We start from the raw sequence: 57671 nt of genomic DNA on the forward strand, positions 1-57671 counted from the left end.
TGGTGGGAGATCGGCCTGTTCGCCACCACCGAGGAGGGGCTGAACCATCCCGACCTGATGATGCACTACGGCAGCGTGCCGTTCGACATGAACACCCTCCGGTGGGGGTATCCCACCACGGACAACGGATTCTGCCTCACCCCGAACGTCACGCAGGGACTCTCCCGCGGAACGGTGCGGCTCCGCTCCCGCGACTTCCGGGATCGCCCGCGCGTGGACCCCCGGTATTTCACCGATCCCGACGGTCACGACGAGGCCGTGATGCTCGCCGGGTTCCGGCTGGCGCGCCGCATCGCCGAGCAGGAACCGCTCCGGGGCTGGATCACGAGGGAACTGGCTCCCGGTCCGGAGGCGGAGACCGACGACGAACTGATCGACTACGCGCACCGCACCCACAACACGGTGTATCACCCCGCCGGGACCGCCCGGATGGGTGCGGCCACCGACCCGACGGCCGTCCTCGACCCGGAGTTGCGGGTGAAGGGGGTGCGCAATCTGCGAGTGGTGGACGCGTCCGCGATGCCGAAACTGCCGTACGTCAACCCCAACATCACGGTCATGACCATGGCTGAGAAGTGCGCCGATCTGATTCGCGGGCACTGACCCGGTGACGTGCCTGAGGCCCTGCGTGAACCGCCAGGTACTTTGAAGTCCTACTATCTCCCCGTACTGGCAGAGAGACGGAAGGGCACGTCATGAATTCTCCTGAACCGATCGTCGTAGTCGACGGCGCGAGGACCCCGATCGGCAGCTTCGGGGGCGCGTTCAAGGACGTGCCCGCCCATGAACTGGGTGCGACCGCCGCGAAGGCCGCACTGGACCGTGCCGGGGTGCCGGGCGCGGACATCGACGAGGTGGTGATGGGCTGCATCGGTCAGGTCGGGCCGGACGCCTACAACGCCCGCCGCGTGGCCCTGGCCGCGGGACTCCCGGAGAAGACCCCGGCGTACACCGTCAACCGGCTGTGCGGGTCCGGTCTGCAGGCGGTGTGGTCGGCGGCGCAGCAGATGCGCTGGGGTGGGGTGAACTTCGCCCTCGCCGGCGGCGACGAGAGCATGTCGCGGATGCCGTTCTACGATTTCTCGGCCCGCTCCGGGTACAAGCTCGGTGACCGCAAGCTGGTGGACGGCACGGTCGCGATCCTCACCGACCCGTTCGGTGGCGTCCACATGGGCCGTACCGCCGAGGCCGTCGCCCGCAAGTACGACGTGAGCCGGGAGCAGCAGGACGAGTTCGCCGTCGAATCCCAGCGCCGCGCCGCCTCCGATGCGGCGAGGGCCGCGTTCGCCGAGGAGATCACCCCGGTCGAGATCGGCGGCCGGCGACCGAAGACGGTCGACGTCGACGAGCACCCCAAGCCCGACACCACCCTCGAGGCCCTCGCCAAGCTGCGGCCGGCGTTCGAGGAGGGCGGCTCGGTGACCGCCGGGAACGCGTCCGGTATCAACGACGGCGCTGCGGCGCTGGTGCTGGCCACCGAGTCCGCGGCGCGGGACAAGGGGCTGACCGGGCTGGTGACCCTCGAGGCGGTCGCGACGGCGGCGATGGATCCCGCGCTGATGGGATACGCCCCGGTGCTGGCGTTGCAGAATCTGTTCGAGCAGACCGGGACCACCCCGGGCGACATCGACGTGATCGAGCTGAACGAGGCGTTCGCGTCGCAGGCGGTCGCGGTGATCCGGGACGCGAAGCTGAACCCGGAGAAGACCAACCCGTACGGCGGGGCGATCGCGTTGGGTCACCCGGTCGGTGCGACGGGGGCGATCCTGAGCCTGCGCATCGCGAAGGACATGGTGCGCCGCGACCTCGAACTCGGCATCGTCACCATGTGCATCGGCGGCGGCCAGGCCCTCGCCGCCCTCTTCAAGCGCATCTAGGGCACAGGGCGGACGATGAAGAAGCACACACCTTCCTGGCACGACGACGAGGTGAAGGCCCTGTCCGAGCTCGCGGCGGGGTTCTTCGAACGCGAGGTCGTCGCGCACCACGAGAAGTGGGACGCCCAGCACCGCATCGACCGTGAGGTGTGGCTGGCGGCGGGCAAGCTCGGGTTGCTGTGCTGCTCGATCCCGGAGGAGTACGGCGGTGGTGGGGGCACGTTCGCCCACGACCTCGCCGTGTTCGAGGCCCAGGGTTACGCCGGTGACCTCGCGCTCGGCATCTCCGTGCACTCCGGCATCGTCCCGCACTACCTCGTCGAGTACGGCACCGAGGAGCAGAAGCAGGCGTGGCTGCCGGGCATGGCGACCGGGGAGATCCTCGGCGCCATCGGTATGACCGAGCCCGGCGCCGGCTCGGACCTCAAGGCGATCAAGACCACCGCGATCCGGGACGGCGACGAGTACGTCATCAACGGCTCGAAGACGTTCATCACCAACGGTGCGTCGGCGGACGTGATCGTGCTGGCGGTGAAGACCGACCCGAAGGCCGGCGCCAAGGGGGTGTCCCTGGTGATCGTCGATCTGCGGGACTGTCCCGGGTTCGCCGTCGGGAGGGTCCTGGACAAGGTCGGTCAGCACGGCGCCGACACGTCGGAGTTGTCGTTCACCGATGTGCGGGTGCCGGTGTCGAATCTGCTCGGCGAGGAGGGGCAGGGCTTCGGGCAGATGATGGCGCAACTGGTGCAGGAGCGGTTGATCATCGGCGCGCAGGCGTCCGGGGCGATGACTCGTGCGGTCGAGGACACCGTGGCGTACACGAAGTCGCGGCAGGCGTTCGGGCACAATCTGTTCGAGTTCCAGAACACGGCGTTCGAGCTCGCCGAGTGTCAGACGATTGCCCGTACGTGTGCGGTGTTCCTGGACCATTGCATCGAGGCGCACCTGCGCGGTGAACTCGACCCGTCCGAGGCGGCGATGGTCAAGTACTGGCTCACCGAGCAGCAGTGCGCGGTGATCGACCGGTGTGTGCAGTTGCACGGCGGCTACGGGTACATGCGCGAGTACCTGATCGCCCGGATGTACGAGGACGCCCGCGTCCAGAAGATCTACGCGGGCGCCAACGAGGTGATGAAGGGAATTATCGCGAAGTCGCTGTAACCGGCGCAGGCTCACGCGACACGTCGTATGCGGCCTCGTCGAACCGGCCGAGTCGTTGCCGCATGCGGTCGGTCGACCAAGGCCAGTTGAAGCTGTTGCGGCCGTTGACGTCGAGGAAGTAGCTCTGGCAGCCACCGGCGTTGTAGACGGTGGTGGCCAGGGCTTCCTGGACCTGGGCGTTGAATGCGTCCTGCACGTCCCGGCGCGGTTCCATCCTGGTCCACCCGTTGCTCCGGGCCTGGGTGACCGCCTGGATCAGGTAGTCGAGTTGCGCCTCGAGGATCATGAACGCCGACGTGTGTCCGGTGCCCAGGGCGGGTCCGAGGAGGACGAACGCGTTGGGGAAGCCCGCGACGGTCGTGCCGAGGTACGCCTGCGGGCTGCCCTTCCAGTGGTCGTCGAGGCTGCGGCCCTCGCCGTCGAACACCTTGGACCCGATCGGCATGTCGAGGATGTGGAATCCGGTACCGAAGATGATGGCGTCCACTTCGCGTTCGGCGCCGTCGCTGCCGACGACGACGTTGCCGCGCACCGACTGCACGGCGTTGGCGTGCACCTCGACGTTGGGGCGGGTGAGCGCGGGGTAGTACGTGTTGGACAGCAGCAGTCGCTTGCAGCCGAGCGTGTAGTCGGGCGTCAACGCCTTGCGCAGCTTCGGATCCCGTACCTGGGCACGCAGTTGCGCCTTGCCGATCTGCTGGACGACCCGCAGGATCCACGGGTGCCGGAAGCCGAGCCCGAGAGATTCCATGATCGCGTACTCGAGGCGTCGCAGCGCGCGGATCGCACCCGGTACGCGGCGCAGGATCGTGCGCTCGACGCCGGGCAGGGTGTGGTCGGGTTTCGGCAGCACCCATTGCGCGGTCCGCTGATACAGATGGAGTTCCCCGACCTTCGGCTGGATGGCCGGGACGAATTGCACTGCGGAGGCACCGGTTCCGACGACGGCTACGCGTTTGCCTGCGAGGTCGTAGTCGTGGTTCCAGCGGGAGGAATGGAAGACCTCGCCGGTGAACGTGTCGAGACCGGGGATCGCGGGAACGAGCGGTTCGTTCCACGGCCCGGCGGCGGCGATGACGGCGTTCGCGGTGAACGTGCCCGCGGACGTGTCCACCGTCCACCGCCTTGTCTGCTCGCTCCACTCGGCGCGCTGCATTTCGGTTCCGAACTTCACGTGGGCGGGCACCCCGTGTTCGGTGGCGGTGCGCTCGATGTACCGGCGGATCTCCTCCTGCCCGGCGAACAACCGCGACCACTCCCGGTTCGGCGCGAACGAATAGGAGTACAGGGCCGAGGGGACGTCGCACGCGCAGCCCGGGTAGGTGTTGTCGCGCCAGGTCCCGCCCAGTGCGTCCCCCTTCTCGAGAACGGCGAAGTTGTCGATCCCGCTCTGCTTCAAGCGGATGGCGGCCCCGATGCCGGAGATCCCGGCACCGACGATGAGGATGTCGTAGTGGTTCATGCGCGGACTCCGTTCGCGAGCTGGGCTCGGGTGGTGACGAGGGAATGTTCGAGGGTGGCGAGCCGGCGCCGGCCGTCCATGAAGTTCGGGCCCATGACGGCGAGGTCTTCGGCGGTCGCGTCGAGCCGGATCACCCGCGTACCTGCCGCCTCCAGCCTCGCGACTTCGGCATCCAGGCCCGCACTCATCCAGTTCCGCAGCATCCGGCGTTCGACGCGGGCGGCCCCGCGGCCGGCGATGCGCCCGGTGGACGCCATCGGTGCCAGCACGATCACCTCGTCGAGTTCGAGGGGCAGCACGAGGTCGGCGGACGCCGTGGACGCCGCGCCGCCGTCGACGAACCGGCGATCGCCGAGGGGGATCGGGGGATACCAGCCGGGAATCGCCCACGACGCCCGCAGCGCTTCGGACAGGGTCGCGGCCGGTGCGCCGGGTGAGCCGAATGCGACACGTTCACCCGTGTCGTAGTCCATGCTCACCAGCCACGTCGCCGGGTGGCGAACCCAGCCGGACTCGCCCGTGAACCGCTGCGCGAGCCGGTCGAGCCAGGCGGCGTCGCCGCGGCCGCGGGGCAGCAGTCCGCTCGCGGCGGTGACGGGCGGCAGTCCGCGGCGCAGCAGACCGGGTGAACCGAGGCCCGGCGCCGGGAGCGGCGGGAACCGTCCCGGCGTCGCGGCGAGATGTCCGTCGAGCGCCGGATGGGTGGCCCCGCCGAGTTGCATCGCGAGCAGTTCGTCGACGCCGGCCCCGCCGCCCAGCATGGTGACGAGTTCGGCGCCCGCGGACGTGCCCACGAGCACGTCGGCGTCGCGCGGGTCCCATCCCAGGGCGTCGCTCACGGCGACCAGGGCCGCCACCGTCCAGGCTGCGCCGAGCGTGCCGCCGCAACCGATCACCAGCCCGCGGCTGAGTTGTGTGTCACTCGAAGTCATATCTAGCAAGCTATCAGAAACCAGATACCGGCGGTATATGAAAAGTAGAATATTCTCGCAGGGGCTTCGGAGAAAGGGTGAGCATGGCGCGATTGACCAGGTCGGAGAGTCAGGCGCGGACGCGGGCGCATCTCGTCGCGACCGCCCGCGACCTCTTCCTCGCCGACGGGTACGCGGCCACCTCACTCGAGAAAGTGGCCGACGAGGCCGGCTACTCCAAGGGGGCGGTGTACTCCAACTTCAAGAACAAGAAGGAACTGTGCCTCGAGGTGCTCGGGCTCATCCACGCCACCAAGGGGCAGGAGATCGCGGAGGCGCTCGGTGGCGGCGAGACGATGGAGGAGCGACTCGAGGCGTTCCAGGCCTGGGCGGAGAGGACGCTCGGCGACGTCGGATGGACCATGCTCGAATTCGAACTGATCGTGCTGTCCCGACACGACCCCGAACTCCGCGACGCCCTCACCGCCACCCTCGGTGCCGCGCGGGAGATCACGGTGACGTTGCTGCAATCGTTCACCGACTCACTGGGGGTCGCCCTGCCCGTGCCCGTGCAGGATGCGGCCGGCAGCATCCTCAGTCTCGGTGTCGGACTGGGCATTCAGCGCGCCATCGATCCCACCATCTCGGCCAGTGTGGTCACCGACAATCTCCGGGTGCTGCTGGCCGCGTCGCAGCCGGCTTCGCCTTCGGGGTCCGTGCCGGGATGAAATCGGCGCGAGGAGCCGATCCGAGTGGCGGCCCGCGCGTACGGTGAATTCATGAAGCGGTGGAACGTCCTGGCACTACCGGCCGCCGCTGCGGCCGCAGTCGCGTCGTACGACCTCATTCAGCGACGTCACGCCCTGCTCCGGAATTTCCCCGTGCTCGGGCACGGCCGGTACCTGCTGGAATCGCTCGGTCCGGAGCTCCGGCAGTACATTACGACCGGCAACGACGAGGAGCGTCCCTTCACCCGAGACCAGCGTCGGTGGGTGTATGCGTCGTCGAAGCGAGTGACCGACACGTTCGGTTTCGGAACGGACAACGACATCGAGTTCACCGACGGCTACACCATCATCAAACACCGGACGTTCTCGGAGATTCCTCCCTCGGCGGTTCCTCATGCCGACGAACACCTCGCGATCCCGTCCGCGAAGGTGCTCGGTGCCGCCCGCGGCCGGGCACACTCCTTCCGCCCGCGCTCCATCGTGAACATATCGGCCATGAGTTTCGGGGCGCTGTCGTCTGCGGCCGTGGTCGCGCTCAACCGTGGTGCCGCTGCCACCGGTTGCCTGCACAACACCGGGGAGGGGGGCATCTCCCGGTACCACCGGAACGGGGCAGATCTGATCTTCCAGATCGGGACCGCGTATTTCGGCTGCCGCGACGAGGACGGCCGATTCGACCTGGCGAGGCTTCGGGCGCTGGTCGAGTCGGCGCCGGTGCGGGCAATCGAGATCAAACTCAGTCAGGGAGCGAAACCGGGCCTCGGGGGCCTGTTGCCGGGAGCAAAAGTGACGCCGGAGATTGCCGAGATCAGAGGTGTACCCGAGGGCCGTGACTGCATCAGCCCGTCCCGGCACACGGCCTTCCACGATGTCGACAGCATGCTCGACTGGGTGGAGCTCCTCGCCGCCGAGACGGGGCTGCCCGTCGGGATCAAGTCCGCGGTCGGCGACCCGACGTTCTGGGACCTGCTCGTCGAGGCGATGAGCAATTCTCGGCGGGGTGTCGACTTCGTGACCATCGACGGCGGCGAGGGCGGTACCGGCGCTGCACCGCTGGTGTTCACCGACGCTGTCTCGCTGCCCTTCCGTAGTGGCTTTGCACGCGTCTACGCCAAATTCGCGGAGGCCGGTCTGGCCGACGAGATCACGTTCATCGGCTCGGGGAAGCTTGGCCTGCCCGACAACGCCGTGGCGGCGATGTCTCTCGGTTGCGATCTGATCAACGTGGCGCGTGAGCCGATGCTCGCGGTCGGGTGCATTCAGGCGCAGAAGTGCCACACCGATCGGTGCCCGACGGGTGTAGCGACCCAAAGCCCCTGGCTTGCGCACGGACTCGACGCAGACATCAAGTCGGTTCGGGCAGCGAACTACCTGCGGGCGTTACGGCGCGACGTGTTCAAGGTGGCGGAGGCGTGTGGTGTCGCGCATCCCGGGCTGATCACGGCGTCGGACGTCGAGGTCGCGGACGGCAACCGCCGCTCGATCACGCTCGCCGAACTCTACGGCTACCGGACCGGCTGGGGACTTCCCGGTGACGCCGACCGTGCCGAGATCACCCGCCTGATGACAGAGGCCGCCGCCGTAGCCGCGGGCGAAACCGGGTCACCGGGAGCGAAGACGGAACCCTGACTGCGTGCCCGTCCCGACCGCTACAGCCAGTCGCGCCGGCGGAACAGGACGAAGAGCAGGCTCGCGGACGTCACGATCACGACGGTGCTGGCGATCGTCCCCGACACCTGCCCGACCCCGGGGAACAGGACGTTCTGACCGAACCACCCCGTCACCGCGGTGGGGACAGCGATGATGGCCGCCCACCCGGTGAGCTTCTTCATGACGGTATTGAGCCGGGCGTCCTGCAGCGACAGATTCGTCTCGAACACGGTCACCACCATGTCGCGCAATGATTCCGTCCACTCGGCGGCGCGCGTCACGTGGTCGTAGAGGTCGGTGTACAAGCTGTCGAGAACCGGTGACCGCTCGCGTTCGGATTCGGCGCGCCCGCGGATGACGGCTCCCACGACCTCCCGCATCGGCAGCACGACGCGACGCAGTTGCACCAGTTCCTTCCGCAACCGGTACGTGCGTTGCTGAATCTCCCTGGTCCGCGCGGACTCGTGGAACAGTCCCTCCTCGAGCGCCTCGATCGCGTCGTCGATGGTCTCGATCGTCTCGAACTGGCCGTCCACGATCGCGTCGAGCAGGCCGTGCAGGAGCGCGAGCGCGCCCGAACCCGATGTGAGCAGCGCGGGGTCCTCCTCCCAGCGCTCCACCACCTGCGACATGTCGAACCGGTCGTCCCGCCGCACCGTGATGATCCCGTTCGACAGCACGAACGCCGACACCCGGCTGAGCCGAAGCCGTGAGTCGAGGACGCCGAGCGTGACGGCATCCTCGGCGTCGAACCAGGTGGCGTACGCGGTCACGAACGCGTGGCCCGCGTAACGCGTCGCCTTCGGTCGCTCACCGCGGGCGACGGCATCCTCGATGGCGTTCGGATCGAGCGACAATTCGTTCGCCAACTCGGTCAGGCATTCGTGGTCGGGATCGCACAGGTCGACCCACACGAGCGCGTTCTCGTCCCGCACCTTCTCGGACACGTCGGCAAGCGGAAAGTCCTTGCCGACGCACTCCCCATCACGCCACACACGGGTTCGCACCAGGTTGAGGGTCACTCACCCAGTCTGCCGAACCCTCCGGCCGGGGAGGCGGTTATGACGCGCGATCGGACGAGTAACCCCACAGCCAGTCGGTGTACTTGTAGCTCGACGTGTCGCGGGTGCGGAACAGTTCGTTGCGCGCGATGCGGGCGGTGCCGTCGAGGTGCCACAACTCGCCCCACATGCGCCCGGTGGTGATGATGCGATTGCAGCGCGGTGCGCGTTCGGTGTTGACCTCCTTCAGGATCTGCGGCCACGCGGAGTTGCCACCGCCCGCGGAGAAGTCCTCGGCAGCATAGTCGGCCAGGCACTTCGCGTCCTCGATCGCCATCACCGCCCCCGACGCCAGGTACTGCAGTGGGGGGTGTGCCGCGTCGCCGAGCAGGATCATCCGCCCGTCCACCCAGTTCTCGATGGGCTCGCGGTCGTACATCGGCCACCAGCGGTCCTTCCACAGGTAGTCGATGCCGCGGCGGACGTTCTCGTGGCAGTGCGCGTAGGCCTGCTCGAGTTCCTCGGGGCCACCCCAGTTCTCGACCCCGTTCTTGTAGCCGGGCGATTCGAACACCGCGACCTGGTTGAGCATCTGCCCGCCGCGCAGCGGGTACTGGATGAAGTGGCATCCCGGTCCGATGTACCCGACCACGTCCTCGATGTCCTCGTCGAGGTCGACCTCGTCGTACGGCGTGGTGCCGCGGTAGGCGGCGTAGCCGGACGACACCGGCTCGTCGTCCGAGATCTTGGCCCGCAGCCGGGATTTGAGGCCGTCCATGCCGAGGGCGATGTCGGCCTCGTGGGTGCGGCCGTCGTCGGTGCTGACGTGCACCCGGTCGCCGTCGGTGACCACGTCGGTGACGGTGACGCCCGTGTGCAGTTCGGCGCCCGCCGCACGTGCGGCGTCGACGAGCGCCGCGTGCAGGTCGCTGCGATGGGTCACGAAGTACGGTCCGCCGTAGCGGGCACGGAACTCGGCGCCGAGGTCGATCTTCGTGAGCACCTCGGCGGTCACGGCGTCGCGGAACACGATGTTCTTGGGCAGGCAGCCCTTGGCGAGAACGTCGTCGAGCACACCCCAGGAGTCGAGGATGCGGGCGCCGTGCGGTCCGACCTGCAGTCCGGCGCCGACCTCGCCGAATTCGGTGGCCCGTTCGAACAGCGTGACGTTCGCGCCCTTCCTGGCGAGGGCGAGGGCGTTGGCCGCGCCGCCGATCCCGCCTCCGGCGATGATGATGCGTGCGTCCTGCAGGTTCGACATGACAGTTCCTTCGTTTCGATCGTTCGGGGCAGGTGAGTGGCAAAGCGTGCCGGGGCACACGGCGGCACTCACGTGGGGAGGCAGAGGGGCATGTATCGAGGGTGATGCGGCGCACAGCGGCCGTGCAATAAAGTTCTGCTGTGCAGAAGAAGAAAACCATCGAGAAGCCGGCGTACATGCTGGAGTCCGTCGACAACGCCCTGCGCCTGCTGCAGATGCTGCGCGACGTCGGAGCGCTGCGGATCAAGGACGCCGCCGAGGAACTCGGTATCGCACCATCGACCGCGCATCGGCTGATGGCGATGCTGGTGTATCGGGGTTTCGCCGTTCAGGACGAGAAACGCCGGTACCACCCCGGGGCGGCGATGGGGGCCGGCCCGGCGCAGCGGGGGTGGACACGCGAGTTCAACGACCTCTGCCGGCCCCACATGGAGGCGCTCGCGATCCTGTGCGGCGAGACCGTCAACCTCGTGATCCGCGTCGGCACCCAGGCGCGCTTCCTGTCGTCCGCCGAGTCGGCGGGAATGTTGCGGGTCGGCGACCGTCAGGGGCAGGTCCTCGACGCGGAATTGACGGCAGGAGGACGGATTCTGCTGGCGGAGCTCCCGAGGGACACCCTCGCGCAGCTGTACCTGCGGCCGGACGATCTGGCCGACGACGACCGCGAGTGGGGCGACCGGCGTCTGCCTGCCGGCGAGTTCGAGCAGTTCTATCGGGACCTGTCCGCCGCCCGCGCCGTCGGATTCGCCCTCAACGTGCAGCAGACCGAGGAAGGCGTCGCCGCATTCGGCGTCGCCATCCGGAACCGGTCCCGGACCGCCGTCGGAGCGCTGACCGTGGCCGTGCCGATCACCCGCTTCCGTCAGCACTCGCAGGGACCGCTGGTGTCGCAGATCAAGAACGCGATCCGCGAACTCGAGGTGGACATCGCGGACCTCGAACCCTGATCAAAGATTCTGCACACAAGAATTCTGTATCGACGTGGAAACCTGAACTCCTAGCGTCGATGCCATGACCGCCACCGAACCGCACGTCGACGACGACCCCGCGCTGAAGCAGCTGTACACCGATTTCGAGGCCGAGCATCTGAATCCGCTGTGGACTCAGCTCGGCGATTTGATGCCGATGACGCCGACGTCGCGGGCGGTGCCGTTCGTGTGGAAGTGGTCGACGCTGTATCCGCTGGCGCAGCGGGCGGGGGATTTGGTCCCGGTCGGTCGCGGCGGGGAGCGGCGGGCGATCGCGCTGGCGAACCCGGGTCTGGGGGGTGTGCCGTATGTGACGCCGACGCTGTGGGCGGCGATCCAGTACCTGGGGCCGAAGGAGGTGGCGCCGGAGCACCGGCACGCGCAGAACGCGTTCCGGTTCGTCGTCGAGGGCGAGGGGGTGTGGACGGTCGTCAACGGCGACCCGGTCGCGATGCGCCGCGGCGATTTCCTGCTGACCCCGGGCTGGCATTTCCACGGTCACCACAACGAGACCGATCAGCCGATGGCGTGGATCGACGGCCTCGACATTCCGTTCGTGCACTACACCGACACCGGGTTCTTCGAGTTCGGGTCGGAGAACGTCACCGACGATTCCACCCCGGACGTGTCCCGGTCGGAACGGTTGTGGGTGCATCCGGGGCTGCGGCCGCTGGTGGGGTTGGACGCGAAGACGTCCTCGCCGATCGCGGCGTACCGGTGGGAGCACACCGACGCGGCGCTGCGTGAGCAGTTGGCGCTCGAGGACGAGGGGTACGCGGCGACCACCGAACCCGGTCATGCCGCGGTCCGCTACACCAACCCGACCACCGGCGGGGACGTGATGCCCACGATCCGCGCCGAGTTCCACCGGTTGCGGGCCGGTGCCCACACCCGCCCGCGCCGGGACGTCGGCTCGACCGTCTATCAGGTGTTCGAGGGGTCGGGCCGGTTCGTCCTCGGCGGGCAGACCCGCACCGTCGGGAAGGGCGACATGATCGTCGTCCCCTCCTGGACGGAGTGGTCGATCGAGGCCGACACCGAGTTCGACCTGTTCGCGTTCTCCGACGCCCCGATCGTCGAGCGCCTGCACTTTCACCGCACGTACATTTCCGAAGGAGCCTGAAATCTCATGAAGCTTGCCACCCTGCGCCGCGCCGGCGGCACCGTCGCCGTCCGCGTCGATTCCGACACCACCGCCGCCGTCATCGACGGTTACCCGGATCTGTCGGTCCTGCTGGCCGATCCGGACTGGAAGTCGATCGCGGAGAACGCGTCCGGTGACACCGTGAATCTCGACGGCGCGGATTACGCGCCGGTGGTCCCGAACCCGGGGAAGATCATCTGCGTCGGGTTGAACTACGCCAACCACATCAAGGAGATGGGCCGGGACCTGCCCGAGTTCCCGACCCTGTTCGCGAAGTTCCGGGAGGCACTGACCGGACCGTACGACGACGTGATCGTCCCCGCCTACGCCGCCGCCCAACTGGACTGGGAAGGGGAGTTGGCGTTCGTCGTCGGCAAGCAGGCGTACCAGGTCCCCGAGGCCGAGGCGGAGTCCTACATCGCCGGGTACTCGGTGATGAACGATTACACGATGCGCGACTACCAGTACCGCACGCTGCAGTGGGATCAGGGCAAGACGTTCGAGAAGACCAGCGGTTTCGGACCGTTCCTGACAACCACCGACTCCTACACGTTCGGCGGCGCCCTCGTCACCACGCTCGACGGGCAGGTGGTGCAGACCACCACCACCGACGATCTGGTGTTCACCCCGGCGAAGCTGGTGGAGTACATCTCGCACATCGTGACGCTGCAGCCCGGTGACGTGGTGATCACCGGCACCCCGGGTGGTGTCGGGCACGCCCGCAAGCCCGGTCTCTACATCCAGGACGGGCAGACCGTCGAGGTCACCATCGACGGGCTCGGTTCGGTGCGTAACACGACGATCGTCAAGTAGTGGCCGTGAGTTTTCACGATCTCGACCTGGACGAGCGGTTGCTGATCGCCCGCCGCGGCACGGCGTATTTCGCGCAGCGCCTGGCGGAGTTGACCGACGACGACCTGAACGGCGACACCCTGTTGGCGGGGTGGTCGCGGCGGCATCTGCTCGCGCACGTCGGGTACAACGCCGCGGCGCTGTGCCGGTTGCTGGACTGGGCGGCGACCGGGGTGGAGACCCCGATGTACGCCTCGGCGGAGCAGCGGGGTCTCGAGATCGACGAGGGTGCCACCCTGTCGGCGGCGGCGCTGCGGAACCTGTTCGACCACACCGTCGCCCGCCTCGACGAGAAGTGGCGGAACCTGCCGGCCGCGGCGTGGGAGGCACAGGTCCGGACGGCGCAGGGCCGTCTGGTGCCGGTGTCGGAGACGGCATGGATGCGCACCCGGGAGGTGTGGATCCATGCCGTGGACCTGGGGAACGGGGGCCGGTTCGGCGACTTCCCGGACGTGGTGCTGGGTTCGCTGCTCACCGACATCACCGGCATGTGGCGACGCAAGGACCTCGGCGGCGGACTGGTGATCGCCGTCGACGGGCGTGACCCCGTTGCGGTGCAACCGGATTCCGCGCCCGCCGAGAAGGTGTCCGGACCCCTGCCCGCGGTGGTGCGGTGGGCCGCCGGTCGCGGCGCCGTCGGACTCGGCGGGGGCGGTGAGACCCCCGAGCCTCCGCGCTGGCTGTGAGCGGGCGCCGGGCTAGTACGACGCCCGGCCACCGCTGGCGTCGTAGACGGCGCCGGTCGAGAAACTGAGCGCCTCGGAGGACAGCCACGCGACGAGTTCGGCGATCTCCTCGGGCCGTCCCATCCGGGCCATCGGAGTGAGGCTCTGCGAGCGCGCGAGGATCGCCGGGTCGGTGCCGGCGTTCATCGGGCTCTCCACCGCCGCCGGGGCGACCACATTGGCGAGGACGCCGGTCTTCGCGACCTCCTTGCCGAGCGATTTCGTCAGCGCGATCACCGCCGCCTTGGACGCCGAGTAGGCGCTCTGCCCGGGATTACCATCCTTGGCCGCGATGCTCGCCATGTTCACGACCCGTCCCCATCCGGCGCCGGTCATGGCGGGCACGAACGCGCGGCACACGAGGAACGTCCCCTCGACGTTGATGCGGAACGTGCGGCGCCAGTCCTCGAGTTCGACGTCCACCAGCGGCGCCGACGGTCCCACGACGCCGGCGCTGTTGACGAGGATGTCGACGCGGCCGAGGCGGGCGGCGAGGTTCTCGACGGCATCGGCATCGGTGACGTCGAGGCGCTCGTCGGCCCCGGCGGCGACGTCGGCGGTGACGACGCGAACCCCGGCGTCGGCGAGGCGTTTCGCGCACGCCGCGCCGATCCCGCTCGCGCCGCCGGTGACGAGCGCGGTCGCGCCCTCGGGATACGTGACCATGGTGGTTTCTCCTCGCGACTGTGTGCGCATTAGTCTTGTTCTATGTGCGAAATCAGAATGATCTATTTCGCACTGTGTACGAATTGGAATATATGGGCTGAGCCACACTCGTCAAACTCGCCGAAGGGAATCCGATGGAGATTCGCTGGCTGCAAGCGTTCGTCGCCGTCGCCGAAGAACTGCACTTCGGCAGGGCCGCCGCGCGACTCCAGATGGCGCAGTCGCCGCTGAGTCAGACGGTGCGCAAACTCGAGAAGGACATCGGCGTGCCGCTGTTCGAGCGGAGCACCCGAAGCGTCGCGCTCACGTCGGCGGGCCACACGTTCCTGCCGCACGCCTACCGCATTCTCGAGAGCGTCGACATTGCGCGGCAGGCCACCCGCACGTCGGCCGGGGGTGTGTACGGCCGCATCAAGATCGGCTTCACCGGCGTGCTCAACCACCTGTCCCTGCCGCCGCTCACCCGCGCGCTCCGGCAGCGCTATCCCGACATCGAACTCACCCTCGTCGGGCGGATCATGACCCGCGACGCCATCACCCAACTGGACAGTGGTGCACTCGATCTCGCGTTCGTCGGGCTTCCGGTCGAGACGGCCTCGGTGTCGACGCGGCTGATCCGCCGGGAGCCGTTCGGCGCCGTGCTGCCCGCGGATCACCCGCTCGCGTCGGAGCCGCAGATCGACCTGCGCGACCTCGCCGAGGACGGGTTCGTGACGACGCCGCTGTCGGCCGGTTCGGCGTTGCAGGAGGTGGCGATGCGGGCGTGCGTCGATGCGGGGTTCCGTCCCCGCGTCGTCCAGGAGATCACCGACCCGTACATGATCCTGATGCTGGTGGCGACGGGTGTCGGCGTGGCGCTGATGACGTCGGGCATTGCCGCGATCACGCCCCCGGGCACGGTGTTCGTTCCCCTCACCGGCGAGCCCATCTACATGAACCACGGCCTCGCCTGGTCGCCCCGCCGCGTCTCCGATGCGCTGCGGGTGGCGCTCGCGGTGTCGGAGGAGATCCTCCCGACCCCCGATTAGGACATTTTCGATCTATATCTAAGACTTTTTTTGCGCTGGACTGCGCATAGTCCGCCATGACACGCTCGTCACGGTCCGGAACTTCGTGTGAGGTGAGTCACCTCCGAAGAACGCCTCGCGGCGACACCGGATCCTGGGACGAAAGGAACACCATGGCAAGCACGTCTACACGCGATACCGGGGGACAACCGAACGAGAACGCCCGCCGGGCCGCCGTCTCGGGATTCCTCGGCAGCACGCTCGAGTACTACGACTTCTTCATCTACGGGTCCGCGGCGGCGCTCGTCTTCCCGAAGATCTTCTTTCCGGGCGGAGGGGCGACGGCGACGTTGCTGTCGATCGGCACACTCGGCGTCGCGTACATCGCACGTCCGCTCGGCGCGGTGGTGTGGGGTCACCTCGGCGATCGGTACGGTCGCAAGAATTCCCTCCTGGCCTGCCTGCTCCTCATGGGCATCGCGACGGTGGCCGTCGGCTGCCTTCCCACGTACGAGCAGATCGGGATGGCCGCGCCCATCATCCTGGTGCTCCTGCGGTTGCTGCAGGGCCTGTCCGCCGGCGGCGAATCGCCGGGATCCTCCGCGCTGACGCTCGAGCACGCACCGGACGAGCGCCGCGCGTTCTTCACCTCGTTCACCATGAGCGGCATCATGTTCGGCATCGTCATCTCGAGTCTGGTGTTCATCCCCGTCGCCGCCCTGCCGGACGACGCGCTGTACTCGTGGGGCTGGCGGGTTCCGTTCCTGCTCAGCATCTTCGTGACGGGTGTCGCGGTCTGGCTGCGCCGCAAGCTCGACGAGCCGGAAGTCTTCGAGGAGCTGAAGGAACACGACGACACGGCGGGCATCCCCGTCGTCGAGATGTTCCGCTCGCACTGGCGCACCGTGATCCGCATCAGCCTCAGCGCGACGTTCGCGATGATCAACACCATCGTCAACGTCTTCGCGTTGGCGTACGCCGTGCAGGTCGCCGGGCTCGAACGCTCCACGATGCTGTGGGCCATCGCGACGGCCAATTTCGTCGCGGTGCTCACCCAGCCGCTGTTCGGCATCCTCGCCGACCGGATCGGCCGCAAGCCGGTATTCGTCACGGGCGCCGTCGGTGCGGCAGGCATGGTGTTCGTGTTCTTCCACGCCATCGGAACCGGCAGCGCGCCCATGGTGTTCGCGGCCGGCATCGTCCTGATCGGCCTGTTCTACGCAATGCCCAACGGGGTGTACCCCGCGTACTTCCCCGAGCAGTTCCCCGCCAAGGTCCGGTACACCGGAATGGCCGTGAGCCTCATGCTGGGACTGCTGGTCGCCGGTTTCACCCCGGCCATCGCGCAGTGGCTGTCGGCGGGCGACACCGCGAACTGGACCCCGGTCGCCTGGATGTGCCTGGGCTTCGCCCTGCTGTCCTCGGCCGCCGCACTCACCGGCCCGGAGACCTACCGCACCCCCACCGAGCAGTTGGGCGAACCCGACGCGACGACGGGCGGCGCGCGGCAGCAGGCGCTCGTCCGCAACGACGCCTGACCGACACTTCTGCAGGAGATTTTCATGCACCCCGAATCCACCCGGCACCGGATCCGTCTCGTCGGGGCAGGGATCGCCACGTCCCTGTCCCCGGCGCTGCACGAACACGAGGCCGCCGCCCTCGGCCTCACCGACTACCGTTACGACCTGATCGACGTCGCCGCGGAGGACATCCCCGTCGACAGGTCCGGTGACACGCTGCGGCACGCCGTCGCGGCAGGCTGCACCGGATTCAACATCACCCACCCCTGCAAGCAGGCGGTCGCCGAATCCCTCGACGAATTGTCCGGCAACGCACGTCTTCTCGGTGCCGTCAACACCGTCGTCGTCCGCGACGGCCTGCTGATCGGGCACAACACCGACCACAGCGGGTTCCTCGCCGCGCTGCGCCGCGGACTGCCCGACGCCGCGCTCGGACGCGTCGTTCTCGCCGGCGCCGGCGGTGCCGGTTCGGCCGTCGCCTACGCGCTCGCCGCCGCCGGGGTGCGGGACCTGCGGATCGCCGACCTCGACCCGTCCCGTGCCGCGGACGTTTGCGCGCGCCTCGAGTCCGCCTTCCCGCAGACGACGGTCACGGCGATCGGACTCGACGCGATCGAAGCGAACCTGGCGCACTGTGACGGCGTCGTCAACGCGTCCCCGATCGGCATGGTCGGATATCCGGGAACGCCGTTCGACACCGGCGCGCTCCATCCCGGGCTCTGGGTCGCCGACATCGTCTACCGCCCGCTGCGCACCGAACTCGTCGTGGCGGCAACCGCTCTCGGCTGCGCCGTCCTCGACGGCGGCCAGATGCTCGTCGCGCAGGCCGCCGACACGTTCGCCCTCCTCACCGGTGTCACCCCCGATCCCGACCGCATGCGTCGCCACCTCGGCGACCTGCTCGCCGAGCAGTGCGCCCCGACAGTCCTGGAGGAGTCCCGATGACCGCGCACCCGTTCGCCGCGCCCCTCGACCTGGGCAACGTGCGACTGCGCAACCGCTTCGTGTCGGCGCCGATGGAACGCAACTACTGCGAGGTCGACGGCACGATGACCGACGAGTACATCGCGTACCTCGAACGCCGCGCGGCGGGCGGCGCGGCGCTCGTGTTCACCGAGGCCAGCTATGTGCGGGCCGACGGCAAGGGTCGCATCCGGCAGATGGGCGTCGACGTCGACGAACGCATCCCGGGCATCGCGAAACTTGCCGAGGCGATCCACGCGCAGGGCGCGCTGGTGGGCGTGGAACTCAACCACGGCGGCCGCACCGCGCAGGGCGCCGTCAGCGGATTCGTCCCCGTCGCACCGTCGCCGATCCCGTGCGCGGTGGTCGGCGGTGACATGCCCGAGCAACTCGACGGCGACGACATCGAGCACATCGTCGAATGCTTCGGCGAGGCCGCCGCGCGCTGTCAGCGGGCCGGAATCGACGTCATCTCGTTGCACGGCGGACACGGCTACCTCATCCACCAGTTCCTCTCACCTGCATACAACCACCGCGACGACGAATGGGCCGACCCGACGCTGTTCGTCAACCGCGTCATCGACGCCGTCCGCACGATGGCCCCGGGTATCGCTCTCGGACTGCGGTTCTCGGCGTTCGAGGCGACCGACGACGGACTCGACGCGGAGGCGACGCGCGCCCGCATCGACGCGATCGACACCGACCGCCTCGACTTCCTCGACGTCTCCGCAGGCAACTACGAATCGGGGCAGTGGATCATCCAGCCCGGTGAGTGGCCGCGCGGCCTCCTCGCCCCCTACTCGCGGCAGTACACGCGGGATTTCGACATCCCGGTCGGCGTGGCGGGCCGGATCAGCTCACCCGAGATCGCCTCGCAGATCATCGAATCCGGGCAGGCCGACTTCGTCAGCATGGCCCGGACCCTGCACGCCGACCCGGACTTCCCGAACCGCGCGCTGGACGGCGGCCGGTACCGGCCGTGTATCGCCTGCAACTACTGCATCGACAGCCTCGCCGCCGGACCCGTCCCGTGCTCGGTCAACCCGTGGGTGGGCCGCGAACTCGAGCAGCCGTCGACGCCGGCAGACGTGCCGGTGCGCGTCGCGGTGATCGGGGCCGGACCGTCCGGCATGGCCGCCGCCCGCGACCTCGCCGTCGCCGGGCACCGGGTGGACCTCTACGACGAACGTGACAGCCTCGGTGGGGATTTCGTGTTGGCGTCCAGGCTCCACGAGTACCCCGAGTATTCGCGGATCGTCGACTGGTACCTTGCCGAACTCGCCGACCTCGACGTCACCTGCCACCCCGGCACGCGGGTCGACGCCGCCGCACTGGCCGGCCTGGACTTCGACGCCATCGTGCTCGCCACCGGCGGCCGCGGACCCGCGGTCGACCTCCCCGGGGCCGGCACCCGCAGGGTCCGCGACGTCCGGGAGTTCCTGGAATCCGGCGACCCCGCACCCGAGGCGATCACGATCTTCGGCGCCGACAGGGAAGCGGCCGCGGTCGCCGACGACCTGCTCCAGCAGGGTACGACGGTCGTCATGATCGGCCCGCAGGCGACGATCGCCCACGATGTCGGCCGGCGCGGAAAGATCGTGCTGCTGCCGCGGCTCGCGGCGAGCGAGAACCTCACCACCCATCTGTCTTCGATCGTGACGCGGATCGAGGAAGACCGGGTGGTGATCTCGACCGGCGGCGAGGAGCGGGTGGTCGACGCCCCCGGCGAACTTCTGATCTCGCACGGCGTCGAGCCCCGCGCCGACCTGCTCGCCGCACTGAGAGGGCTGGCACCGCGACTCGGCGTCCACCCGGTCGGTGACGCGAGCGGGGACGGCGGGTCCATCCACGCCGCGCTGGTGACCGCGGCCGCCGTTGCCGCGAAGATCACCGCGGCCGCCGTTGCCGCGAAGATCACCGCGGCCGCCGGCGCCCGCGAGGAGGTCAGCGCATGATGGCGATCCCGCCCCTCGGTCTCGGGACCTGGCCGCTGACCGGTCCGAAGGCCACCCGGGCCGTGCTGTCCGGCATCGAGGCCGGCTACCGGCTGATCGACACGGCCGCCATCTATGGGAACGAGGACGCCGTCGGCGCCGCGCTCGCGAAGTGCGGTCTGCCCCGCGACGAACTGTTCGTCACCACGAAACTGCGGGGAAGCGATCACCTGTCCGGCGACATCCGCGGCGCCGTCGAACGCAGCCTGAAGAGCCTCGGGCTCGATCGACTCGACCTGTTCCTCATCCACTGGCCGCTGCCACGCCACGACAAGTACGTCCCGGCGTTCGAGGCGATGCTCGCCTGCCGGGACGCCGGGCTGGTGCGGCACGTGGGCGTCTCCAACTTCCTGGGCACGCACCTGCGCCGCGTCGTCGCCGAGACGGCAGAGGCCCCGGCCGTCAACCAGATTCAGATGGACCCGTCGCTTGCCCGGCTGCAGGTGGTCCTCGCCTGGCACCGCGTGCAGGGTGCCGTCCCGATCGTCCGGTCGGCCGATCCCGCCCGTCAGGCCGAGAACCTCGCCGCCCTCGATGTCCGGCTGACCGCCGGGGACGTCGACGCCCTGAACCGTCTCGACCGCGGCGAGTCCGCCGTCCGGGACGTCGAAACCGAGGAGCACTTCTGATGGCACTACGAATCGGCATCGTCGGCTGCGGCAAGATCGCCGGCAACCACGCCCGGGCGTTGCAGCAGGTGCCCGGCGTCGAGGTCGTCGGGTGCTGCGACCCCGTCCTGGAACGGGCCCGGCAGTTCGCTGCGGCGCACGGCATCACGAGGGCCGTCGGGTCGGTCGCGGAACTGCTCGACCTCGGACTCGACGCCTGTACCGTGTGCACGCCGCATCCCGTCCACGAAGAGGTCGTCGTCGCGGCCGCACGCGCTGGCATCCACGTCCTGTGCGAGAAGCCGATCGCCGTCGACGTCGCCGCCGCCGACCGGATGATCGAGGCCGCGGACCGCGCGGGCATCACGTTCGGGGTGCTGTTCCAGCGCCGCTTCTGGCCCGCCGCCCGCCGCATCCGGGATGCGATCGACGACGGCCGGATCGGTGTTCCGGTGCTCGGCGAGGCGTCGGTGATCCTGCACCGCCCGTCGGCCTACTACTCCGCCGACGTGTGGCGCGGACGGTGGGACACCGACGGCGGCGGTGTCCTCATGACGCAGGCCGTGCACCAGGTCGACATGTTGCAGTGGTTCATGGGCGAGGCCGTCCAGGTGAGCGGCTTCATCCGCACCCACACGCACGGCGAGCACATCGAGACCGAGGACAGCGCGTCGGCGGTCGTGTCGTTCGCGTCGGGCGGCACCGCCACCGTCACTGCGACCACCGGCGCCAACCACAACCTCGGCAACCGGGTCACCGTGATCGGGCAGACCGGTGCGATCGCGAGCGTCCTCGAGTTCCCGGAAGGACGGGAAGGCGTCAACGAGATCTGGACCGTCCCGGGCGAAACCGAGTTCCGGGCGCCCTTCACCTGCGACGTCCGCGCCAACCTCGACGTCACCGAAGTCAACGCCGGACTCGCCGACTTCCACACCCTCCAGGTGCAGGACTTCGCGGACGCAGTCCTGACCGGCCGGGTGCCTGCCGTCACCGGACGCGACGCCCGCGCCTCGCTCGCGATCGTCGCCGCCGTCTACGAGTCGTCCCGCACCGGCCGGGTCGTCGACCTCACGCCCGCCCCGGCCCCCGTCACCACCAAGGAGAACGCATGACCCCCGATCCTTCCACCCCGGCCTATGACGTCGTCGTCATCGGTTCCGGCGCGGGCGGGCTGTCCGCCGCCGTCGCCGCCGCCGACGGGGGAGCGTCCGTCCTCGTCGTCGAGAAGGCGGGCACGTGCGGTGGCGCCACGGCGTGGTCGGGCGGGTGGATGTGGACGCCGCGGAATTTGTTCGCGCACGCGGACGGTGTGAACGAGGACCGCTCGGCGCCGCGCACCTATCTTCAGCACCGTCTCGGCGAGAACTTCGACGCCGCCAAGGTCGACGCCCTGCTCGACGGCGCACCCGAGATGGTGGAGTTCTTCGAGAAGAAGACGGCGCTGCAGTTCGTTCCGGGCGCGAAGATCGCCGACATCCACGGCGACACACCGGGTGCCGGAACGGGCCACCGCTCGGTCGGGCCGAAGCCGGTGAGCCTGCGGACACTCGGACCCGACGTCGCGGCCCTGCTCCGGCGGCAACTCTACGAGACGTCGTTCCTCGGCATGGGCATCATGGCCGGCCCGGACCTGCAGGCGTTCCTGCATTCGACGCGGTCGGCGAAGGCGCTCGCGCACTGCGCCCGCCGGGTGTCCACGCACCTGTTCGACCTCGCCACCAAGCGTCGCGGACAGCAACTCGTCAACGGCACCGCGCTCGTCGGCAGACTGCTGCGGTCGGCGCTCGACGCCGGCGTCGAGATCCGAGTGAGCACGGCGGCCACCGCGCTGGCCACCGACTCCGCCGGCAGTGTCACCGGAGTGCGGCTGGCGGGTCCGGACGGCGCGTACACCGTGCACGCACGACGCGGTGTCGTGCTCGCGACCGGTGGCTTCTCCCATGATCTCGACCGGCGGCGCGAACTGTTCCCCCGCACGCCCACCGGACGCGAGCACTGGACCCTCACTCCGTCCACGACCATCGGCGACGGCATCACCCTCGGCGAGTCGGTCGGCGGCCGACTCGACGACTCGGTCGCCTCCCCGGTCGCGTACTGCCCGGTGTCGATCATCCGGTACCGCAACGGCAAGGAGGGCGTGTTCCCGCACATCCTCGACCGCGGAAAGCCCGGCGCCATCGGTGTTCTCGCGGACGGGCGCCGCTTCGTCAACGAGGGGCTCGGCTACCACGACTACACACTCGCGATGGTCGAGCAGGTGCCCGACGGCGAGGAGGTGTGCTCCTGGCTGATCGCCGACCAGCGGTACCTGCGGTACTTCCCGCTCGGCATGGCCAAGCCGCTGCCGATCCCCACCTGGCCGTACCTGAAGTCGGGCTACCTCACCCGCGGCCGCACGGTGCGTGAACTGGCCGAGAAGATCGGCGTCGACCCTGACGGTCTCGAGAAGACGGTCGCAGTGTTCAACGAGGGCGCCCGCGACGGCGTCGACCCCGACTTCGGTCGTGGCACCACACCGTTCACCGTCGCGTCCGGAGACGCCGACAACCCCTGGCCCAGTCCGGCGCTCGCGCCGCTCGAGGAGGGCCCGTTCTACGCGGTCAAGGTGGTCCCCGGCAGCTTCGGCACGTTCGCGGGCCTGGTCACCGATTCGACGTCCCGGGTGCTGAACGGCGACGACCAGCCGATCCTCGGACTGTTCGCCGTCGGCGTCGACCAGTCCAGCGTCATGGGCGGTCACTACCCGTCCGGCGGCATCAATCTCGGCCCGGCCATGACGTTCGGCTACCTCACCGGTCGCCGCCTCGCCTCGACGACAGGAGAACTGCGATGACCGCCCCACTCGGCCTTGCCGCGCTCACGGTGCTCGACACCGCGCCGCTCGAGCAGGTGGACCTCGCCGAGAAACACGGCTTCGACACCATCGGCATCCGGATGCTGCCCGCCGCACCCGGCACCACGGCCTACCCGCTGCACGAGGACCCGGCCGCCCTCGACGCGCTGGCGCGTCGGCTCGAGGATTCGCCGATCGAGGTGTTCGACCTCGAAATCATCCGGCTGGGAGCCCATTTCGACGAGAAGGACTACATCCCGCTCCTCGAGGCGGGTGCACGGCTGGGGGCGAGGGCCGTGCTCGTCGGCGGCGACGACCGCGACCGTCCCCGGCTCACCGACTCGTACGCCCGGCTCGCGACACTGTGCGCGAACTACGGCATCGTCGCGAGCCTCGAGTTCATGCCGTGGACGGCGGTCCCCGACGCGACCGCCGCCGTCGAGATCGTCTCGCAGGCCGACGGGCCCGCTCGCAGCGTGCTGGTGGACGCGCTGCACGTCGGACGGTCGAGCACCACTGCCGCCGACCTCGCGGCGATCCCGCGGGACTGGCTGCACTACGCCCAGATGTGCGACGGCTCGGTGCCGGCGCCCACCGACGACGCCGAACTGATCCGGCAGGCCCGCGAGGAGCGGCTCGTCCCGGGAGCGGGCGGCATCCCGCTTGCCGGCATCTGGTCGACACTGCCCGCGGGCCTCCCGGTGAGCATCGAACTCCCCAACGAGCCGCTCCGGCGGGCCGTCGGCACGGACGCGTGGCTCGCACGGCTCGTCGCCGCCACCCGGGACGTTCTCGCGCAGGTCCCGGCGGTCACCGGACCCTGAGTTCGCGATCGAGGTTCGCGCTACCGTTCTTCCATGCCCCGATCCGACAACGTCCCCGCGTACACGATGCGCCAGCTGGCGGCGTTCGTGGCGGTCGCCGAGACCGGGACGATCAGCGGTGCGGCCGAGCGGATGCACCTGTCGCAGTCGGCGCTGTCCGCGGCGGTGACGGACCTGGAGAAGGCGCTGAAGGCGCAACTGTGTGTGCGCAGGCGCGCCCGCGGTGTGCAGCTGACCCCGACGGGGGAGGCGGTGCTGTCGCGGGCGCGGGCACTGTTGCAGCAGGCGGGTGAGTTGCAGGCCGACGCGTGCGGAGAGGGCGGTACCGTCACCGGTCCGATCGCCGTCGGCTGCTACCCGGCGCTGGGCCCGACGATCCTGCCGTCGATGCTGTATGCGTTCACCGCCGAATACCCGCGGGCGACCGTGGAGTTCCGGGAAGACACGCAGAACCGGCTGCGCACCCAGCTCGAGGGCGGCGAATTGGACGTCGCCATCGTCTACGACCTCGACCTGCCCCCGGACTGGCAGACCGTGCCGCTGATGACCCGCGAGCCGATGGTGGTGCTCGGGGCGGAACACCCACTGGCCGGAATCGACGGGCCGGTGCGCCTCGCGGATCTGGCGGAGCACCCGATGGTGCTCCTCGACGCGCCACCGAGCACCAACCATGCGATGGACGTCTGCCGGGAGGCCGGTTTCGCGCCCCGGGTGGCGTACCGGACCGCGAACTTCGAGACGGCGCGGGCCTTCGTCGGGCGCGGTCTCGGGTGGACGCTGCTGCTGCAACGACCGCGGGTGGACGTCACTTACGAGGGCCTGCCCGTGGTCGTGAAGCCGATCGCCGAACCGAAACCGGCGTCGGTGGCCGTCGTCGTCGCGTGGCACCGGGACGCGACGCTGAGCCGGGTCGCGCGGGCCTTCATCCGATTCGTCACGGCCTGAACTGCGAAGACACACCTTCCACGGAACTTCCGCAATTCATGCGGGGATAGTCCCGCTTTTCAGACGTATGTGAGTGGGGTCATTGTCATTCCGGTAGCGCGATGAGTATGCGCAGCAGAAACCGGGAAGGCAGACGATGACGGCAATCACCGAGGCGACACCGACGGTGTCCCACAAGGAAGCGCGCAGGGCAGTCCTGTCGAGCTTCGTCGGTACCGCGATCGAGTGGTACGACTTCTTCATCTACGGCACCGCCGCGGCCCTCGTGATCGGACCGCAGTTCTTCCCGGGCGCGTCGACGTTCGCCGGAACCCTTGCCGCCTTCGCCACCTTCGCGGTCGGCTTCGTCGCCCGCCCCATCGGCGGCGTCGTCATGGGTCACTTCGGTGACCGCATCGGACGCAAGTCGATGCTGGTGCTGTCGTTGACGATGATGGGCGCCGCGACCGTCGGCATCGGACTGCTCCCGAACTTCGAGGCCATCGGGGTGGCCGCACCCATCCTGCTGGTCGCGTTGCGGTTCGTGCAGGGAATCGGCGTCGGCGGCGAATGGGGCGGCGCGGTGCTCATGGCCACCGAGCACGCCCCCGAAGGCAAGCGCGGCCTGTACGGCGCGGCGCCGCAGATGGGTGTCCCGGCCGGAGTGATCATGGCGAACGTCGTGTTCCTCGCCGTCACCCAGTTGCTGTCCGACGACGCCTTCCAGACCTGGGGCTGGCGGGTGCCGTTCCTGATGAGCGCCGTGCTCGTCTGCGTCGCGATGTGGATCCGCCTCGGCGTCTTCGAGTCCCCCGCCTTCGCGGAGGCCAAGGAGAGCGACACGATCGTGAAGATGCCGATCGTCGAGGTGCTGACCAGGAACTGGCGGACGGTCCTGCTCGCGGCGGGCACCTTCGTCGCGACCAACGGCATCGCCTACGTGTTCATGGTGTACGTCCTGACGTACGGCACCGAGCAACTCGGCTACAGCCGCGCCACGATGCTCACTCTGCTGATCGTCGCGTGCCCGGTCTGGATGGCGGGGATGGCGGTGTCGGCCTGGAAGTCCGACGTGCTCGGCAGGCGCCGGGTGTACACGTGGAGTTCGGTCGCGCTGGTGATCGTCGCGGCGGTGTTCTTCCCGCTGATCGACACGGCGTCGATACCCGTCATGCTGCTCGCGATGATCGTGATGGCCGCGGTGCTCGGTACCACCGCGGGGCCGCAGTCGGCTCTGTTCGCGGAACTCTTCCCCGCCCACATCCGCTACAGCGGCGCGTCGCTCGGCTACCAGATCGGCGCCATCCTCGGCGGCGGGCTCGCACCGTTCCTGGCGACATGGCTGTTCGGGGCCTTCGGCACCTCCGTCGCGATCAGCGCGTACTTCGTGGTGATCGCCGTCGTCAGCCTGGGCTCGATCCTGCTGCTGCCCGAAACGAACAAGATCGCACGAAACGCGGAGGCCGCCTGACATGTCCACCTACTTCCAGCCCCGGAAATACGCGGCGACGGACTTCGCGTCGACCACCGCAACCGGCGAGGCCCTGCCCGTCGTCGTCGTGGGCGCAGGCCCGGTCGGCATGGGCGTCGCGCTCGGCCTCGCGCAGCGCGGCATCCCCGTCACCGTGCTCGAGGCCGCCGACCAGGTGTCGTTCGGCAGCCGCGCCATCTGTATCTCCCGGCACAGCCTCGAGGTGGCGGCCCGGCTCGGGTTCGGGCCGGAACTCGAGAAGATCGTGCTCCCCTGGGTGGGTGGGCGCAGCTTCTACCGCGACGAAGAGGTGCTGCACTTCGAGATGGCGCACGGCGAGCACGACGTCCGCGGACCCATGGTCAACGTGTCGCAGTCCGAGATCGAGCAGATCATGACCGACACCCTGCTCGCGCACCCGCTGATCACGTTCCACTGGTCGTCGAGCGTGGCCGGCGTCCTGCGGTCGGACGAGGACGTGACCCTCGACGTCGACACCGCGTTCGGTGTGCGCCGGCTCCGCGCACGTTGGGTCGTCGCCGCCGACGGCGGTCGCAGCCGGATGCGCGAACTGGCGGGAATCCGGTTGCAGGGAAACAGCTATGAGGGCAGCTACGTCATCGCCGACATCCACTGGGAATCGGCGCTGCCCGCCGAGCGGATGGTGTGGTTCGACCCGCCGAGCAACCCCGGCTCGACGATCATCATGCATCGGCAGCCCCGCGACATCTGGCGCATCGACTACCAACTCGACAGTGCCGACGATGCCGAACTCGAGACGCAGGAAGACCGCATCCGCGACCGGATCACGCGGCACCTCGACTGGCTCGAGAACGACGTGCCGTGGACCCTCGAATGGCACGGCTTCTACCGTGCGCACGCGCTCGCGCTGGACGACTTCACGCACGGTCGGATCCTGTTCGCCGGTGACGCCGCCCACCTGGTTCCGATCTTCGGCGTCCGCGGGCTGAACTCCGGCATGGAGGACGCCGAGACCCTCGCCTGGACCCTGGCCGCCGTCGTCAGCGGGACGGCGGACCGCGCACTGCTGCAAGCGTATTCGGCCGAGCGGCGCGGAGCCTGGCAGCAGAACGTGGACAACGCGGGCAAGTCGACGCTCATCATGTCGCCGGGCAGCCACGGCTACCGCACCACCCGCGACGCCGTCCTGGCGCTGGCCACGACCCGCCCGGAGTTCGGGCACCTCATCAACCCGCGGCAGTCGAGTGCCACACACGCGCACCTGTCGCCGCTCACCTGGCCGGTGGCCGAGGGGACGACCGGTGTGCTGCCCGGCGACCCGATGGAGGACCGCCGCGTTCGGGTCGTCACCGCCGGGGGAGCGGTGGAGTCTTCGCTGAACCGCGTCCGCGGAACGGGTTTCGCGGTGCTGGGCATCGGGGTCGACGCCGCCGGTGCCGACGTCGTCGCCGCCCACGCCGCCGCGATGTCGATGGCGCTGGCGCCCGAATCGGTGCGCGCGGTCGTCGTCCCGGCGCCGGGTGTGGCGGTGGACGCGGCGGACGACCTGACGGTTCTCGACGATCCCGACGGTGTGCTGGCGCAGGCCCTCGGCGCGTCCGCGGGCGAGTGCTTCGTGATCCGTCCGGACGGGCTCGTCCTGTGCCGGATCAGGGACCTGTCGCTGCTCGGCGACGTGCCCGCGCACCTGCGCGCGGCGACCGCCCCCGTGCTCGGTGTCGTCCCCGCGCACACGGAGACAGCTGCGACGCCGGAGGAACTGCTGCGTGAGAACGTGTGGACGGGACTGTCGGAGGCGCTGGACCAGGCGGAGGAGTCGGACCGGGAGGGCTTCCTGACCCGGCTCGCGTTGCTGCTCGGATCGCAGTCGGGCAGGCGGGAGTTCGAGGAAGCGCTCGCCGCCGCCTCCCAGGTGAGTGGCAAAGCGTGCTCCGGCACGCCACGGCACTCACATGTGGGCGCTTAGCCTGGGGGCATGGCGCACGCACAGTTCCTGAACTCACCCAAGACCTTCGTCGTCGACGCCCTCCGCGGGGCCGTCGCCACCACCGGCGACCTCGAATGGCATCCGGAACCGGGCTATCTCACCCGCCGGGAACCGTTGCCGTCCGGGCAGGTCGCGTTGCTGTCCGGCGGTGGGTCCGGGCACGAACCGCTGCACGCCGGGTTCATCGGCCGGGGCATGCTCACCGGAGCCTGCCCCGGCCTGATCTTCACCTCGCCCAACGCGCTGCAGGTGCGGGCCGCCACCCGGGCCGTCGACGCCGGCGGCGGAGTCGTGCACATCGTGAAGAACTACACCGGCGACGTCCTCAACTTCCGCATCGCCGGCGACCTGGCGGCAGAGGACGGCGTCACGGTCGAACACGTGCTCGTCGACGACGACGTCGCGTCCGAACGGGAGGACGGGCCCGGACGTCGCGGCACCGCGGCCACGATCGCGGTCGAGAAGATCTGCGGCGCTTCGGCGGAACGCGGGGACGACCTCGCCACCGTCGCGGAGTTCGGGCGACGCACGGCCCGGAACTCGCGCAGCATGGCGGTGGCACTGCGAGCGTGCACCGTGCCCGGGTCGGACTCGCCGTCGTTCGACCTGCCGGAGGGGCAGATCGAACTCGGGATCGGCATTCACGGCGAACGCGGAACCGAACGGGTCGACGCACTGCCCGCCGCCGAACTGGTCCGCCGGCTCACCGACCCCGTGCTCGCCTCGCTCGACGTGCAGAGGGGCGAGCAGGTGATCGCGATCGTCAACGGACTCGGCGCGGCCCATCCGCTGGAGTTGCAACTGCTGTTCGGTGAACTCGCCGACCATCTCGCGGACCGGGGCGTGGTGATCCGGCGGTCGCTGGTCGGCAGCTTCGTCACCGCCCTCGACATGGACGGCGCGTCCATCACGCTGGTGCGCTGCGACGACGAACTCCTCGACCTGTGGGACGCACCGACCGCCGCACCGGGATGGCCGAACGCGCCTGCCGGTGAATTCCGCGGCATCGCAGACCGACCCGCGGTGCAGTTCCGGTCGAACGTCGCATCCCGCGAGGACGAACCGGAGGTGGCCGGCACCGCCGGTGCGCTGGGCCGGGTAGTGGTGGGGTCGTGGATCGGCGCGTTCGTGGAGAAGGTGCTCGCCGAGGAGCCGAACCTCACCGACCTCGACCGCCGCGCGGGCGACGGCGACTTCGGCACCAACATGGCGGCCGCACTCGACCACGTCGACGTCGCCGGGATCCGTGACCGGTACTCCCCGGCGACGGTGTTCGAGTCGCTGTCCGACGCCTATCTCGGTCACGCGGGCGGCACGTCGGGCGCGCTGTTCGGGGTCTGGTTCCGGCAGTTCTACCGGGTTGCCGCCGACGCGCCGCAGGGTCTGGACACGAAGGCGATCGCGGCCGCCGCACGGGCGGGCCTCGACACGATTCAGGAACTCGGCGGGGCGCAACCCGGGGACAAGACGATGATCGACGCCATCGCCCCCGCCGTCGCCGCCCTCGAATCGGCCGTCGAACAGGGCAAGAATCCGGCCGACGCGCTGGCCGAGGCCGCCGACGCCGCCGCCCGCGGTGCCGAGGACACCGCCGGCATCACCGCGCGACGCGGCCGGGCCAGCTACATCGGCGAGGCGGCGCGAGGCGTCGTGGACCCCGGCGCCCTCGTGCTGTCGTGGTTCTTCGCCGAGGCCGCGGAAGCCGCCCGCAGCGCCGGGTAGTCACCGCGTACCGGGCACGGCACGTAGGGTGAGGAGGAGAACGTCGAGTCGTGCTGCGCAATCCCGTCGCCACACCTCTCCCCACCTGCGTACGGGACGCAGAATCACGGACGGACAAGTAGACAGTGGAAGACACCGCCAGCCGGGGAATCCAGGCTTTCATCGCCGATGTCGTGGAGCGGGGTGGCAAGGCAGTGCGGCTCACCCACTCGCGGCGCAACCCCGTCCAGGTCTGGGGCGACGACGGCACGAGTTGCATCGTGCGGGTGCGTTCCAAACTCAGCGGCGACTGGCAGGCCCGCAAACAGGACGAGTCGCTCGACGACGACGACACCGGCTCACAGTTCTGGGTGTTCGTCGACCTCGCGAGTTCCCCGGAGGAGTTCTTCGTCGTGCCCTCGTCCGAGGTCGCCGACGACATCCGCGCAGAGGTGGACCTGTGGATGATGGACACCCCCGGTCGCACGCGGACGGGGCATCACGCGATTCCACTGAGCCGGGTCGCGCACGGCCGCGGGCGCTGGGACCTGCTCGGCCTCGCCGGTGAGAAGGACCCCAGCCGCTACAGCGACGCGCAGCGCGCCACGACGGCGGCCACGTTGCGTGCGGACGCCGCCGCCCGTGCGTCCGCCAGGAAGAAGCCGGCAAAGGCGACCGCGGCCCTGGAAGAACTGGTCGATACCCGGCTCGAGGTGGTCGCCGACTTCGAGGGATATCGGTTGGTCGGACGGTTCGACCCCGGCACGGGAACGTTGGAGATCACCCGCGGTCCGATGCAGGGCCGCCGGTTCCCGGACCCCACGACCGCGGCGACCGCCGTTGCCAGTCACATCAGCGGGGACGTCGAGAACCGCGACGGGTGGGAATTCTGGCGCACCGAACAGGGTGAACGAATTACCTTGGGGTAGAACAGTATTCGATAGTTCCCCGAAACTCGTTCGGCGTGCGGCGGTTGAGAATACGCTGAGGTGGGTATCGCAGACGTGATCCGCCGTGCCCCGGCGGGAGTGGCCACGGCCGATGGGAGCTCATCATGCGAATCGTCGACGTAGTGCGCGGGGCGGCGCCCGTGCTGCGGCAGTTCGGCGCGGACTCCAGGCAGTAGTTGCCGTGGGACTCGGTCGATACCTCTCCGCTGCCGCGTCCCTGCCGGTGCGCGGCGCCGGCATCGGCCTCGGGGTGGCGTCCTACGGCGGCGCCGTCGCAGCCGATCTGGTGGCGACCACCGCACGGACCGCGACACAGATCACCACCGAGGTGCTGGGCGGAACCCCGGCCCGCCGCACGAGTTCCGGACACGGCCGCGCCTGGATCGAGGTCCGCGGACTCGACGGACCCCACGGCGGCGTGGTGGCCACGTCCGTTCTCGGCGCGGTCCGGGCGACCGCCGGTGTGGACGGGGCCGAACTGAACCGCGCGCTGTCCCGGCTGGTGGTGACGGTCGGTGACCACGGACCGTCGGTGGCAGTGCTGTGCGCGGTGATCGCGCAGGCGGAGGATGCCGCCCGACCGCTCGCTCGCGGCGCCGTCCGGGACCGGCCCAGCGAACTGCCCGGCGACGACGTCGCACTCGCCGAACGGGTTCTCGCACTGGCCGCCGCGACGACGGGCCTCGTCGCAGCCACCGGCGTCCGCCTGCTTCCGACGCCCAGCCTGCCGGCGGCGCTGCCCGCCGCCGCGGTCACGTTCGTCAACTATCAGCCGCGACTGCGAGGCATGGTCGAGGACCGGTTCGGGCCGGCCGCCGCCGAACTGCTGCTCGCCACCGCCCAGGCCGTCGGCGACGTGCTGCGGCGCGCGCCCGCGTCTCTCGCCGTCGACGTGGCGCTGCGGTCGGCGATCACCGCGGAGGCGTGGTCCGGCCGGCGGGCGTGGCATCGCCGCGAACCCGACCTGGCCCGGGACCCCGCGGACGGATCGGACAGCCGCCCCCGCGAGCGCGGCACGTCCGGACCGGTGGAGCGGGACGTCGACCGGGCCGCGATCGCACAGTTCGCAGGGGCGACGGCAGTGGGGGTCGCGACCCGCAGTGTCGCGGGCGCGGCGGACGCGGCCCTGGTCGCCGCACCGAAGGCGGCCCGCACCGCTCGGGAGGCCTTCGCCGCGACGCTGGGCCGCGGACTCGCCGACCGCCACTCCGTGCTGGTCCTGCGACCCGCCGCACTGCGTCGCCTGGACCGGGTCGACGCGGTGGTCGTGGACCCGGCGGTGCTGCACACGGCGGAGTTGCGGGTGAGCGGAATCCGTGCCGTTCGGGACGGAGACCGGACGAGGGTGTGGGAGGCCGCGCGGTCCGCCGTCGAGGCCGGCGCGCTCGGGGTGGGCTGGCACGCGCTCGCCGACCTGCCGGGCGACGTCGCCTCGGCCGCGGTGGACGACGATTCCGCCGTCCTCGTGACACAAGCCCACCACGCGGGCGCGGCGGCCGTGCTCGCGCAGGCCCGCACGTCGGGCGCCCAGGTGATCTCGGTGAACGTGGACGGCCTCGGCGGACTCCGCTCGGCTTTCGACGACCTGCTCCCGTCGAGCGGATCGGCGGACGCGGACCTCCGCGACGCCGTCGCGCAGTTGCAGGCGAACGGCGCGACGGTCGCGGTGGTGGCGGGCCGGGCGCCGCACGCCCTGTCGGCGGCCGACGTCGGGATCGGTGTCCTCGTCGACGACGCCCCGCCACCGTGGTGTGCGGACCTGCTGGTCGACGATCTCGTCGGGGTGTGGCGCGTGCTGCGGTCGCTGCCCGACGCCCGCACGGCGAGCCGGCGCGGCGTCGAGATCGCCACGGCGGCGTCGATGCTCGGTGCGCTCGTGATGTTGCCGGGAGTGCGCGGCCGCGGACCCGGGCCCGTCACGGTCGGTGCGGCGGCAGGACTGTGGACGGGACATTCCCTCGCACGCTGTGTGCTGCGTGCCGAAATTCCGCCGGCCGCCCCGGTTCACGCCTGGCACGAGATGCCGGCGACGGAGGTGCGCCGTCTGCTGCCCGTGCACGAAGACGGGGGCGCCGCGACGCCCCGCCGCCGCTCGGTGCGTCTGGTGCTGGCCCCGGTCGAGGCGATCGGCCGGTTCACCGCGTGGCCGGTCGGTCTGGCCTGGGACTTCGGGTGGGCGATGCGCACGGAACTGTCGGATCCGTTGACCCCGGTCCTCGCCACCGGATCTGCGGCGAGCGCGCTGCTCGGGTCGCCGATCGACGCGGTGCTCGTGGGATCAGTCCTCGCGGGGAACGCCGCGCTGTCGGCCGTGCAACGCCTGCACGCAGAACGACTGCTGACCAGGATGCTGGCGGCGGGTGATCCGCCCGCGCACCGCGTCGCCGGGTCCCCGAACAGCCGGGTGACCGAGCGGGTGGAGGCGTCGCGGTTGCGGCCGGGCGACGTGATCGAGATCTGCCCCGGCGAGGTGGTGCCCGCCGACGGCAGGCTCGTCGAGGCACCCGGCGTCGAGGTCGACGAATCCTCACTCACGGGGGAATCGCTGCCGGTGAGCAAGCAGACGTCGCCGACCCCGGGCGCACCCATCGGCGAACGCGCCTGCATGGTGTTCGCGGGAACTACGATCCTCACCGGCACCGCGACGGCGATCGTCACCGCGGTCGGTGACGCCACGGAAGCGGGACGCGCTGGCGCGATCACCCCGGCGAGTGCGTCGCACGTCGGTCTGCAGGCGCAGCTCAGGAGCCTCACCGACCGGGTGCTGCCCGTCAGCGTCGGGGGCGGCGCGCTGGTGACCGCCGTCGGATTCCTGCGCGGCACCGGACTGCGGCAGGCGGTCACCAGTGGCGTCGCGGTCGCGGTGGCAGCCGTTCCGGAGGGGTTGCCGCTCGTCGCGACCCTGGCGCAGCAGGCCGCCGCACGCAGGCTGACCCGGTCGGGCGCGTTGGTGCGGGCGCCGCGGTCCGTCGAGGCACTCGGCCGCGTCGACGTGGTGTGCTTCGACAAGACGGGCACGCTGAGCGAGAACCGCCTGCGGGTGGTTTCCGCGGTCCCTCAGCCGGGGTTCGACCGCGACGAGGTGCTCAGGTGCGCGGGCCGCAGCGCCGTCACCCCCGACGGCAGTCCGGCTGTGCACGCCACCGATGTCGCGATCGCCGACGCGGCAGCGGACCTGCTGCCACCGGAGGATGAGCACCGCAGATATCTGCCGTTCCGGTCCGGACGGCCCTACTCCGCCTCGCTGTCGGGGACGCACCTGTCGTTGAAGGGTGCACCGGAGGTCGTGATCGCCGCCTGCACCGGAATCGGCGCCGACGAGGTCCACGACACCGTTCTCGGCATGGCCGCCGACGGGCTGCGCGTCATCGCCGTCGCCCGCCGGACCGTCAAGAAATTCCAGTCGCGACGCGCGGCCGACGACGCCGACGTCCTCGACGACCTGTGTGGCGGCGGGCTGCAACTCGTCGGACTGCTCGGGCTGGCCGACACCCCGCGCCCCGAGGCGGCCGGGTTGCTTCCCGACCTGGAACGCCTGCAGGTCGGGGTCCGGCTGATCACCGGCGACCATCCCGTCACGGCCACCGCCATCACAAGGGAGCTGGGACTGCCCGTGTCGTCCGAGCAGGTGATCAGCGGCACCGACTGGGACACCCTGTCGCACCGGGGGCAGGAGAACGCCGTCGAGAAGTGCGTCGTCTTCGCCCGGATGACGCCCGAACACAAGGTGCAGATCGTGCAGACCCTCGAACGTGTCGGTCACGTCTGCGCGATGGTCGGCGACGGCGCCAACGACGCCGCCGCGATCCGGGCCGCCAGTGTGGGAATCGGGGTCAGCTCGCGCGGCAGCGACCCCGCCCGCAGCGCCGCGGACGTGGTGCTCCTCGACGGCCGCGTCGACGCGCTGCGCGACGCCCTCGACGAAGGCCGCCAGCTGTGGCGGCGGGTGCAGGCCGGAGTGTCGGTGCTGCTCGGCGGGAACGCCGGCGAGGTGGCATTCGCCCTGATCGGCAGCGCGATCGCCGGACGGTCACCGCTCACCGCGCGTCAGCTTCTGCTGGTGAACGTGCTCACCGACGCCCTGCCGGCGGCCGCGCTCGCGGTGAGCCCACCCAACGAACAGACCCGCGGAGAGGGCCGCGGACCGGACAGTGCCGCGCTGTGGCGGACCGTTGCGATCCGCGGCGCCGCCACCGCGGCAGGCGCGACGACGGCGTGGGCGCTGGCGAGCGTGACCGGCAGGCAACGCCGGGCGTCGACGGTCGGGCTGGTCGCGCTGGTCGGAACCCAACTGGGGCAGACGCTCATCGATTCACGCAGCCCGCTCGTCGTCCTCACCGCGGGCGGGTCACTCGCCGCGCTCACCGTGATGGTCAGTACGCCCGGAGTCAGTCAGCTCCTGGGATGCACCCCACTGGGACCGGTCGGGTGGGCCCAGGCGCTGGGATGCGCGGGCGCGGCGACCGCGGCAGCCGCGTTCGCACCGGGATTGCTGGAAAAGCTTGCGGGCGATCAGTCGACGATCTCGATCACGCCCGCCCGCAGCAGCACGGCGTACACCTCCCGGAGCGGTGGGGTGAGCACCCGGGTGACCACCCCGGTCAACGGGTCCCCGGCACCGGAGAAGACACCGGCAGCGGTCTGGGCGACGGCACTCAGCACACCCGACACGGTCCACGGTCAAGGTGGCTGACCGGGAAACGGCACGGACAAGGGAGACGAACTATGGCCCAACGAACGTCGGAGGCGCAGTCGCACGGCGACGCCGTGCAGCGGGTGCAGGAGGCCCACAGCTTCGCGGTGCAGCTACCGATCCTCGGCAGGGTGCCGCTGCCTCGCCCCGAGCAGCTGGCATTCTTCGCGGCGATCGGCCTGCTCGCCGCCGTCGAAATCATCGAATGGCCGGTTGCACTGACCATCGCAGCGGGGCATGTGCTGATCACCGATCAGCACAACCGGGCCGTCCAGGAGATCGGGGAGGCCCTGGAAGGCGTGTGACGCGGGTCCGGATCAGGCGGGCGGGCAGGCGGGTGACGTCAGCTGCGCGATCGCCACGATCGAGCAGGCCGTCGCCTTCGACAGTTTCCACGTCCCGTTCTCGCCTGGCACGAAGATGGCGGGCAGGGTGTTCTGCTGCACCTGGCCGTTGATCGTCAACTGCAATTGCGCGCTGGCGCTGCCGTCGCCGTTGTCGATCACCGGGTCCAGCACCTGAACCTGCGCACCCGCCTGCTGAGCGGCGGCGGCGACCTGGTTGAACAGGTTCGGATCCTGCTCCGAACCCTCCACCATGGCGATCTTCTGGTCGAGTGGAGTGGCCGGGTCGAGGCCCTTCGCCAGCAGGGCGTTGAGGTCGGCGGCCGTCGGCAGCACGAGGTCATCCGTCGTCTCGGCCGCTGCGGTGGTGGTGGACGTGGTGGTCCCGCCCGAGCCGGAAGACTCGTCGGAACCACAGGCGGACATCGTGAGGGCTGCGGCGATCGCTACCGCGGCAACCGTGATCTTGCGGATCGTCAACTCAGTTACCTCTTCGTATCTCGGTGCGCAGGTCGTTGGTCTCACATCGAGTCTGAAGGTTTGCGGAGCGTCGCGCCGTCGAAGCCAGAGAATTCTCAGACTTTCAGCCGAAATCAGGCCGCCGTGCCGAACGCGCCGCGGTACGGAGTGGCGTGGCTCCACTGCAGAGCCGCAGCGGTGACGTCGGACGCGGGGAGGTCGTCGTGATGGGTCTGGATGAACGCGATCAACGCGCGGGCGGTGCGGGCGAGGGCGACCTTGTGCTGCCGGGACGTCTCCGCGAGTTCGGTGAACGCGTCGTTCTCGGAGCAGCCGCGGAACGCGATGAGGATGCCGACCGCGATGTCGACCGCCGTGCGGGTGGAGTAGGTGGGCGTCGTCATGAATGTTCTCCCAACCTGCGTCGGAACGGGTACTACTCCATCTTCCCGCACCGGGTACGACGTCGGAAGAGTTCGAATCGCCCGGTGTATTAGTCGTCCGAGTTCTTCACCGAGGTTTTCCCTTACGGTAGGGGCATGGCTACCGTCTGGACGATCCCGATCGACATCACTTCTCGCTGGCTCGACAATGCCGAGGTCCAGACCTTCCTCGCGTCCAACGACCTGGACAACGCGTCCCCCGACCCGAAGGTGCGGTTCGCGCAGTTCGCGGACGTCACGAAGTCCCTGGAACGGCACATCGGGCACACCTTCTCGTCCGTGCAGGGCGCCGCCACCGCGCTGTTCGACGGCATCGACGGCGGTACTCCCGTCGCGTTGAAACTGGCGGCGCTGCGCCTGATCCTGAAAGAGGTGTATCAGACCCGCCATGCGCCGCAGCCGTTCCCGAAGCGGGTAAGTGAGGAACTCGGCACCTACGTCTACGCGCTCCTCGACCCCCGCAACAGGTTGGTGTTCTACGTCGGCGCCGGCCGAGGCACCCGGGTGTACGGCTACGTGTGGGAGGCGCTGGCCGAGAACGAGCACCGGCGGACCCTCGAGGATCCGGAGACCGACGGCGCCGAGGTGAAAGCCGCGACGATCGCCCGCATCCGGGAGATCTACGACTCGGGCCACGAGGTCGAGCACTACATCGTGGCGCACCGCATTTCCGACACCGGTGGCGTCGCCGACGCGGTGCGCAACGGGGTGGTGGGAGCGCTTGGGCTCGTCGAGGGTTCCGCCCTCGGCAACCTCGCCGGCGGCGCGGGCGAGCAGCGCGCCGTACCCGTCGACGACCTCGTGTTGCAATACGCAGCAGAACCGGTGCCGAATCTGCCGACCCCCTGCGTCGTCCTCGAGGTGCCCGCCGCGTCCCGGCGGGGCGTGACGTCGGAAGAGGTGTACGAACTGTCCCGCGGTGCGTGGGCGGCGGGCGCCGCCGTCCGCAACACCGACGACATCCCGGTGATCGTGTTCGCGGACAACATCGTTCGCGCCGCGTACCGGGCCAGGTCCTGGTCGTCGGTGGCACGACCCGGCGACGCGGCGCTGTGGCGGTTCACGGGCGAGTCCGACACCGAACTGGAGAGCCAATTCGTGAACAAGCGGATCGTCCCCGCCAAGGTCGGCCTGAAGAAGTGGCCCACCCACGGCTGGGTCCCGCACCTCACCCAGGCCCGCCCCGGCCGCTGACGTGAGCGGCAAAGCGTGCCCCGGCACACTTTGCCGCTCACGTGCGGAGTTGCCTGTCGAGTCGGTGGGGTGTGGTAAGTCTGAGCCGACCGGAGTTGGGGGGCGAAGGGAGGCCACGTGCTCGTACTGCATCGCGCCGAGCGTTCCACCACTCTCGCGTCGGCTCTCGGCGACGTGCTCGCGACCCCGCTGTCCGATCCGTTCGCCCGTGAGGTCGTCGCCGTCCCGGCGAAGGGTGTGGAGCGCTGGCTCACTCAGCGACTCTCGACCGCGCTCGGTGCCCGGCCCGGCGTCGGCGACGGGGTGGCCGCGAACATCGACTTCCCGTCACCCACCCGGCTCGTGGACGAGTGCCTCGCCGCCGCCACCGGCGTGTCCGCCGACGACGACCCGTGGCACCCGTCCCGGGTGCTGTGGGCGCTGCTCGGTGTCGTCGACGAGTGCCTCGGCGAACCCTGGTGCGCCGTCCTCGCGAAACACCTCGGGCACGGCCGCCCCGACACCGACAATCACCGGCCCGGCAGGCGCTACGCCACGGCGTCGCACCTGACCGAACTGTTCCGCAGTTACTCCGCGCAGCGGCCCGCGATGCTGGTCGACTGGGCGGCAGGCCGGGACTCCGACGGTGCCGGCGGTCCGCTCGACGAGGACCTGCTGTGGCAGGCCGAACTGTGGCGGCGGCTGCGTGCGAGGATCGGCGGCCCCGCGCCCGCCGAGCGCCTCGACTCCGCCTGCGCCCGGCTGCGCGAGGAACCGGACCTCGTCGAACTCCCCGGCAGGCTGTCGCTGTTCGGTCCGACGCGCCTCGCGACCGATCAGATCGCCGTGCTCGCCGCACTGGCCGTCAATCGCGATGTGCACCTGTGGCTTCCGCATCCGAGTCCCGCACTGTGGTCGTCGTTGTCGACGACGGACGGCGTCCTCGCACGCGCCGACGACCACACCGCGCTGTCCGTCGCCCACCCGCTGCTGTCGAGCCTGGCGCGGGACGTGCGCGAACTCGAATCGAGACTGACCCGCCTCGACGTCGACGACCTCCACCACGCGGGACCCCCGCCGCCAGACTCCCTGCTGGGGTGCCTGCAGGCCGATGTCCGGGACGACCGGGCGCCGACGCTCGCGGAGTGCACCGCCGACGCGTCCGTGCAGGTCCACGCGTGCCACGGGCCCGCGCGACAGGTGGAGGTCCTGCGCGAATGCCTCCTGCATCTCTTCGAGGACGACCCGACTCTCGAACCGCGCGACGTGCTCGTCATGTGCCCCGACGTCGAGTCGTACGCGCCGCTGATCCGGGCCGCGTTCGGGCAGGACGTGCTCGGGCATCCCGGTCACCGTTTGCGGGTCCGGCTCGCGGATCGGGCTCTGCATCAAACCAATCCGGTGCTCGCCGTGGTGGCGAGTCTCCTCGAACTCGCCGACGCGAGGGTGACGGCCAGTCAGATTCTGGACCTGTCGGCGGCCGCGCCGGTCCGCAGGCGATTCCGGTTCGGCGACGACGACCTCGAACGGATCCGCGAGTGGGCATCCGCGACGGGGGCCCGCTGGGGAATCGGACCGCGACAGCGCGCGGCGTTCGGCCTCGGCGACTTCCCGCAGAACACGTTCACCACCGCACTCGACCGCATCCTGCTCGGCGCCGCGGCCGACGAGTCCGAAGGCGAATGGCTCGCCCTCGCACTTCCACTCGACGACGTCGACAGCAACGACATCGACCTCACCGGGAGGCTGGCCGAGTTCGTCGACCGCCTCGACGTCGCGTTGCGCGGGCTGGCCGGGCCGCAGTCCGTCGCGGACTGGTCGAGTGCGCTCACCCGGGCGCTGGACCTGCTCGTCGACGTCGGTGCCGCCGACACGTGGCAATTGGCGCAGGCCAGAAGGGAACTCGGGGCGGCGACGGAGCACGGCGGCGACACGGTCCTGCGACTGTCCGACGTGCGCGCCATGCTCGCCACCCGGCTCGCGGGACGTCCCACCCGCGCGAACTTCCGCACCGGGGAGCTGACGGTGTGCACCATGGTGCCGATGCGCTCGGTGCCGCACCGCGTCGTCGTCCTCCTCGGCCTCGACGACGAAGTGTTCCCGCGGGGCGTGAGTATGGACGGCGACGACGTGCTGGCCCGCAATCCTCTGCTCGGCGAACGCGATCCGCGCAGCGAGGACCGGCAGTTGCTGCTCGACGCCGTCATGTCCGCCGGCGAGAAACTCCTGCTGTTCTATACGGGCGCCGACCCCGTCACCGGCATGTCGCGACCTCCTGCGATCCCGCTGTCCGAATTGCTCGACGCGGTCGCGGCCACCGTGGGGAGCGATGCCCTCCCCGGCATCGTGACGCGGCATCCGTTGCAGCCGTTCGACGCCCGTAACTTCCGGCCCGAGCACCCGTTCAGTTTCGACCGGGCGGCGCTGGCCGGTGCCCGCGCCGCGCAGCACCCGCCCGAACCGGTACCCGCGTTCCTGCCGGCGCCGCTGGTGCCGCCGCCGCCGGCCCCCGTTGATCTCGCCGAACTCGTCGCGTTCCTGGTGCACCCGACGCAGGCGTTCCTGCGGCAACGGCTCGGGTTGCGAGTCCCCGACGTGGACGAGGACCTCGCCGACGCACTGGACGTGGCGCCCGATCCGCTCGCCCGCTGGGACCTCGGCCAGAGGATGCTCGTCGCGCGACTGTCGGGAACCGAACCGGCCGACTTCCGCGCCGCCGAGTGGCGCCGGGGCACGTTGCCGCCGTACAAGTTGGGGGAGGCGGTGCTCGCCGACATCGAGCACGCGGTCGAGTCGCTCGTCGCGGTCAGCGGGTCCGTGCACGTCGGGCGCGCGGAGACGGTCGACGTCGATGTCGATCTCGGCAACGGACGGCGCCTCACCGGGACCGTCGGGGGTGTGCACGGATCGGTGATCGCGAGCACCACGTATTCGAGGTTGGGGCCGAAACACCGCCTCACCGCGTGGGCCCAATTGCTGGCGGTCGCGGCGTCCGACCGCAACGGCGACATCGAATGGACAGCGGTGACCACCGGCCGCGGCTCGTACAGCCGCCCAGCGTGGCGCTCGACCCTGACGGCACCGGAGAACCCGCTGGAGGAACTGGTGCGACTGGTCGAACTGCGCGATCTCGGGTTGCATGCGCCGTTGCCGATCGCCACGAGTGCGTCGGCGGCCTACGCCGAGCGACGTCACGGCGGCAGCAGCATGGAGGACGCGATCGAGGCGGCCCGGAAGGAATGGAGCAGTGATTTCGGTGACGCACGCGACCGCCACATCACGTACGTGTACGGGTCCTCACCCGGCATCGACGTCCTCGGCGACGCGGTGACCATCGAGAACTACGCCCGGCAACTGTGGGCGCCGCTGCTCGCCGCCGAGACGGTGGCGCAGCCGTGACCGGCGCGCGGGGTTTCGACCTGCTCGGTCCGTTGCCGGAGGGCACGACGGTTCTCGAGGCGAGCGCCGGTACCGGGAAGACGTACGCGATCGTCGGTCTGGCCGCCCGCTTCGTCGCCGAGGGCGGTGTCGACCTGTCACAGTTGTTGCTGGTGACGTTCAGCCGCGCCGCGACGCAGGAACTGCGGGAACGCACCCGTGAGCGATTCGGTTCCGCCGCAGCCGCATTGGCCGACCCCGCGGCCGCGCGGCTGAGCGCGGACCACGTGATCCGGCACCTCGCCGAGGCCGACGCCGACGAGGTGACGCTGCGCCGCCGGCGTCTGCTGCAGGCACTGTCGGACTTCGACGCCGCCACCATCGTCACCACCCACAGCTTCTGCCAGCGCATGCTCGACGGACTCGGGATCGCGGGCGAACGCGACCCCGACACGGTGCTCGTCGAGGCCGCCGACGACCTCACGACGGAGGTGATCGCCGACCTGTACCTCCGGGCGTACAGTCGCGCCGACTCCGTTCCATTCACACCCGCCGAGGCCACCGCCGCCGCCCGCGCCGCCATCTTCGACTCGCAGGCCGTGCTCGCCCCGGAAGATGCGCGGGGCACCCCGGCCGGAGAGCGGGTGGCGTTCGCCGAGGCGGTCCGCGCCGAAGTCGACCGCCGCAAACGCGCGGTGGGACTGCGTGACTTCGACGATCTCCCCATGCTCCTCCACCGCGTCCTCAGCGATCCCGAGCACGGTGCGGCGGCCTGCAGGCGGGTCCGCGAACGCTACAGCGTCGTGCTCGTCGACGAGTTCCAGGACACCGACCCCCTGCAATGGGACATCCTGCGCCGCACCTTCCACGACAGCGGAACACTGGTGCTCGTCGGCGATCCGAAGCAGGCGATCTACGCGTTCCGCGGCGCCGAGGTCCTCAGCTACCTTGACGCGGTGCGCTCCGCCGACCGGCACCAGGAATTGACCACCAACTGGCGCAGCGATCAGGAACTCCTCGACGGCCTCGAATACCTGCACGGCGGCGCCGCACTCGGGCATCCCGAGATCGTCGTGCACCGCGTCGACGGTGCGCGGCCGAAGTCGCGCCTCACGGGTGCCGTGCCGCTGCGGCTGCGGTACCTGCCGCGCACCGGCGCCGGGCCGCTCAACAAGTCGGGATACCCGGGAGTGGGGCCGCTCCGGAAGAGGATCGCCGCCGACCTCGCCGCCGACATCGTCGCCCTCCTCGACGGCGGCGCGACACTCGACGTCGGGGGAACCGTCCGACTCGTCGAGCCCGGCGACATCGCGGTCCTGGTGCGCACCAACGCCCAGATCACCCTGGTCCACGACGCCCTCGACCGGGCCGGGGTGCCGTCCGTGCTCGCCGGTGGGGCCAGCGTCTTCACCACTCCCGCTGCGCAGCACTGGCTCTGGATCCTGCAGGCCATCGAGCAGCCGCACCGCGCCGACCGGGTGCGGCTGGCCGCGCTCACCCCGCTGCTCGGACAGACGGCCGAGGAACTCGACGCCCGCGGCGACGACATCGTCGCGGAGGTGGGCGGGCAGCTGAGGGAGCTCGGCTCGGTGTTCGCGCAGTCCGGTTTCGCGGCGCTGTTCGAACGACTGTCCGCGGTCGGCGCGCTGGAGGCGAGACTGCTCCGGGTGGCGGCGGGCGAGCGGGCGCTGACCGATCTCCGGCACGTGGCGCAGTTGCTCAACGGTGCCGCCGTCGAGCAGTCGCTCGGCCTGACGGCGGTCATCCGCTGGCTCACCGAACGCATGAAGGATCCGACGTCGGGCGGGGTGGACCGCAGCCGGCGGCTCGACAGCGACGCCGCGGCGGTGCAGATCGCGACCGTCCACGCCAGCAAGGGCCTTGAATTCCCGCTCGTCTACCTGCCGTACGCGTGGGACGCCGCCACGATCTCGAAACCGACCAAACTGTTGCTGCACGACGACGCCGGGCGACGCGTCCTCGACGTCGGCGGCCCCGGCAGCCCCGGCTACGCGGACCGCAGGAACCGGCACGACGCGGAGGAGGCGGGGGAGGAGTTGCGGCTGCTCTACGTCGCGGTCACCCGGGCGATGTGCGGGCTCGTGATGTGGTGGGCGCCGGCATTCACGACGGCCGGTGCGCCGCTGCACCGGATGATCCTGGGCCGGCAACCCGGGCAGCGGGACGTCCCTCAGAAGGTCTCCGTCCCCGAGGATCCGATTGTCGCGGAACGGTTGTCGGCCTGGGGCACGGCGGCACCCGAGGCGGTGACCGTCGAGGCCGTGGGTTCCGAACCCATCCCGCGGGTCGACTGGACACCCCAACGAGAGCCCAGCGGCGACCTCGAGGCCGCGAGGTTCCGTCGGCTGCTGGACACGCGGTGGCGTCGCACGTCGTATTCGGCGTTGACGGCGTCCGCACACGACGCGCCCGCTGTCGGCAGCGAAGCGGAGGTCGAGGAGAAGACGGACGAGCCGGACGAACCGCCGCTGCACGCGCCGGACGACGTCACCGCGGGATTGCCGTCGACGATGAACGAACTGCCGGGCGGCGCGACGTTCGGCACGCTCGTCCACGCCGTCTTCGAGATCGTCGACACCGCGGCACCCGATCTGGACGACGAAGTCCTGCGGTGCTGCCGCGACGTGATCGCGTCGACCCTGTCGGACGTCGATCCGGCCCAGCTCGCCACGGCGCTGGTACCGGTGCTGCGCACTCCGCTCGGCGCGGGGACACTCGCGGACCTGGCCCCCGCAGACCTGCTGGCGGAACTCGACTTCGAACTGCCCCTCGCAGGCGGCGACACGCCGTCGCTCACAGTGATGCTCGACGGTATCGGCCGACTGCTGCGCACCCACCTTCCCGACGACGACCCACTCCGGTCGTACGCCGACGCCGTGCAGACCCTCGAGCCGACCCCGCTGCGCGGATACCTCACCGGCAGCATCGACGCGGTGCTGCGGCTGCCCGGACCGCGGTACGTCGTGGTCGACTACAAGACCAACCGTCTCGCGCAAGGCGACCTGACCACCGCGCACTACACCCGCGAGAGGATGGCCGCGGAAATGCTGCGGGCGCACTATCCACTGCAGGCTCTGCTGTATTCCGTTGCGCTACACCGCTACCTGCGCTGGCGGCAGCCGGATTACGATCCGGCCGTGCACCTCGGTGGTGTGCAGTACCTGTTCGTCCGCGGGATGGTCGGGCCCGGCACGCCACCGGGCTGTGGCGTCTTCGACTGGGCGCCGCCCGCCGCGCTGATCACCGCGCTGTCCGACCTGTTGTCCGGGTCGGCCTCCACGCAGGAGGCGGCGCGATGACCGGGGTGGAGGTGGCGCAGCGCGGCAAGGGGATGCTGCGGATCTTCAACGAGGCCGGGGTGCTGGCCGCCGCCGACGTGCACGTCGCGCTACGGTTGTCGGCGCTCGGGGGCGAATCTTCGGAAAACGTCGTGCTGGCGACGGCGCTGGCGGTGCGCGCGGTCCGGTCCGGTTCGGTGTGCCTGGACCTGACGCGGTTCCGGGAAGTCACCGTCGACGAGGAATCCGAGGTCGATCTCGACGCCCTGCCCTGGCCGGACGACGACACCGTCGTCGCGGCACTGCGCCGGAGCCCGCTGGTCACGGGTGGTCCCGCGGGACCGCTACGACCCTTGCGGCTCGTCGACACGGCCGAGGGCGGGCTGCTCTACCTCGACCGGTACTTCCGGCAGGAGGCGACCATCCGGCGGGTTCTCGACCAGCGCGCCGTCGGGTATCCCGTCGTCGACGAGCAGTCGCTGCGGGACGGGCTGGACGCGTTGTTCCGCGACCAGCACGACGACACGGCGCAGGCACCGTCGCCGGATCGACAACGGATCGCGGCCGCGGTCGCGGCCACCCAGTGGACGTCGGTGGTGGTCGGCGGCCCCGGAACGGGCAAAACCCACACCGTCGCCCGGGTGCTGGCGTTGCTGATCAGGCAGCCCGGGCCGGGACGGCGTATCGCGCTGGCGGCACCCACCGGGAAGGCCGCGGCGCGGTTGCAGGAGTCGGTGCGCGAGCAGGCCGACGCACTCGGGTTGCCGTCCGAACTGACAGCGATGACACTGCATCGGCTGCTGGGCTGGCAGCGTGGACGCGGCAGCCGCTTCCGTTACAACGCGAACAACCACCTGCCCTACGACGTGATCGTGGTCGACGAGACGTCGATGGTGTCGCTGACAATGATGTGCCGGCTCCTCGAGGCTGTCCGCCCCGACACCCAGTTGGTGCTCGTCGGAGACCCGGATCAGCTGACGTCCGTCGACGCGGGCGCGGTCCTGGCCGATCTCGTCGCGCGGCCGGTGTCGGGTACCGAGAATCCGGTGCTCTCCAGGATCGTCGGCGACGACCTCGACGCCGCTGACGACCCACTCGAAGCCGCGCTGAGTGCGGGCGAACGGGACAGATTGCGGGGCGGAGTGGTCCGGCTCAGCCGCGGGCGGCGCTTCGGCGGCGCCATCGCCGAGCTTGCCGTCGCGGTGCGGGAAGGCGAGCCGGACGAGGTCGTGGAGATCCTGTTGCGCGGTGCCCCCGAGGTGTCGTTCCACGGACCCGAAGATCTGGACGCACTGCGGGCAGACGTCGTGGCAACGGCTGCCGCGGTCACGGGGTCCGCGGAATCCGGCGATGCCGCTGCTGCACTGCAGCATTCGGAGAGGCACCGGCTGTTGTGCGCGCACCGGGAAGGTCCGTACGGGGTGCAGCGGTGGGCGCGGCAGGCGATGGAGTGGATCGGGGAGTCGACGGGGCAGCGACTGGACCCGGATCGCTGGTACCCGGGCCAGCCGCTGATGGTGACTGCCAATGATCACGAAACGAAGATCTACAACGGCGACACCGGCGTGATCGTGCGCCGGGACGACGACGAACTGTTCGCCGCGTTCGTGCGCGGTAGCGAACCGTTCCTGTTGCATCCGACGCACCTGTCCGCGGTGCAGACGGTGTACGCGATGACGATTCATCGCAGTCAGGGCAGCCAGTACGACACCGTGACCGTGGTGCTGCCCGGCGCGGCATCCTCGCTGTTGACCCGCGAATTGCTGTACACCGCAATCACCCGGGCGCGAAAGCACGTGCGGATCATCGGAACCGAGGATGCGGTGCGGGCGGGAGTGCAACGCCGGGTGCTTCGAGCGAGTGGGCTTCGGAGGGCGATTCCGTAGCCCGGCCCCGCACGGACGAGATCACGACGGCGAGGGACGCCGACAGGAACACGACCTGCAGGAGTGTGCGGGGGAGCAGCGCTTCGAACGGTCCCGTCGCCAGTCCTTCCACGGCGGCGTACACGTTCGCCGGGAACATCAGGATCAGCAGGGCGGTGAGGCACCCGGCCGCCCACGGCGCGGTGCGCCGGATCAGCAGTCCCGCGGCGCCGGCCAGTTCGAGCAGACCGGTCAGGGTCACCAGCAGACTCGGGTTCGGCAGCGACGGTGGAACCATGGCGACGAGTTCCGCACGCAGTCCGACGAAGTGGGCCATCCCGGTCAGTGTGAACATGGCCGCGAGTCCACCCCGCAGGGCGACGGGCCACGGCCGGAACCGGCGCACACCGGCCGCGCCCGCGGCGAGCAGTGCCAGAGTGACGGCGACGAGGGCGATCAAGGGTTCCATGGTCAGTCTCCTGAATCGATCAGTCTTCGTGGGTACCGCTGCGCGACAACCGGTCGCGGGCAGCATTGAACTTCCGTGCGACGGGCACACGCGTCGTGGCCCGGGCCAGGCCCATCGCCGGTGTGCCGACGTAGATCGACTCGGCGCGGTCCACCGGATACGTCTCGTGCCAGACGCCGACGGCGCCGGGTGCCTTGCGGGCCCGCCGGTTGAACGCGGCCCAGGCCGGTCGGTGCTTCGCCCGACTGTCGCTGGCGTAGGCGTACAACTTGTCGACGGAGTTCCAGTACTGAATCACCGTCGGGCCGCGCCCCTCGAATGTCAGGCGGTAACCCAGCAGACCCGAATCGGGGTCCTCCGAGAGTTCGCGCAACATCCTCGGCATCGCGGCAAGGGTGGGCAGCCACAGGTCGGGCCGCCACGGCCGGTTGATGGTCATCCCGATCAGGAAGACCACCAGTTCGCCTTCGTAATGGTGCGTCGAACGGGTGGGTTCGATCGTCGTCATGTGACGCCTCCAAGATTGGATATTGGAACTATCTAATAATGGATAGTGACAGTATCTAATGTCAAGGGGTGCGCGCACGTAAAAACCCGGGCCGCGCAGTGCGCGGCCCGGGTGGATGGTGCGGGGTGGATTACGGCAGCGGGACCTGCGGTGTCACCGGCACGACCGAGGCAAGCGCGCGCTCGTGGGCGTCGGTGGACCATTCGGGCTCGGTCGTGATGTTCAGGTCCCCGACGATCGTGCCGAAGATGTCGATGTCCGTGCTGTACAGAATCACCGCATTGCGCTGCGAGTCCGTGAAGTTCGTGCCGGTGATGTTCGCGTCACTCAGGTCGGCGTGCGACAGATCCGCTGCGGCGAAGTTCGTGCCGGTGAGGTTCGCCCGCTTCATGTTCGCGCCCGCCAGGTCGGCGAAACTCAGGTTCAGGCCCGCCAGGTTCGCGGAACTCAGATCCGCGCCCGGGCACGTCGTGCGGTCCTCGGGGCTCGGATTCGCCACGATCCTGCAGCCGTTGATCTCGGTGAGAACATCCGCCCCGGCCGTGCCGGCGCTCGCGGCGAATGCGGCACCCCCGGCCAGCGCGACCGCGCCCAACGTCCTGAAATATGTCCTGCCCATGCCGGACCGCCCCCTCGCGTAGAACCTCAAACCGTCATCGCCGAACTTAGTGCCGACCACCCCGCCCCGCACGGGAACGGCGACACCGGCTGGTCTGGCGGGGTTGACGGGGCAAACGCACCCCTTCTCGGTACGCGCACCGCTTCTAGGGCCCGAATTTGGGTGCGTCTGCGCAGAAGGGGTGCGTCTGCGGGGTGTCTCGCAGGCGTGATCGCGGGGTGGTCGCGGGGGTGACGCACAGACGCACCCCTTCGCGGTAGACGCACCACTTCTAGGGCCTGAATAGGGGTGCGTCCGCGCATAAGGGGTGCATCTGAGGGTGGCGCGGTCGGTGATCGGCTACTCGCAGGCGATGCCGTCGTTGTCGCGGTCGAGGTGTGACGCGTAGCCGTCCTGGCCGCGGTAGATCGGCGTGACGCCGGCGTTGCGGGCTTCGGTGCAGTTCTTGTAACCCGCCTGCGGTGCGGGGGCCTGCGGTGCGGGCGCGACCTGCGGTGCGGGGGCCGCTTGCGGAGCCGGCGCGACCTGCGGTGCGGGGGCCGGTGCTGCCGGAGCGGCGGGTGGCGGTGGCAGGAGGGGGTTCACGGCGTCCGCCGAGCCGCTCGGGATCAGGGACGCGATCTCCGGGGGAAGGAAATCGAAGATCGTCGCCGCCTGCGCGGAAGGTGCGGCCGCCATCGAAATGGCGGCGCAGCCGAGGATGCCGAGAACTAGCCGTCGAGCCTTCATTTTGTACCTCGTTCAGGGTGGTGTGGCGCTTCCACGGAATGGTCGACGAACGCCACAACGTCGATTCATTCGGTGTGAAGGGAATGGTAGCCAGTGGCGCTGATATTCGAAAGCTGTTGAGGCGCAACAGTCCTGTCTGTCATTCAGGCGAATGACAGAACCCTCGACCTACTTGAACGAAAAACTACCGAGAAATATACCCTCAGTGTTCGGACCTCAGTGTGGCGCGGGCTGGGGGAGTCTTTCGGATGTGCACGTCGGGGAAGGTGGGGATCTCGAATCGGGTGTGTGTGAAGGGTTCGGTGCAGACGCGCTGGGCGTGTGCGGCGATCTCGCCGAGGGTGGTCACCCACATTCCGTCCATTGCCTTGACGTTCTCGACGAGTCGTTCCAGTGCTGCTGCTTTGGAGGGCCGTCCGGAGATGAACGGGTGGTTCGTGAGGACGAAGCACCCGCCTTCGGTGTGTTGGGCCTCCGCTTCCAGGGTCCACATCTCGAGGACCTTGGCGGGACTTTCGATGACGCCGCTGCCGGTGACACCCGGGTAGAACGCATATTGCTCCCAGTCGTCGAGTGCCCAGTCGACGGGGATCTCGATCAGGGTGCGCCCCGATTCCGGGCTGGTCGCCATCAGGTACGGTTCGTCGCCGTCGAGCAGGCTGGAGTCGTAGACGAATCCTCGTTCGGCGAGGAGTTCGGGTGTGTGCCAGTTCATTTCCCACCAGGGTGCACGATAGCCGACGGGACGGATGCCCGCGACCTCTTCGAGCGCGTCGAGTCCTCGGTCGAGGTAACGTGCCTCGGTGGCGGCGTCGAGGCCCTTCATGGGTTCGTGCAGATACCCGTGGTGCCCGACCTCGTGGCCGCCGTCGATGATGGCGCGGACCGTGTCGGGGTAGCACTCGGCGGTGAATCCCGGCACGAAGAACGTCGCGTGCACGCCCTGGCGCTCGAGCAGTCGCAGAATGCGGGGGACGCCGACGCGGGGGCCGTAGGACTGGTGGCTCATCAGCGACATTCGGTTCGCCGAGGTGGGATCGTGGGCGAGGACGCAGGATTCGGCGTCGACGTCGAACGTGAAGGCGGCGGCTGCGGTGTGGCCCTGCGGCCACGTGAATTCGTTGTTCACGAGTGCTCCTGGTGTGTAGGGGGTCAGTTGCCGGTGAGGACGTCGGGGGAGTCGGTGGTCGCGGCCGATCGTGTCGGGGATTGGCCGGTGATGCGGTAGGGGCGGTGCGCGCGGGGGCCGAGGACGGCGTAGAGGGCGGCGGCGACTCCGCCACCTGCCAGCCAGGACAGGTCGAGCCCGCCGAGCGCGCGTGCCGCGAAGCCCTGCGTGAGGCTCGTGGCGCCGTACATGAACAGCCACGTCGCGGCGATTCCGGCGACGAAGCATCCCATCGTGATCCAGTTGACGTCGGGCAGTCGGCGCGATCCGATGGGGTCGAAGAGCCGGCGTGCGTCGATCTGTCGTTTCTCGACCCGGAAGTAGTGGACGAGCATGATGCCTGCCCAGCTCGCGATCCAGGCCACGATCGCCGCCAGCCACGTCTCGAGCACGGTGGCCAGGCTGGATTGGAAGATGAAGAAGACGACCACGACGAGGGCGAACACGCCGACCAGCAGGTTCAGCTTCCGGCGGTGCACCTTGATGTCGAGGGCCTGCGCGGCGACCGAGAACGTGTAGATGTTGAGGATGTTGGTGGCGATCGGCCCGTGAATGACGAGGAACAACACCGGCAGCGCCAGCGCGCCGAAGTTCGACACGATCAGCTCACCCGGATCCACCGAACCGTTGGTCGTGGCGAGGCTCGCGCCGAGCACTCCGAGCCACACCACGGGAACGAACTGGCCGAGCGTGCTGGTCAGATACAGTTTGCGCCGCGACACCGTCCGGCTCACGAACCGTGAGTAGTCGCAGGCGTAGGTGAACCACGTGATTCCCCAGCCGATTCCGATCACGGTCATCACCGTCGACATGGCTGCGATCCGGGCGCCGCCGTGCAGGACTTCACCGGTGGGTCCGGCATACGACCAGTCGATGTCGAGGTGGAACCAGGCGACGACGGACATCAGGACCAGTACCGCCAGCGTCGGTGGAACCGTCCAGCGCTCGAATGCGGCGATGACGCGGTACCCGAACCACGCGATGGTCACCTGAATCGTCATGATGACCGCTCCGATGAGGACCTTCGCTGCCAGGTTCCGCTCGTGCGGGTCGACGAGGTCCAACTTGCCGAGCAGTGCCATGACCAGGTCGAGGACGATCCAGGTGTTGACGGCGCACCACCCGACGGCCAGGCAGGCCTGGATTGCGGCCGGCAGATAGGCGCCGCGCCGGCCGAACGCCGCCCGCGACAACACCATGCCGGTGACGCCGGTACGCTGGCCGATGAGAACGAAAACGCCGAAAAGTGCCATGCCGACGATGTTTCCGGCGACAAGAACGATGAGCGTGTCTCGGAGACCGAGTCCGAGGCCGATGCCGAGAGCGCCGAGAACCCAGTTGATGGGCGCGATGTTCGCCCCCGCCCAGATCCAGAATTGGCCGGAGACACGCGTCGTGCGCGCTTCCTCGGGGATGGGTTGCAGTACTTCTTCGACGTCGTGAATGTGGGGACTGTCGGTGGGAATGTTCTTGACCATCGGACTCCCTTGGTGAGGCCTTGTGGGCTTCCCATCTTCCGGTGCGTGACCCACATCACACCATTTACACTTTGCCAATAAAATCGGGTTTGTCAACGAACGGAATGTCATGTCGCTGTCGTTAGCCGACGTCCTCGCGCACCCGAGCCTGGCTGCCGGACGCCCCGTCGTTCGTGTCGGAGCCCACCTGTCGACGCAAACGGTGCGCTGGGTGCATTCGAGCGAGGTCATCGACATCGCGCACCTTCTTCGCGGCGGTGAACTACTGCTGACCGCCGGGTTCGCGCTCGCATCCGCCGATCCGGACCGACTGCGGCGGTACGTGCGCGAATTGTCGGCTCGCCGCGTCGCCGGAGTGGCCATCGAGACCGGGTCGCAACTGCCGCGGATCCCCACGGAACTGATCGAGGAGGCGTCGGCGGTGGGGTTGCCGGTGGTGGAGTTGCGGGGGGTCGTGCCGTTCGTCGAGGTGGCCGAGGCGATCAACGGCCTGTTGGTCAACGAATCGGTGCAGCGGCTGCGTCGTGGTGACGCCGTCGCGCACGCGTTGTCGGAGGAACTGGCGCGCGGTGGCGGTCCCGGCGAGTTGCTCGCGGTGCTCGCGCGACTCCTGCCCGGCGACGTGACCCTGCTCGACGCGACCGGCGACGTGATCGCGGCCCTCGGGAACGAGATCGCGACTCCTGCCGCCGATGCGGGGCTGTTCTCGGTACCGGTGGCGGTTCAGGGTGTCGGCGTCGCGACGCTCGTGGTGTCTCCGGACGACCCGGCCGATCACGTCACCGCGGAGGCGATCGTCGAGCGAGCGCCGGCAGCGCTGGCGATCTCGCTCCTGCGATCCTTTCCGCCGTCGGCCGCGGTCCGCGCCGCGCAGGCGTTGCTGCGGATCGTCAGCCGGCCGAATCCTGCGCCCGAGCGTCTCGTTGCGGCCGCCCGCGCGGCGGGGCTGGCCGAGGGAGTGTCGTACGTCGGGGTCGTCGGCCGTTCGGTCGACGGTCCGGTGGCTCTCGCCGCTGTCGATGCGACGCTGCATCGGTACTCGGCCGGAACGGTGTCGTCCGTGGCCGGTGACGAGTTGCACGCGATCATCGTTGTCCGGGCCGACGACCGGTCCGGGTCGTGCACTGCGCTGGCCGAGTCCCTGCGCACGACGTCCCGGGCGGAGCAGGCCCGGGTAGCGGTGGGGCCGGTGGTCACCGGCCTGACCGGATTGCCCGGGACGCTGGCGGAGGCGCGGTTCGTGCTCGACCTCGCGGGCGATCTGGGCGTCGCCGACACCGTGGTGGTCGCCGCGGAACTCGTTCTCGAACGCCTCGTCCGGCGAATCGGCGATCCTGCGTTGCCGGCCGGGTTCGTCCGGGAGATGCTCGGGCCGCTCCTTGCAGTGGGTGCGGAACGTGGTCGCCGCCTGATCGACACGTTGGACGTCTACCTGCAGTGCGGGTGCAACAAGACCGAGGCGGCGGCCCGGTTGCACGTGCAGCGCCAGACGCTGTACCAGCGGCTCGAGCAGATCTTCGCACTGCTCGGCGAGGATCCGACGGGTTCGCCGCGGCTTGCCGCCGTGCACCTCGCGACGCGCCTCTACCTCGGTGGTGTGGTCGACGCCAACTGACATCCTCCGGGGTCGCGGAACCCGGAGCAAGGATCGCTTGTTGCAACAGGGTTGCATTCGCGTGAACTTCCCCGGAATCGCGCGCGGAGGTGGCGGCATCTCCCATTCGACGTGCTTACTGCGGTTTCAGGCCCGGCTCATTCCCTGCGCCCCGGATTCTGGTGCGGTGACGACGCGCCCGTTGACATGTGACGGTGCGCACAATACTGTCACTGAACGAATCGCAGTTGCATTCAAAGCAACGACAGCTATTCGTTGCAGTCGGCAGGCGCCGACGCCCCGAGAAGGAGTGGGCATGGCCCAAAACCTGAATTCCCCCTCAGCTGCGCCGCAATCGGAAGCGGCCGGCGCGGTGAACCCCTCGCCCCGGGTTCTCCGGCGAGTCGTCGCGGCGAGCTTCGTCGGCAACTTCGTCGAGTGGTTCGACTACGCCGTATACGGTTATCTCGCAACGGTTATCGCGGTGGTCTTCTTCCCCGAGGCCGCGCCCACGACGGGCCTGCTGGCCACGTTCGCCGTCTTCGCCATCTCGTTCGTCATCCGTCCGATCGGCGGTCTGGTCTGGGGTCACTTCGGGGACAAGATCGGCCGCCGCACCGCGTTGTCGCTGTCGATCCTCATCATGTCGGCGTCGACGTTCTGTATCGGCCTGATCCCCAGCTTCGATCAGATCGGGTACCTCGCGCCGGTCCTGCTGCTGCTCGTCCGCATGGTGCAGGGATTCTCGGCCGCCGGCGAGTACGCGGGCGCGTCGGCGTTCCTCGCCGAATACGCCCCCGATCGCAAGCGTGGCCTGTTCACCAGTGTGGTGCCCGCGTCCACCGCCGCCGGACTTCTGTTCGGATCGTTGATCGCGGCACTGCTCACCGCGGTGCTTTCGACGGAACAGCTCAACGGGTGGGGCTGGCGGTTGCCGTTCCTGCTCGCGGCGCCTATGGGTCTGATCGGCCGCTACATCCGGTTGAAGCTCGAGGACACCCCGAAATTCCAGGAAATGGAACAGAACGTGGAGGCCAACGCGCCGCTGTCGATCCTGTTCACCCATCATCGACGCGCGATCGTCATCGCCTTCGGGGTCACCTGCCTCAACGCGGTCGGCTTCTACCTGATCCTCAGCTACATGCCGACCTACCTGTCGGAGGTGTTGAACGTCGGGCACACAGCCTCGTTCGTCGCCGCGTCGATCGCCCTCGCCTGCTACATCGTCTTCATCTTCGGGATGGGTGCGCTCTCGGATCGATTCGGCCGCAAGCGAGTTCTCATCGGCGCGTCGATCTGCTTCGCCGTGTTCACCGTCCCGTTGTTCAGCGTGCTCGGGGCTGTCGGGATCGTCGGTGTCGTCGTCATCCAGATCGTGCTGTGCGCGTTCCTCACCATGAACGACGGCACGCTCCCGACCTTCCTGTCCGAGATCTTCCCCACCCGGGTCCGCTACAGCGGGTTCGCCTTCAGCTTCAACACTGCCAATGCCCTGTTCGGCGGCACCGCGCCGTTCGTCGCCACCCTGCTCATCGAGATCACCGGCAGCCCACTGGCGCCCGCGTGGTACCTCGTCGCCGCAGCCCTCGTCGCCATGGGCTCGATGATGATGGCCCGCGAAACCTCTCGGCGTCCACTCGCCGACACCTGACCACCCGTTCACCCACCACGTGCGGCATCACCCGATGCCGGCAACTCGACAAGGAGCACCATGAACCTCGAGCGCATCAAGAGCATCCCCAACGGCGAGAAGGTCGTTCCCACGTTCTCCCCGGTGGAGATGGACCGCAGGCTCGTCGCACTGCGTAAGCACATGGCGGACAACGGGGTCGCCGCCGCGCTGTTCACCAGCTACCACAACATCAACTACTACTCCGACTTCCTCTACACCGCGTTCGGCCGTCCCTACGCCCTCGTCGTCACCCAGGACAGTTCGACCACCGTGTCCGCCAACATCGACGCCGGCATGCCGTGGCGGCGCACGTTCGGCGAGAACGTCGTCTACACCGACTGGCGCCGCGACAACTTCGAGTACGCAGTGCAGCAGGTGCTGGCGAACCAGGGCATCTCGCGCGGCATGCTCGGTGTCGAGGACGACCACCTCACCCCCGACCTGCGGTCCCGCGTCGCGGCGGTCCTGCCGGGAATGACCTTCACCGACGTCGCCAAGGCTACGATGCGGCAGCGCATGGTGAAGTCGCCCGAGGAGATCGAACTGATCAAGCACGGCGCCCGGATCGGCGACCTCGGCGGCGAGGCCATCCGCGACGCCATCACGGAGGGCGTCCCGGAGTACGAGGTGGCGATTGCCGGGTCGAACGCGATGATCCGGGAGATCGCGGCCACCTTCCCGCACGCCGAACTGCGCGACACGTGGGTGTGGTTCCAGTCGGGTATCAACACCGACGGCGCCCACAACTGGGCCACCAGCCGACGCGTCGAGCGCGGAGACATCCTGTCGCTGAACTGTTTCCCGATGATCGCCGGCTACTACACGGCGCTGGAGCGCACGCTGTTCTACGGTGAGCCGTCGCCGGAACATCTGCGACTGTGGGAGGTCAACGTCAAGGTTCATCGCCGCGGCCTCGAGCTCATCAAGCCGGGCGCGGTCTGCAAGGACATCGCGGCCGAGCTGAACGAGATCTACGAGGCCGAGGGTCTGCTGCCGAACCGCACGTTCGGGTACGGGCACTCCTTCGGCGTGCTCTCGCACTACTACGGGCGCGAGGCGGGCCTCGAGCTCCGTGAGGACATCGACACCGTCCTCGAACCCGGCATGGTCGTGTCGATGGAACCGATGATCATGGTTCCCGAGGGAATGCCCGGTGCCGGCGGCTACCGTGAACACGACATCCTGGTCGTCGGCGAGAACGACGCGGAGAACATCACCCGGTTCCCGTTCGGGCTCGAACACAACATTCTCGGCATCTGACCGGTACGCCGACCCTGCCGCAGGTGTGGCAGGGTCGGCAGGAGTACCAGCCGAGTCGAAGGAGCACAGCGGACATGAGTGTGGACGACGTCGATCAGCTCGGCGATCAGAACGGTGACGCGAAGCCGTCGCCGTCGGTTCTGCTCAACGGGCTGCGCGTTCTGGAGGCGTTCTCGATCACAGAACCGGTGCTCGGCGTCACCGAGATCGCGCGGAAGGTCGATCTGCACAAGAGCAGTGTGTCCCGGATGCTCGCGACCCTCGAGAAAGCGGGGTACGTCGAGCGGGAGGAGGGGACCGGGCGGTACCGCCTCGGTCTCGGCGTGATCGGCCTGGCCGGGCCACTGCTGGCGAACCTCGACGTTCGGCGGGTGGCGCTGCCCGAACTCGAAGGCCTCACGCGGCGGACCGAGGAGACGAGTGCCCTGATGGTGTGGAACGGCCACGAATCCGTCGTCGTCGAACAGGTTCCGAGTCCCAAGCAGGTCAAGCACACGGCCGCGGTCGGCACCCGTTACGACACGTATGCGAGTTCGTCGGTCCAGGTCTTCCTGTCCGACATGCCGCGCGCCGAGGTACAGCGGCTGTTCGAACGGCGGCTGCTGCTGGGGCCCGACGACGCCGACTCGGTGAGCGAGTACCTCGACGAACTGGGCGAGATCCGCGATCGCGGGTACGCCGTCAACGACGGCCGGACGTCGATCGAGGAGGTCGGCATCTCGGCGCCGGTCCACGATCACCGTGGCGTCCTCGTCGGCGCGGTGATGCTGTCCGCACCCCGGTTCCGGGTTCCCCACACCATGCTGGACTCGCTCGGCCGCACCGTCGCCGAATCGGCCCGCACGGTGTCCGCGCGGCTCGGTGCCCCCGGGCCGGATCGGACGCGGGCCTAGCCGGTCGCCGCGCAGTACCGGTCGGACAGTCTTCCCACGCCCGTCCGCCAGGGTTCGAGGAGTGTGTCGAGGTGGGCGGACGTGAGGTCGCCGGTGCCGGCGAGGTCGGCGACGGCGAGTGCGGCTGCCGCGTCGCGGACCGCGGTCGCGACGTCCGAGCGGACACGTTCGTCCACCCGCACCGTCGCGTCGTCCATGTACTGCCGCTCCCACGCGGCATCCTGTGCGCGATACCAGGATTCGAGTCGACCGGCCTCGCAGGCGGCGTCACGCGCGCAGGCCCATGCCCCGAGCCTGCGGTGGCTGCCGACGACACCCGTCGTCCACGTCGGCACGGCGAATCCCTCGTGCAGAACGGATGCCGCGTCGACGGCATGTCCGACCACGCTGCGCCAGTTCGGCCCGAACGTCGCCGCGCACTCGGCACCGGAGACGTCGATCTCGTCGAGCAGCGCCA

46 protein-coding genes (1 of these 46 running past the window's edge) are annotated in these 57671 nt (G+C 69.5%); 32 read left to right on the forward strand and 14 right to left on the reverse strand.

Going from position 1 to position 57671, the window contains the following annotated elements; genetic code table 11:
• From MLGJGCBP_RS22475 to MLGJGCBP_RS22485, 3 genes are all read left to right on the forward strand, one after another.
• The coding region (locus MLGJGCBP_RS22475; protein WP_236581276.1) for a GMC oxidoreductase at positions 1-603 on the forward strand (603 nt) is incomplete at its 5' end.
• Between the two features lie 92 nt (positions 604-695).
• The gene (locus MLGJGCBP_RS22480; protein ID WP_160098104.1) at positions 696-1877 is read left to right on the forward strand and encodes a thiolase family protein; all 1182 of its coding nucleotides are present in this window, start codon (positions 696-698) and stop codon (positions 1875-1877) included.
• 15 nt (positions 1878-1892) lie between these two features.
• Entirely contained in the window at positions 1893-3038 is a 1146-nt protein-coding gene (locus tag MLGJGCBP_RS22485; RefSeq protein ID WP_160098106.1) for an acyl-CoA dehydrogenase family protein, read from the forward strand.
• Here MLGJGCBP_RS22485 and MLGJGCBP_RS22490 read toward each other — a convergent pair.
• Both MLGJGCBP_RS22490 and MLGJGCBP_RS22495 read right to left on the reverse strand, forming a co-directional pair.
• Positions 3019-4500 (reverse strand): flavin-containing monooxygenase, encoded by a 1482-nt coding sequence (locus tag MLGJGCBP_RS22490; protein WP_160098108.1) that lies wholly within the window; start codon positions 4498-4500, stop codon positions 3019-3021. The two genes, MLGJGCBP_RS22485 and MLGJGCBP_RS22490, sit on opposite strands and share 20 nt — an antisense overlap.
• Positions 4497-5432 (reverse strand): patatin-like phospholipase family protein, encoded by a 936-nt coding sequence (locus MLGJGCBP_RS22495; protein WP_160098110.1) that lies wholly within the window; start codon positions 5430-5432, stop codon positions 4497-4499. Before MLGJGCBP_RS22495 ends, MLGJGCBP_RS22490 begins: the two co-directional genes overlap by 4 nt.
• A gap of 83 nt (positions 5433-5515) precedes the next feature.
• On the opposite strand from MLGJGCBP_RS22495, the gene MLGJGCBP_RS22500 reads away from it, so the two are divergent.
• Positions 5516-6139, forward strand: a complete 624-nt coding sequence (locus MLGJGCBP_RS22500) for a TetR/AcrR family transcriptional regulator (RefSeq protein WP_160098217.1) — start codon at positions 5516-5518, stop codon at positions 6137-6139.
• Positions 6140-6163: 24 nt separating this feature from the next.
• Positions 6164-7768 carry an FMN-binding glutamate synthase family protein gene (locus tag MLGJGCBP_RS22505; protein WP_160098112.1) on the forward strand — a complete coding sequence of 535 codons (1605 nt, stop codon included), beginning with the start codon at positions 6164-6166 and terminating at the stop codon, positions 7766-7768.
• A gap of 20 nt (positions 7769-7788) precedes the next feature.
• On the opposite strand, the gene MLGJGCBP_RS22510 is transcribed toward MLGJGCBP_RS22505, so the two are convergent.
• Together MLGJGCBP_RS22510 and MLGJGCBP_RS22515 are read right to left on the reverse strand one after the other, a co-directional pair.
• Positions 7789-8811, reverse strand: coding sequence for a magnesium transporter CorA family protein (locus MLGJGCBP_RS22510; protein ID WP_160098114.1), 1023 nt, complete (start codon positions 8809-8811; stop codon positions 7789-7791).
• A 37-nt stretch (positions 8812-8848) separates the two neighbouring features.
• The gene (locus MLGJGCBP_RS22515; RefSeq protein WP_160098116.1) at positions 8849-10051 is read right to left on the reverse strand and encodes an FAD-dependent monooxygenase; all 1203 of its coding nucleotides are present in this window, start codon (positions 10049-10051) and stop codon (positions 8849-8851) included.
• Between the two features lie 140 nt (positions 10052-10191).
• On the opposite strand from MLGJGCBP_RS22515, the gene MLGJGCBP_RS22520 reads away from it, so the two are divergent.
• The 4 genes from MLGJGCBP_RS22520 (at position 10192) to MLGJGCBP_RS22535 (ending at position 13701) form a co-directional block, all read left to right on the forward strand.
• Complete coding sequence (locus MLGJGCBP_RS22520; protein WP_160098118.1) at positions 10192-10998, forward strand: IclR family transcriptional regulator; 807 nt, start codon at positions 10192-10194, stop codon at positions 10996-10998.
• Positions 10999-11062: 64 nt separating this feature from the next.
• A complete protein-coding gene (locus tag MLGJGCBP_RS22525) occupies positions 11063-12142 on the forward strand; it encodes a cupin domain-containing protein (protein ID WP_160098120.1) in 1080 nt (359 codons plus the stop codon).
• A 6-nt stretch (positions 12143-12148) separates the two neighbouring features.
• Positions 12149-12976 carry a fumarylacetoacetate hydrolase family protein gene (locus tag MLGJGCBP_RS22530; protein WP_160098122.1) on the forward strand — a complete coding sequence of 276 codons (828 nt, stop codon included), beginning with the start codon at positions 12149-12151 and terminating at the stop codon, positions 12974-12976.
• 5 nt (positions 12977-12981) lie between these two features.
• Positions 12982-13701, forward strand: a complete 720-nt coding sequence (locus MLGJGCBP_RS22535) for a maleylpyruvate isomerase family mycothiol-dependent enzyme (RefSeq protein WP_160098124.1) — start codon at positions 12982-12984, stop codon at positions 13699-13701.
• Between the two features lie 12 nt (positions 13702-13713).
• Here the strand turns inward: MLGJGCBP_RS22535 and MLGJGCBP_RS22540 are convergent, their stop codons facing one another.
• On the reverse strand, positions 13714-14406 hold the full coding sequence (locus MLGJGCBP_RS22540) for an SDR family NAD(P)-dependent oxidoreductase (RefSeq protein WP_087557135.1): 693 nt from the start codon (positions 14404-14406) through the stop codon (positions 13714-13716).
• Positions 14407-14540: 134 nt separating this feature from the next.
• On the opposite strand from MLGJGCBP_RS22540, the gene MLGJGCBP_RS22545 reads away from it, so the two are divergent.
• The 15 genes from MLGJGCBP_RS22545 (at position 14541) to MLGJGCBP_RS22615 (ending at position 36168) form a co-directional block, all read left to right on the forward strand.
• On the forward strand, positions 14541-15434 hold the full coding sequence (locus MLGJGCBP_RS22545; RefSeq protein WP_160098126.1) for a LysR family transcriptional regulator: 894 nt from the start codon (positions 14541-14543) through the stop codon (positions 15432-15434).
• Between the two features lie 152 nt (positions 15435-15586).
• Positions 15587-16951 carry an MFS transporter gene (locus tag MLGJGCBP_RS22550; RefSeq protein WP_160098128.1) on the forward strand — a complete coding sequence of 455 codons (1365 nt, stop codon included), beginning with the start codon at positions 15587-15589 and terminating at the stop codon, positions 16949-16951.
• Between the two features lie 24 nt (positions 16952-16975).
• The gene (locus tag MLGJGCBP_RS22555; protein ID WP_160098130.1) at positions 16976-17878 is read left to right on the forward strand and encodes a shikimate dehydrogenase; all 903 of its coding nucleotides are present in this window, start codon (positions 16976-16978) and stop codon (positions 17876-17878) included.
• Complete coding sequence (locus MLGJGCBP_RS22560) at positions 17875-19851, forward strand: oxidoreductase (protein WP_160098132.1); 1977 nt, start codon at positions 17875-17877, stop codon at positions 19849-19851. The genes MLGJGCBP_RS22555 and MLGJGCBP_RS22560 overlap by 4 nt, the downstream gene beginning before the upstream one ends.
• Positions 19848-20519 carry an aldo/keto reductase gene (locus MLGJGCBP_RS22565; protein WP_160098134.1) on the forward strand — a complete coding sequence of 224 codons (672 nt, stop codon included), beginning with the start codon at positions 19848-19850 and terminating at the stop codon, positions 20517-20519. The genes MLGJGCBP_RS22560 and MLGJGCBP_RS22565 overlap by 4 nt, the downstream gene beginning before the upstream one ends.
• Positions 20519-21610, forward strand: coding sequence for a Gfo/Idh/MocA family protein (locus MLGJGCBP_RS22570; protein WP_160098136.1), 1092 nt, complete (start codon positions 20519-20521; stop codon positions 21608-21610). Before MLGJGCBP_RS22565 ends, MLGJGCBP_RS22570 begins: the two co-directional genes overlap by 1 nt.
• The gene (locus tag MLGJGCBP_RS22575) at positions 21607-23331 is read left to right on the forward strand and encodes an FAD-dependent oxidoreductase (RefSeq protein WP_160098138.1); all 1725 of its coding nucleotides are present in this window, start codon (positions 21607-21609) and stop codon (positions 23329-23331) included. Before MLGJGCBP_RS22570 ends, MLGJGCBP_RS22575 begins: the two co-directional genes overlap by 4 nt.
• Entirely contained in the window at positions 23328-24155 is an 828-nt protein-coding gene (locus tag MLGJGCBP_RS22580) for a sugar phosphate isomerase/epimerase family protein (RefSeq protein ID WP_160098140.1), read from the forward strand. The genes MLGJGCBP_RS22575 and MLGJGCBP_RS22580 overlap by 4 nt, the downstream gene beginning before the upstream one ends.
• Before the next feature lie 33 nt (positions 24156-24188).
• On the forward strand, positions 24189-25100 hold the full coding sequence (locus MLGJGCBP_RS22585; RefSeq protein WP_087557144.1) for a LysR substrate-binding domain-containing protein: 912 nt from the start codon (positions 24189-24191) through the stop codon (positions 25098-25100).
• Between the two features lie 136 nt (positions 25101-25236).
• Positions 25237-26550: an MFS transporter gene (locus MLGJGCBP_RS22590; protein WP_160098142.1), complete on the forward strand. Its 1314-nt coding sequence runs from the start codon at positions 25237-25239 to the stop codon at positions 26548-26550.
• 1 nt (position 26551) lies between these two features.
• The gene (locus tag MLGJGCBP_RS22595) at positions 26552-28498 is read left to right on the forward strand and encodes an FAD-dependent monooxygenase (RefSeq protein WP_160098144.1); all 1947 of its coding nucleotides are present in this window, start codon (positions 26552-26554) and stop codon (positions 28496-28498) included.
• 9 nt (positions 28499-28507) lie between these two features.
• Positions 28508-30241: a dihydroxyacetone kinase subunit DhaL gene (gene dhaL, locus MLGJGCBP_RS22600; protein WP_160098146.1), complete on the forward strand. Its 1734-nt coding sequence runs from the start codon at positions 28508-28510 to the stop codon at positions 30239-30241.
• 125 nt (positions 30242-30366) lie between these two features.
• Positions 30367-31149: a hypothetical protein gene (locus MLGJGCBP_RS22605; protein ID WP_160098148.1), complete on the forward strand. Its 783-nt coding sequence runs from the start codon at positions 30367-30369 to the stop codon at positions 31147-31149.
• 202 nt (positions 31150-31351) lie between these two features.
• Positions 31352-35863 (forward strand): cation-translocating P-type ATPase, encoded by a 4512-nt coding sequence (locus MLGJGCBP_RS22610; protein WP_160098150.1) that lies wholly within the window; start codon positions 31352-31354, stop codon positions 35861-35863.
• A gap of 32 nt (positions 35864-35895) precedes the next feature.
• On the forward strand, positions 35896-36168 hold the full coding sequence (locus MLGJGCBP_RS22615; RefSeq protein WP_087557150.1) for a hypothetical protein: 273 nt from the start codon (positions 35896-35898) through the stop codon (positions 36166-36168).
• Positions 36169-36180: 12 nt separating this feature from the next.
• On the opposite strand, the gene MLGJGCBP_RS22620 is transcribed toward MLGJGCBP_RS22615, so the two are convergent.
• Positions 36181-36687 carry a hypothetical protein gene (locus MLGJGCBP_RS22620; protein ID WP_087557151.1) on the reverse strand — a complete coding sequence of 169 codons (507 nt, stop codon included), beginning with the start codon at positions 36685-36687 and terminating at the stop codon, positions 36181-36183.
• 113 nt (positions 36688-36800) lie between these two features.
• Entirely contained in the window at positions 36801-37070 is a 270-nt protein-coding gene (locus tag MLGJGCBP_RS22625; RefSeq protein ID WP_160098152.1) for an ANTAR domain-containing protein, read from the reverse strand.
• Positions 37071-37205: 135 nt separating this feature from the next.
• Here MLGJGCBP_RS22625 and MLGJGCBP_RS22630 point away from each other — a divergent pair, with 135 nt between their 5' ends.
• The 4 genes from MLGJGCBP_RS22630 to recD all read left to right on the forward strand — a co-directional run bounded on the left by MLGJGCBP_RS22630 (position 37206) and on the right by recD (position 46845).
• A complete protein-coding gene (locus MLGJGCBP_RS22630) occupies positions 37206-38303 on the forward strand; it encodes a GIY-YIG nuclease family protein (protein ID WP_160098154.1) in 1098 nt (365 codons plus the stop codon).
• A gap of 117 nt (positions 38304-38420) precedes the next feature.
• Entirely contained in the window at positions 38421-41681 is a 3261-nt protein-coding gene (gene recC, locus MLGJGCBP_RS22635; protein ID WP_160098156.1) for an exodeoxyribonuclease V subunit gamma, read from the forward strand.
• On the forward strand, positions 41639-44980 hold the full coding sequence (locus MLGJGCBP_RS22640; RefSeq protein WP_160098158.1) for a UvrD-helicase domain-containing protein: 3342 nt from the start codon (positions 41639-41641) through the stop codon (positions 44978-44980). The genes recC and MLGJGCBP_RS22640 overlap by 43 nt, the downstream gene beginning before the upstream one ends.
• Positions 44977-46845 carry an exodeoxyribonuclease V subunit alpha gene (gene recD / locus MLGJGCBP_RS22645; protein WP_160098160.1) on the forward strand — a complete coding sequence of 623 codons (1869 nt, stop codon included), beginning with the start codon at positions 44977-44979 and terminating at the stop codon, positions 46843-46845. Before MLGJGCBP_RS22640 ends, recD begins: the two co-directional genes overlap by 4 nt.
• Here the strand turns inward: recD and MLGJGCBP_RS22650 are convergent.
• From MLGJGCBP_RS22650 to MLGJGCBP_RS22675, 6 genes are all read right to left on the reverse strand, one after another.
• A complete protein-coding gene (locus MLGJGCBP_RS22650; RefSeq protein WP_160098162.1) occupies positions 46763-47293 on the reverse strand; it encodes a DoxX family protein in 531 nt (176 codons plus the stop codon). The two genes, recD and MLGJGCBP_RS22650, sit on opposite strands and share 83 nt — an antisense overlap.
• Positions 47294-47312: 19 nt before the next feature.
• A complete protein-coding gene (locus tag MLGJGCBP_RS22655) occupies positions 47313-47801 on the reverse strand; it encodes a DUF4188 domain-containing protein (protein WP_160098164.1) in 489 nt (162 codons plus the stop codon).
• A gap of 130 nt (positions 47802-47931) precedes the next feature.
• Positions 47932-48420, reverse strand: coding sequence for a pentapeptide repeat-containing protein (locus tag MLGJGCBP_RS22660; protein ID WP_160098166.1), 489 nt, complete (start codon positions 48418-48420; stop codon positions 47932-47934).
• A gap of 339 nt (positions 48421-48759) precedes the next feature.
• Positions 48760-49149: an excalibur calcium-binding domain-containing protein gene (locus MLGJGCBP_RS22665; protein ID WP_160098168.1), complete on the reverse strand. Its 390-nt coding sequence runs from the start codon at positions 49147-49149 to the stop codon at positions 48760-48762.
• A gap of 202 nt (positions 49150-49351) precedes the next feature.
• Positions 49352-50278 carry a polysaccharide deacetylase family protein gene (locus tag MLGJGCBP_RS22670; RefSeq protein WP_160098170.1) on the reverse strand — a complete coding sequence of 309 codons (927 nt, stop codon included), beginning with the start codon at positions 50276-50278 and terminating at the stop codon, positions 49352-49354.
• 23 nt (positions 50279-50301) lie between these two features.
• Positions 50302-51795, reverse strand: coding sequence for a purine-cytosine permease family protein (locus MLGJGCBP_RS22675; RefSeq protein ID WP_160098172.1), 1494 nt, complete (start codon positions 51793-51795; stop codon positions 50302-50304).
• Positions 51796-51904: 109 nt separating this feature from the next.
• On the opposite strand from MLGJGCBP_RS22675, the gene MLGJGCBP_RS22680 reads away from it, so the two are divergent.
• The 4 genes from MLGJGCBP_RS22680 to MLGJGCBP_RS22695 all read left to right on the forward strand — a co-directional run bounded on the left by MLGJGCBP_RS22680 (position 51905) and on the right by MLGJGCBP_RS22695 (position 57214).
• The gene (locus MLGJGCBP_RS22680; RefSeq protein WP_160098174.1) at positions 51905-53410 is read left to right on the forward strand and encodes a PucR family transcriptional regulator; all 1506 of its coding nucleotides are present in this window, start codon (positions 51905-51907) and stop codon (positions 53408-53410) included.
• 295 nt (positions 53411-53705) lie between these two features.
• On the forward strand, positions 53706-55040 hold the full coding sequence (locus MLGJGCBP_RS22685) for an MFS transporter (protein WP_160098176.1): 1335 nt from the start codon (positions 53706-53708) through the stop codon (positions 55038-55040).
• A 60-nt stretch (positions 55041-55100) separates the two neighbouring features.
• Positions 55101-56321: a M24 family metallopeptidase gene (locus MLGJGCBP_RS22690; RefSeq protein ID WP_160098178.1), complete on the forward strand. Its 1221-nt coding sequence runs from the start codon at positions 55101-55103 to the stop codon at positions 56319-56321.
• A gap of 74 nt (positions 56322-56395) precedes the next feature.
• Positions 56396-57214, forward strand: a complete 819-nt coding sequence (locus MLGJGCBP_RS22695; protein ID WP_160098180.1) for an IclR family transcriptional regulator — start codon at positions 56396-56398, stop codon at positions 57212-57214.
• Here the strand turns inward: MLGJGCBP_RS22695 and MLGJGCBP_RS22700 are convergent.
• A protein-coding gene (locus tag MLGJGCBP_RS22700) for a hypothetical protein (RefSeq protein WP_160098182.1) crosses the window boundary here: on the reverse strand, positions 57211-57671 show its 3' portion. Its footprint extends 229 nt past the window's final position; 461 of the gene's 690 nt are visible here — the last part of the coding sequence; its start codon lies off the right edge, out of view; the stop codon is at positions 57211-57213. The two genes, MLGJGCBP_RS22695 and MLGJGCBP_RS22700, sit on opposite strands and share 4 nt — an antisense overlap.

Origin of the sequence: Rhodococcus sp. T7 (genome assembly GCF_009872365.1) — a bacterium.
Lineage (GTDB): Bacteria > Actinomycetota > Actinomycetes > Mycobacteriales > Mycobacteriaceae > Rhodococcus_F.

Excerpts from the sequence above, each read along its gene's own strand:
- MLGJGCBP_RS22540 (WP_087557135.1), bottom strand. The coding sequence starts at position 14,406 with ATGGTCACGTATCCCGAGGGCGCGACCGCGCTCGTCACCGGCGGCGCG.
- MLGJGCBP_RS22615 (WP_087557150.1), top strand. The coding sequence starts at position 35,896 with ATGGCCCAACGAACGTCGGAGGCGCAGTCGCACGGCGACGCCGTGCAG.
- MLGJGCBP_RS22550 (WP_160098128.1), top strand. The coding sequence starts at position 15,587 with ATGGCAAGCACGTCTACACGCGATACCGGGGGACAACCGAACGAGAAC.
- MLGJGCBP_RS22515 (WP_160098116.1), bottom strand. The coding sequence starts at position 10,051 with ATGTCGAACCTGCAGGACGCACGCATCATCATCGCCGGAGGCGGGATC.
- MLGJGCBP_RS22630 (WP_160098154.1), top strand. The coding sequence starts at position 37,206 with ATGGCTACCGTCTGGACGATCCCGATCGACATCACTTCTCGCTGGCTC.
- MLGJGCBP_RS22500 (WP_160098217.1), top strand. The coding sequence starts at position 5,516 with ATGGCGCGATTGACCAGGTCGGAGAGTCAGGCGCGGACGCGGGCGCAT.
- dhaL (WP_160098146.1), top strand. The coding sequence starts at position 28,508 with ATGGCGCACGCACAGTTCCTGAACTCACCCAAGACCTTCGTCGTCGAC.
- MLGJGCBP_RS22625 (WP_160098152.1), bottom strand. The coding sequence starts at position 37,070 with ATGACGACGCCCACCTACTCCACCCGCACGGCGGTCGACATCGCGGTC.
- MLGJGCBP_RS22560 (WP_160098132.1), top strand. The coding sequence starts at position 17,875 with ATGACCGCGCACCCGTTCGCCGCGCCCCTCGACCTGGGCAACGTGCGA.
- MLGJGCBP_RS22545 (WP_160098126.1), top strand. The coding sequence starts at position 14,541 with ATGGAGATTCGCTGGCTGCAAGCGTTCGTCGCCGTCGCCGAAGAACTG.
- MLGJGCBP_RS22525 (WP_160098120.1), top strand. The coding sequence starts at position 11,063 with ATGACCGCCACCGAACCGCACGTCGACGACGACCCCGCGCTGAAGCAG.
- MLGJGCBP_RS22590 (WP_160098142.1), top strand. The coding sequence starts at position 25,237 with ATGACGGCAATCACCGAGGCGACACCGACGGTGTCCCACAAGGAAGCG.
- MLGJGCBP_RS22580 (WP_160098140.1), top strand. The coding sequence starts at position 23,328 with ATGACCGCCCCACTCGGCCTTGCCGCGCTCACGGTGCTCGACACCGCG.
- MLGJGCBP_RS22495 (WP_160098110.1), bottom strand. The coding sequence starts at position 5,432 with ATGACTTCGAGTGACACACAACTCAGCCGCGGGCTGGTGATCGGTTGC.
- MLGJGCBP_RS22530 (WP_160098122.1), top strand. The coding sequence starts at position 12,149 with ATGAAGCTTGCCACCCTGCGCCGCGCCGGCGGCACCGTCGCCGTCCGC.
- MLGJGCBP_RS22665 (WP_160098168.1), bottom strand. The coding sequence starts at position 49,149 with ATGAAGGCTCGACGGCTAGTTCTCGGCATCCTCGGCTGCGCCGCCATT.
- MLGJGCBP_RS22680 (WP_160098174.1), top strand. The coding sequence starts at position 51,905 with ATGTCGCTGTCGTTAGCCGACGTCCTCGCGCACCCGAGCCTGGCTGCC.
- MLGJGCBP_RS22595 (WP_160098144.1), top strand. The coding sequence starts at position 26,552 with ATGTCCACCTACTTCCAGCCCCGGAAATACGCGGCGACGGACTTCGCG.
- MLGJGCBP_RS22690 (WP_160098178.1), top strand. The coding sequence starts at position 55,101 with ATGAACCTCGAGCGCATCAAGAGCATCCCCAACGGCGAGAAGGTCGTT.
- MLGJGCBP_RS22695 (WP_160098180.1), top strand. The coding sequence starts at position 56,396 with ATGAGTGTGGACGACGTCGATCAGCTCGGCGATCAGAACGGTGACGCG.
- MLGJGCBP_RS22675 (WP_160098172.1), bottom strand. The coding sequence starts at position 51,795 with ATGGTCAAGAACATTCCCACCGACAGTCCCCACATTCACGACGTCGAA.
- MLGJGCBP_RS22480 (WP_160098104.1), top strand. The coding sequence starts at position 696 with ATGAATTCTCCTGAACCGATCGTCGTAGTCGACGGCGCGAGGACCCCG.
- MLGJGCBP_RS22570 (WP_160098136.1), top strand. The coding sequence starts at position 20,519 with ATGGCACTACGAATCGGCATCGTCGGCTGCGGCAAGATCGCCGGCAAC.
- MLGJGCBP_RS22650 (WP_160098162.1), bottom strand. The coding sequence starts at position 47,293 with ATGGAACCCTTGATCGCCCTCGTCGCCGTCACTCTGGCACTGCTCGCC.
- MLGJGCBP_RS22655 (WP_160098164.1), bottom strand. The coding sequence starts at position 47,801 with ATGACGACGATCGAACCCACCCGTTCGACGCACCATTACGAAGGCGAA.
- MLGJGCBP_RS22490 (WP_160098108.1), bottom strand. The coding sequence starts at position 4,500 with ATGAACCACTACGACATCCTCATCGTCGGTGCCGGGATCTCCGGCATC.
- MLGJGCBP_RS22485 (WP_160098106.1), top strand. The coding sequence starts at position 1,893 with ATGAAGAAGCACACACCTTCCTGGCACGACGACGAGGTGAAGGCCCTG.
- MLGJGCBP_RS22575 (WP_160098138.1), top strand. The coding sequence starts at position 21,607 with ATGACCCCCGATCCTTCCACCCCGGCCTATGACGTCGTCGTCATCGGT.
- MLGJGCBP_RS22660 (WP_160098166.1), bottom strand. The coding sequence starts at position 48,420 with ATGGGCAGGACATATTTCAGGACGTTGGGCGCGGTCGCGCTGGCCGGG.
- MLGJGCBP_RS22555 (WP_160098130.1), top strand. The coding sequence starts at position 16,976 with ATGCACCCCGAATCCACCCGGCACCGGATCCGTCTCGTCGGGGCAGGG.
- MLGJGCBP_RS22585 (WP_087557144.1), top strand. The coding sequence starts at position 24,189 with ATGCCCCGATCCGACAACGTCCCCGCGTACACGATGCGCCAGCTGGCG.
- MLGJGCBP_RS22565 (WP_160098134.1), top strand. The coding sequence starts at position 19,848 with ATGATGGCGATCCCGCCCCTCGGTCTCGGGACCTGGCCGCTGACCGGT.
- recD (WP_160098160.1), top strand. The coding sequence starts at position 44,977 with ATGACCGGGGTGGAGGTGGCGCAGCGCGGCAAGGGGATGCTGCGGATC.
- MLGJGCBP_RS22685 (WP_160098176.1), top strand. The coding sequence starts at position 53,706 with ATGGCCCAAAACCTGAATTCCCCCTCAGCTGCGCCGCAATCGGAAGCG.